Here is a 53,660-nt window from a genome sequence, read left to right as displayed (position 1 = left end):
GACCTTCTCCGGCGTGCCGGTGAACTTCTTGCGCAGGTCCTCGTCCTGGGTGCAGACCCCCACCGGGCAGGTGTTGGAGTGGCACTGGCGCACCATGATGCAGCCCATGGCGATCAGGCTGGCGGTGCCGATGCCGTATTCCTCGGCGCCCAGCATGGCGGCGATGACCACGTCGCGGCCGGTGCGGATGCCGCCGTCCGTGCGCAGCACCACCGACTGGCGCAGGTTGTTCAGGGTCAGCACCTGGTTGGCTTCCGACAAGCCCATTTCCCACGGACCGCCGGCGAACTTCACCGAGGTCTGCGGGCTGGCGCCCGTGCCGCCCACGTGGCCGGCCACCAGGATGACGTCGGCCTTGGCCTTGGCGACGCCGGCGGCGATGGCGCCGATGCCGGTGGCCGAGACGAGCTTCACCGTCACCCGGGCGATCGGGTTGATCTGCTTCAGGTCGTAGATCAGCTGAGCCAGGTCTTCGATCGAGTAGATGTCGTGGTGCGGCGGCGGGCTGATCAGGGTCACGCCGGGGGTGGCGTGGCGCAGGCGCGCGATCAGCTCCGTGACCTTGAAGCCGGGCAGCTGTCCGCCTTCGCCGGGCTTGGCGCCCTGGGCGACCTTGATCTCGATCTCGCGGCACTGGTTCAGGTATTCGGCGGTGACGCCGAACCGGCCCGAGGCCACCTGCTTGACCGCCGAGTTGGGGTTGTCTCCGTTCGGCAGCGGCTTGTAGCGGGCCTCGTCCTCGCCGCCTTCCCCCGACACCGACTTCGCGCCGATGCGGTTCATGGCGATGTTGAGGACGCCGTGCGCCTCCGGCGCCAGCGCGCCCATGGACATGCCGGGCGTCAGGAACCGCTTGCGGATCTCGTTGACGCTCTCGACCTCGTCGACGTTCACGGCCGGGCGGTCGCTGCGCCAGTCCAGCAGGTCGCGCAGCTGGATCGCCTTGGCGCCGCGCAGGCCGTCGCTCCAGCGCTTGTAGGTCTCGTAGTCGCCGGTGTCGCAGGCGGATTGCAGCGTATGGATGAGCCGGGCTTCAAATGCGTGGGCCTCGCCCGCGCGGCGCGACTTGTAGAAGCCGCCGACCGGCAGGGTGACCGCCGCCGATTCCCAGGCGCGACGGTGGATCTCCACCGCCTTGCTTTCCAGACCGGCCAGGCCGATGCCGCTGATGCGCGAAGGCATGCCGGGGAAGAACTCGGCGGCCAGGGCGCGCGACAGGCCGACGGCCTCGAAGTTGTAGCCGCCGCGATAGGACGAGATGACGCTGATGCCCATCTTGGAGATGATCTTCAGCAGGCCTGCCTCGATGGCGCCCTTGAAGTTCAGGCACACGTCGCGAAGCGTGCGCTCGCCCAGCAGGCCGCGCTCCATGCGGTCCAGGAAGCTCTCCTGGGCCAGCCAGGCGTTGACCGCCGTGGCGCCGACGCCGACCAGCACCGCGAAGTAGTGGGTGTCGAGGCATTCGGCCGAGCGGACGATGATCGAAACGTAGGAGCGCAGGCCCTTGGAGACGAGGTGGGCGTGCACGCCGCCGGTGGCCAGGATCATCGGCAGGGCGACGCGGTCCGGACCCGACTCGGTGTCGGTCAGGACGATGGCGCCGCAGCCGCGCAGCACCGCGTCCTCCGCCTCGGCGCGGATGCGGTCGAGGTTGGCGCGCAGGGCGTCACCCTGCCGCGCTTCGTCGGCCGGCAGGGGCATGGTGCAGTCGATGATCGCGACGCTCTTCTCGCCCAGATGGCCGATGATGCGGTCGTACATGCCGGTGGTCATCACCGGGCTGTTGAGCACATAGACGTCGGCCTGGGCCGCGTCCTGCGCCAGGATGTTGCCGAGGTTCTTGAACCGCGTCTTCAGGCTCATCACCCCCGTCTCGCGCAGGGGGTCGATCGGCGGGTTGGTCACCTGGCTGAAGTTCTGACGGAAGAAGTGGCTGAGCGGACGGTACTTGTCCGACAGCACGGCCAGGGGCGCGTCGTCGCCCATCGAGCCGACGGCTTCCTTGCCGTCCTCGACCATGGGGGCGAGGACCATCTCCATGTCTTCCAGCGTCAGGCCGGCGGCGAACTGGCGGCGAACCAGCTCCTCGCCGAAGGCGCGGCGCGGCTCGGGACCCGGCAGGATCTCCTTCTCGAGATCGACCATGTTGCCCAGCCACTCCGTATAGGGGTGGGACGAGGCCAGGCGGTCGATGATGTGGTCTTCCGAGTAGAGCTTGGCCTCCATCAGGTCGACGGCGATCATGCGCCCGGGGGCGATGGCCGACTTCTTGACGATGCGGCTGTCGGCGACGCCGCACATGCCCGCTTCCGAGCCGACGATCAGGATGCCGTCGTCGGTCTGCGCGACCCGCAGGGGACGAAGCCCGTTGCGGTCCTTGCCGGCCACGACCCAGCGGCCATCGGTGGCGCAGACGGCGGCCGGGCCGTCCCACGGCTCCATCACGGCGTTGCAGTAGGAATAGAGCGCCTTGTGCGACGGCGGCATCTGCTCGTCGGTCTTGCCGTTCCAGGCTTCCGGCATCAGCAGGGCCTTGGCCATCGGAGCGTCGCGGCCGGCGCGGACCAGCACCTCGAAGGTGTTGTCGAGCGCCGCCGAGTCCGAGCCGCCCGGCAGGATGACCGGCTTCACGTCGTCCCCGAAATCGCCGAAGGCCTGGGCGGCCATCTTGATCTCGTGGCTCTTCATCCAGTTGATGTTGCCCTTGACGGTGTTGATCTCACCGTTGTGGGCCAGCATGCGGAACGGCTGGGCCAGGCGCCATTCCGGGAAGGTGTTGGTCGAATAGCGCTGGTGGAAGATCACCACCGCGGCGTGGAAACGCTCGTCGCGCAGGTCGGGGTAGAACTCGTCGATGTGCTCGGCGAGGAACATGCCCTTGTAGATCAGGCTCTTGGCCGAGAACGAGCACAGGTAGAAGCCCACGTGGTTGGCTTGGTGGGCGCGCTTCTCGATCCGCTTGCGGCACAGATAGAGCGCGCGCTCCAGCGCTTCGCCTTCCAGGCCGGCGGGCGGCGCCAGCATGATCTGCTCGATTTCCGGACGCGTGGCGTTGGCCTTCTCGCCGATGACGGCGATGTTCACCGGCACCTGGCGCCAGCCGTAGATGTAGAAGCCGAAGCGCAGGGCTTCCGCCTCGACGATCGTGCGGCAGGCTTCCTGAGCGCCGAGGTCGTTGCGCGGCAGGAACACCTGGCCCACGGCGATGGGGCCGGGACGCAGGGCGTGGCCCGTGCGCTTCACCTGGTCGGCGAAAAAGTCCTGCGGCACGGACAGCAGGATGCCGGCGCCGTCGCCGGTCTTGCCGTCGGCGTCGACCGCGCCGCGGTGCCAGATGGCCTTCAGGGCCTTGATGCCGAGCTCGACCACTTCACGGCGCGGCTTGCCGTCGATGGAGCAGACGAGGCCCACGCCACAGGCGTCGTGCTGGGCGGTGATGTCGTAGCCGTTGGCCTCGAACAGGCGCTCGCGCACCGCCTCGTAGGCGGTGGTGTATTCGGCGGCGCTCATGCCTTCAGGCAGGGAGGTGTGATCGGTCATGTCGATTACTCCGCGGCCGCCAGCGCGGGGCCTTCGACCTTGGCGCGCAGGTAGCGATGCATGGCTTCGGCGGCGTCGCGGCCGTCGCGAATGGCCCAGACGACCAGCGAGGCGCCGCGAACGATGTCGCCGGCGGCGAACACGCCGTCCAGGTTGGTTTGCAGGGTGCGCAGGTCGGCTTTCACCGTGCCCCAGCGCGTGGTCTTGAGGTCCGGCGCGGACCATTGGGTCGGCAGGTCCTCCGGTTCGAAGCCGAGGGCCTTGATGACCAGCTGGGCCGGCTTTTCGAAGTCGGCGCCCTCGATTTCCTCGGGCGACTGACGGCCGGAGGCGTCGGGCGGGCCAAGGCGCATGCGGGCCGAGCGGACGCCGGCGACGTGGTCGGCCTCGCCCAGCACGGCGCGCGGGGCGGCCAGCCATTCGAAGGTCACGCCCTCCTCCTCGGCGTTGGCCACCTCGCGCATCGAGCCCGGCATATTGGCCTTGTCACGGCGATAGAGGCAGGTGACCGACTTGGCGCCCTGGCGGACGGCGGTGCGCACGCAGTCCATGGCGGTGTCGCCGCCGCCCACCACGACCACGTCCTTGCCGGCCGCTTCGAGGTGCGGCGCGTCGACCGCGTCGCCAAGGCTGCGGCGGTTGGAGGCGATCAGATAGTCGAGGGCCGCGGCCACGCCGGTGGAGCCGGCGCCGGGGGTGGTCAGTTCGCGCGCGGCGTAGACGCCGACGGCGATCAGCACGGCGTCGTGCTCGGCCCGCAGGTCGGCGAGGCTGGCGTCACGGCCGACCTCGAAGCCCAGCTTGAAGACGACGCCGCCGTCCGCGAGCCTCTTGGTGCGGCGTTCGACGACGTCCTTCTCCAGCTTGAAGCCGGGGATGCCGTAGATCAGCAGGCCGCCGGCGCGGTCGTGGCGATCGTAGACGGTGACCTTGTAGCCTTCCTCGCGCAGGCGCTCGGCGGCGGCCAGACCGGCGGGGCCGGCGCCGACGATGCCGACGGACTGGCCGCGCTCGGCGCGGGCCTGCAGCGGCTTCACCCAGCCGTTCTCCCAGGCCTTGTCGGTCAGGTAGCGCTCGACCGAGCCGATGGTCACGGTGCCGTGGCCCGATTGCTCGATCACGCAATTGCCTTCGCACAGGCGATCCTGCGGGCAGATGCGGCCACAGACTTCCGGCATGGAGTTGGTGGCCTGCGACAGGGCGTAGGCTTCCTCCAGGCGGCCTTCGGCGGTCATCCGCAGCCAGTCGGGGATGTTGTTGTGCAGCGGGCAGTGCGATTGGCAGAACGGTACGCCGCACTGCGAGCAGCGCGACGCCTGCTCCTTCGCCTTGGCGTCAATGAAATCGGCGTAGATTTCGTGGAAATCGCCAGACCGGGTCTCGGCGGCGCGCTTATCGGGCGTTTGCCGCTGGACGACGGTGAATTTCAACATGCGCTCGGCCATGCCGCTTCCCCTCGAGGCGCTTTCCAGGGAAAACGCGATTGTCGGCGGCATAAAGCGGCAAAGTCTCAGCTCGAAAACGCGATAGTAAAATCATTCGACCATTTTTGCACGGCGTTTGGCGAAACAGCCGTGTTTTTGGCAGGGTGATAACGGTTATCAGTCAACCATTTTGACCAACGGTAGTTTGCCCATGCCCGACTGGCTCAGCGCCATCGTCCTCGGACTCATCGAGGGCCTCACCGAATTCATCCCGGTGTCCTCCACGGGCCACCTTCTTCTCGCCAAGACCGCCATGGGCCTGCAGGGGCCGACCTGGGACACCTTCGTGGTGCTGATCCAGCTGGGCGCGATCCTCGCGGTGGTGGCGCTCTACTTCCAGCGACTGTGGTCGGTGCTGGTCGGCCTGCCGACCTCGGCCGAGGCGCGGCGCTTCGCCCTGTCGATCCTGATCGCCTTCCTGCCGGCCGTGGTGCTGGGCCTTGCCCTGCACGACTTCATCAAGGCGGTGCTGTTCGAAAGCCCGGCGGTGATCTGCTGGTCGCTGTTGATCGGCGGGGTGGTGCTGCTGGTCATCGACCGCTTCGCCCCAGAGCCGCGCTTCAAGGACTCGATGAAGTATCCCTGGCTGACCTCGCTGGGCATCGGGCTGTTCCAGTGCCTGTCGATGATCCCGGGGGTGTCGCGCTCGGGCTCGACCATCGTCGGCGCCCTGCTGCTCGGCGGCGACAAGCGCTCGGCGGCCGAGTTCAGCTTCTTCCTGGCCATCCCGACCATGGTCGCGGCCTTCGCCTACGATCTCTACAAGAGCCGCGAACTGATCAACATGGACAGCGCCGGCCTGATCGCCGTCGGCTTCGTGGTGTCGTTCATCTCCGGCCTGGTGGTCATCAAGACCATGCTCGGCTTCGTGGCCAAGCGCGGCTACGGCCTGTTCGGCTGGTGGCGCATCATCGTCGGCGCCGGCGGCCTGCTGCTGCTGACCTTCGCGCACTGAGGGCGGCGTCGCCCTCGCATCGCGGCTAAGCCGCCGACGTCGCTTCCATGTCGGCGTACTGGCCGCCGTGGCGGTAGCGGTAGAGGTAGCTGTCGACGATGGCTTCCACCGGGGTGGCGGCGATGCCGAGGGCTTCGAGGCCCGGGGCCTGGCCGGAGGCGATGTTGTCGACCGCCAGCAGGCGCAGTTGGTCGCTCGTCAGCGGCGGCTTGACGCCGACGAAGGCGAGGATGTCGCCCAGCAGGGCGACCGGGCCGCTGAGCGGGCCGGGCAGGGGCAGGAGGGCGCGGCGACGGCCGGTTTCGCGCAGCACCAGTTCGGCGACCTCACGGAAGGTGAAGGTGGCCGGGCCGGCCAGCTCGTAGGTCCCGCCAGCATCATTCCCGGCCAGCTGGGCGAGCGCGGCGGCGACGTCGTTGACGAACACCGGCTGGAATCTGGTCTCGCCGCCGGCGGGCAGAGGAACCACCGGCAGGATGGCGGCCATCTCGCCGAGCTTGTTGAAGAAGTCGTCTTCCGGGCCGAACACCACCGAGGGGCGCACGATCGCGGCCTTGGGGTAGACCGCCTTCACCGCCGCCTCGCCGGCCGCCTTGCTACGGGCGTAGGCCGAGGGGCTGTCCGCGTCGGCGCCCAGGGCCGACATCTGCACGAAGCGCTTCACGCCCTTGCTCTTGGCCAGCTGGGCCAAGTGGCCGGCGGCCTCGCCGTGCAGGGCGAATTTCTGCGGGCCGGACTCGTAGAGCACGCCGACGAGGTTGATCACCACCTCGGCGCCTTCGAGGGCGCGCAGGATGGAGGCGTCGTCGCGCAGGTTGGCCTGCACCACCTCGATCTGGCCGACGTCGCCCAGCATGCGCAGGCGGTAGCCGCGACCCGGATTGCGTTGCGCCGCGCGCACCCGCCATCCGGCCTTGGCCAGAGCCCGCACCGTGGCCCGGCCGATGAAGCCCGAACCGCCGAACACCGTCACCAGGCCTTGCATCGCCTAAGTCCTCGTCAATCTTCGAGCGGGGTTAGACCAAACCGACCCCGCCGCGCAATGCGCCTTGCGGCCCGCGGCGCTGCCTATAGCGTCGGAACTACCGATTTGGAGCCGTCATGTCCCGCCGTCTCGCTCTTCTGGTCGCCTGCGCGGCGCTGGCCGTTCCCGTCGTCGCGGCGGCGCAGGCGACGCCTGACGCCCAGCTGTGGGCCGCCGCCCAGGCCGCAGAGGCGCCGGCGCTCGATCTTCTGGCTCAACTCGTCGCCATCGACAGCCAGACCGGCGACAAGGAGGGCGCGGCCAAGGTCCAGGCCCTGCTCACGCCGCGCCTGCGGGCGCTCGGCGCCGCTTCGGTCGAGGTGGTCGCCAGCGAAAACCCCGCGGTGGCCGACAATCTGGTGGCGAGATTCAAGGGCAAGGGCAAGGCGAAGATTCTGCTGATCGCCCACCTCGACACGGTGTTCCCGCGCGGCGCAGCGGCGGCTCGGCCGTTCCGGCGCGAAGGCGGCCGGGCGTTCGGACCGGGCGTGGGCGACGAGAAGGGCGGTCTGGTCGCCGGCATGACCGCGATTTCGATGCTGAAGGGTCTTGACCGCGCGGACTACGGAACCCTGACGCTGCTGGTCGACGGTTCGGAGGAGACCGGATCGCCCGGCTCCACCCAGCTGATCCGGCGGCTGGCGCGGGAGCACGACGTCGAGTTGAACCTCGAGCCCGGCGATCCGCCGGACGCCATCACCGTCTGGCGCAAAGGCTCGACCAAGTTCGCCATCGAGGTGAAGGGCCGCGCCGCCCACTCGGGCGTCGCCCCGCAGGACGGCCGCAACGCCGCGGCCGAACTGGTCAACCAACTGTCGCAGCTCGGCGGGTTTCCGAAGTCGGGCGAGCAGGAGACGGTGAACCTGACCGTGATGCGGGCCGGCGAGCGCAACAACATCATCCCCGACGCCGCCCAGGCCACGCTCGATGTACGGGTGCGTCGCCAGGAGCAGGTCGACGCCATCGAGGCCGAGTTGAAGCGTTACGCCGCAGCGCCGTCCATCGAAGGCGTGACGGTGAGCGTCAGCCACAGCACCTCCTTCCCGCCTCTGGCGGGGGACGCCGCGACGATGGCCCTGGCCGAGCGGGCGGCGCGCCTCTACGGCGAGCTTGGGCGCAAGATCGTGTTCGGCGGCAACGGCGGCGCCTCGCAGTCGGCCTTGGCGGCGGCCGAGGGCGCGCCGGCCCTCGACGGCCTCGGCTTCGTCGGCGGCGACTTTCACACCGACAAGGAGTGGATCGACCTGTCGACGGTGGCCCCACGGCTCTATCTGCTGGCGCGTTTGATTGAGGATCTGTCGAAGGCGCCGCCGAAGAAGAATTAAGCGCATTTTGCGCCGTTGACCGCTTGGGGCCGGCGCCCTATAGCGCTCGCCTTCGCGTCGACGCCCGGCCTGCCGGACGATCGGGTTGCGAGCCCAGGTGGCGGAATTGGTAGACGCGCTGGCTTCAGGTGCCAGTGGCCGAAAGGTCGTGGAGGTTCGAGTCCTCTCCTGGGCACCACCCCTCATTCGTTTCAGAGCGTGACAGCCCCTCGCGGGCTCCTCTAAACGGGGAGGCTCACCGGAGCGCTCTGACCTTGGCCAATTTCCTGCATCAAGGCGACCTGCCCGCCGGCCTGTTCGCCGACGCCACGGCGGTGGCCATCGATTCCGAGACCATGGGCCTGCGGTTGGGCCGCGACCCGCTCTGCGTGGTGCAGATTTCGGCCGGCGACGGCGCCGCCCATCTCGTGCGCCTCGACCGGTCGACCTATGACGCGCCGAACCTGAAGGCCTTGCTGACCGATCCGAAGGTGCTGAAGCTGTTCCACTTCGGCCGTTTCGACATCGCCATGTTCCTGCTGCATCTCGGCGTGCTGACGGCGCCGGTCTACTGCACCAAGATCGCCTCCAAGCTGGCCCGCACCTACACCGACCGTCATGGCCTGAAGGACGTGACCCGCGAACTGCTGGGCGTCGAGCTCTCGAAGGTGCAGCAGAGTTCGGACTGGGGCGCGCCCGCCCTCAGCGACGAACAACAGGCCTACGCGGCCTCCGACGTGCTCCATCTGCACAAGCTGCGCGATCGCCTGGACGCCATGCTGGTCCGCGAGGGGCGGATGGGCCTCGCCCAGGCGGCGTTCGACTATCTTCCGCACCGCGCGGCGCTCGATCTGGCCGGTTGGGAAGATGTCGACATCTTCGCGCACAGCTAGCGAGCCCTCCTGGTGAGCGCCGCCACCCTCGACCGGCCGATGCGGCCCGACCTGCGACGCTGGAAACGGCGCTCGCGGATGATCGCCATGTTCCGCCGGCTGCTGCCCACGGCGATCGGTCTGGTGATCGTGGCGCTCGCCGGTCAGGTGGTGTGGAACAGCGTCATCGCGGCCGAGGGCAAGCTGAAGGACCAGTCGGCGCCGATCCGCATGATCAACCCGCGTTTCCAGGGTCGAGAAGGCAACGGCCGAGCCTTCATCATCTCGGCCGACACCGCCACGCGCGACGACAACGACCTGCGCCGCGTCATGCTCGACAAGGCGGTGGTGACCCTCGGCGTCGATACGCCGAAGCCGACGCGGGTGACGGCCAACACCGGCGTCTATATCGAAGGCGATCCCATCGTGCGCCTGAAGGGCGACGTGCAGATCGACGACGGCACGGGCTACCATTTCAGCACCGAGATCGCGAACCTCGACACCCGGATGAACACGGTGCAGGCGGACGCGCCGATCACCGGCACCGGTCCGATCGGCGAGGTGCAGTCGGACGCATATCAGGTGTATGATCAGGGCGACCGGATCATTTTCCGCGGCAGGGTTCGCGCGAAGATCAATCGGGACTAGATGAAGACGTGTCGCGCCCCGCAGCAGGATTCGAGAGCATGAAGCGCCAAGTCAGCACCGGGCAGAGCCCCAGAGTCCTTGGGACTCCGCTGCGCGCCGTCCTGGGCCTGGCCTTCGCCGGCCTGCTGGCGACGGGCGCCGACGCTCAGCTCGCCTCCAACTCGAGCGCCCCGATCGACATCACCTCCGATGAGAGCGAGGTGATTTCCAGCCGCTGCCTGTCGATCTGGCGCGGCAACGTCGAGGCGCTGCAGGACACCTCGCGCCTGCGCGCCCGGGTGATCAACGTCTATTCCAAGCCGAGGCCCGGGGGCGGCGAGGGCCTGGGCCGCTGCGGCGTGACCGACCGGCTCGAGGCCGAGGGCGACGTCTATTACGTGACCCCGCAGCAGACCGTGAAGGGCGACCGCGCCGTCTATACCGCCGACAACGACACCATCGTCATGACCGGCAACGTCATCGCCGTGCAGGGCAAGAGCGTGGCCCGCGGGGATCGCATGACCGTGCAGGTGAAGAACGGCCAGATGCAGATGGAAACCAACGTCAAGGGCCGCGGCCGTCCGGGCCGGGTGCGGGGCGTGTTCTATTCGGAAGAGAAGCCGGCGGCTTCGCCGGCCGCCCCGGCTCCGCCGGTCAGGCGTTGAGGCTGCATGGCGTCCCCACAGATGGCCGTCGACGCGACGGCGGCTGACGACGGTCTGTTCGTCGATCAGGTCGGCAAATCCTTCAACGACCGCCCCGTGGTCAACAATGTCTCGCTGCGCCTGCGTCGCGGCGAGGTGGCGGGCCTGCTCGGCCCGAACGGCGCCGGCAAGACCACCACCTTCTATATGATCACCGGCCTGATCCAGCCGGACTACGGCGCGATCCTCCTCGACGGCGAGGACATCACCGGCCAGCCGATGTACCAGCGCGCCCGCATGGGCGTGGGCTACCTGCCGCAGGAAGCCTCGATCTTCCGCGGCATGACGGTGGAGGAGAACGTCCTCGCCGTGGTCGAGATGCGCCAGAAGAACGGCGCCCAGGCGCGCGAGACGACCACGCGCCTGCTTGAGGAATTGCGTATCGAACACCTGCGCAGGAGCCCGGCGGTGTCGCTTTCGGGCGGCGAGCGCCGCCGCGTCGAGATCGCCCGGGCCCTGGCGTCCGAGCCGTCGTTCATGCTGCTCGACGAGCCGTTCGCCGGCATCGACCCCCTCGCCATCGCCGACATTCGCGAGGTGATCGGCTATCTGAAAGGCCGGGGCATCGGCATTCTGATTACCGACCACAACGTCCGCGAGACGCTCGACATCATCGATCGCGCCTCGATCATCCATGCCGGCGAGGTGTTGTTCGAGGGCTCGCCGCAGGACGTCATCGACGACCCGGAAGTGCGCCGTGTCTATCTGGGCGACCGCTACAGCGGCTGAGGAAACGACGACCATGCAGACCCCCGCCCTGATCCACCATGTCTTCTTCTGGCTGAAGAACCCCGGGTCGGCGGAGGACCGGGCCGCGATCGTCGCCGGCCTGGAGACGCTGCGGGCCATTCCGGAGATCCGGCAACTGCACATCGGCGTTCCCGCCGCGAGCGAGAAGCGCGCGGTGGTGGACGACAGCTACGCCGTCTCCGAGCTGATGTTCTTCGACAGCGAGGCCGACCAGGCCGTCTATCAGCACCACCCGATCCACCAGGCCTTCATCGAAACGTGTGGCCACCTGTGGGAGCGGGTGCAGGTCTACGACGCGGCGCCGGTCTAAAAGGCCTCCGAGACGATGCGGCCGTTGGCGTAGGCGGCCGCGCGCTTCATGCCCTGCGAGCGGAACGGCAGGGCGATGTTTCCATCGACGTCCACCGCGATCAGCCCGCCTTCCCCGCCAAGCGCGGCCACGGCGTCGAGCGCCGCGTCGGCGGCCGTCGGCAGGTCCTGGCCGGCGAGGGCCATGCGGTGGGCGACCTCGGCGGCGGTGACGAGACGCTGAAAATATTCGCCCTGGCCGGTGCAGGAGACGGCGACGCGGCCGTCGGCCCAGCAGCCGGCCCCCACGATGGGGCTGTCGCCCACGCGTCCGAACAGCTTGCCGAACACGCCCGCCGTGGAGGTCGCGGCGGCCAGGCGGCCTTCCGCGTCGCGGGCGACGCAGCCGACCGTCCCATGCGCCAGGGCGCCGGGCGGATAGTTGGAATCCCGAGCCCCCGCATGGGTGAACCAGGCGTCGGGGTTGGCGATCCTCGGAAGGCCCTGGGCCTCCGCGAAGGCGGCCGCGCCGCTTCCCGCCAGCAGCACGTGCGGCGTTCTCTCCAACACGGCGCGGGCGGCGACGATAGGGCTCTCGAAGCCTTCCAGGGCCGCCACCGCCCCGGCCCGACCGGTGGTTCCGTCCATCAGGCAAGCGTCCAGCTCATAGCCGCCGGCGGCGTTGGGCGAAGCGCCGCGTCCGGCGACGTAGAGGCCCGACGCCTCCAGTTCGCCGACCACGAACTGCGCGGTCTCCAGCGCCGGCTCTCCGGCCAAAAGCCGTTGGCGGCCCGTCTGGACGAGCAGGCGCATGTGTTCGATTTCGCGGCCGTAATCGACGCCGCGCCTGGCGCCGGCCCCGCCATGCAGGGCGAGGGCGACGCGATCTGGGGAGGAGGCGGTCATGGCGCCAGGTTAGGCCGCGGGCCCGGAGCCCGCCACCTTTCCGATCCTTAACCATTGCTTGCGTGCGCCCGTCCTTTCTATGGGCTATGCACGGCGCAAGGGGCGCCCGCGACGGAGACGGAATAAGGCATGGCCAAGGGAGCACCGCGCACGCGCGCCCAGACCATCCTCTATTGGGGCGCCGTTCTCGGCGTCTGGGGCCTGATCTTCCTGGCGGCGTTATTCGCCGTGTTCGCCACCGACCTGCCGGACACCTCGAAGATCTTCGACGCCAAACGCGCGCCTTCGGTGTCCTACCTCGACCGCTCCGGGGCGGTGATCGCCGTGCGCGGTAGCCAATTCGCGCCTCCGGTCGATCTCGACAGCTTGCCGAAGTATGTGCCGGCCGCTTTCATCGCCATTGAGGACCAGCGCTTCTGGTACCATCCAGGGTTCGATCCGATCGGGATCGCCCGCGCGTTCGTGGGCCTCGTCCGCGAGCGAGAAATCGTCGGCGGCGGCTCGACGATCACCCAGCAGCTGGCCCGAAACCTGTTCCTGACCCTCGACCAGACCTGGAGGCGGAAGGGCCAGGAGTTGATCCTCGCCATCTGGCTCGAGCTGAAGTTTTCCAAGAAGGAAATCCTCTCACTCTACCTCAACCGGATGAACTTCGGCGGCGGCGCTTACGGCATTGAGGCCGCGTCGCAGCGCTACTTCAACCACCCTGCCAAGGACCTGACCGTCGGCGAGGCCGCCCTGCTGGCCGGGGTGATGAAAGGGCCGTCGCGTTACAGCCCGGTCTACAACGTCGAGCGCTCGCAACGCCGCGCCACCATCGTGCTCGACCAGATGGTCAAGACCAAGGCCATCACGCCCGAGCAACGGGACGAAGCCTTCCGCACTCCGGTGCGGGTGTCGGCCGTGCTGGCCAACCAGCGGGCGCAGTATTTCACCGATTGGATCGACGGCCAGGTGCGCGCCATGGTCGGCGAACCGACCGAGGATCTCGTCGTCGAGACCACGCTCGACCTGCCGATTCAGGCCGCCGCCGAGCAGGCGGTGCGCGCCACGGTTCGCGCCCGCGCCAGCCAGGGCGTGCAGCAGGCCGCCCTGGTCGCCCTCGACGGCGAAGGCCGGATCCGAGGCTATGTCGGCGGCGTCTCCTATGCCGACAGCGAATTCGACCGCGCCACCGCCGCGCGGCGGCAGGCGGGGTCGGCGTTCAAGCCGTTCGTCTATCTGACCGCCATGGAGCAGGGGCGTACGCCCAATGTGCCGGTGGTCGACGAGCCGATCACCATCGGCAATTGGTCGCCGCGCAACTACGATGGCGACTTCAAGGGGCCGATGACGCTGCAGGAAGCCCTGGCGCGATCGATCAACACCGTCGCGGCGCGCCTGGCCAACGAGGTCGGCACCGGCAATGTCGCCCAGACCGCCCGCCGCCTCGGCATCACCTCGCCGATCCAGCAGGCGCCCTCGATGGCGCTCGGCGCGGTGGAGGTCAGCCCCCTGGAGATGGCCCAGGCCTACGCGCCGTTCTCCAACGGCGGCTTCACCGCCAAGGGTTACGGCATCGAACGCATCCGCACCGCCTCGGGCAAGGTGCTCTACGATCACAACCTCGAAAAGCCGACCCGCCAGCAGGTGATCGGCACGCCGGCCCTGCAGTACATGAACCAGATGCTGCGCGAAGTGGTGCACGCGCCCTACGGCACCGGCGGCCGGGCCAACGTCGCGGGCTACGACATCGCTGGCAAGACGGGCACCACCAGCGATTACAAGGACGCCTGGTTCGTCGGCTACACCGGCGGCTTCGTGGCCGCCGTGTGGACCGGCAAGGATGACAACACCCCGATGCGGCGGGTCACCGGCGGCGGCGCCCCGGCCGAGATCTGGAAGGCGTTCATGGGCCAGGCCCTTCCGCGGCTTAAGGCCCAGGCGATTCCGGGCGGCACGATCGAAGCCCCGCCGTCCGAGCCCGATCCGATCGGCGACCTGCTGGGCTCCGTCGGCATAGGCGGAGGCGCCGAGCCTCCGGCGCCACAGCCGACCGGGCCGGCTCCGGCGCCCGCGCCCCGGCCGCAGGACCTGCCTTACTGACCGGCCGGCGGGCCGGACGAAAAAGCGCTAAATTCAGGCTTCCGTTTTGCGAAAGCTCGAACTAGGTTCCGCCCCTCGCTCAGCGGGCCCTTCGGACCTCGGTCCTCAAGGCCCGTTTTCGCTTCGACGGAGAGGTGGCTGAGTGGTCGAAAGTACCGCACTCGAAATGCGGCGTAGGTGGAAGCCTACCGTGGGTTCGAATCCCACCCTCTCCGCCAGAAGCCGAGGCTGACGAACGCCTCACCGCGGGTCAGCTTCCGGTGATCTCGGCGACCTTGTCGAAGAAGCCGCGCTTGCGGGCCGAGGAGATGCCCCAGTCGGCGGGCATGCTCTGGTAGCCGTCGCCGAACGCGGTCTCTCCCTTCAGTCGATAGTCGAAGAAGCCCCAGCCGGCGTAGGCGCTGACGGCGGCCGTGAAGTTGTTCACCGGCTTGTCGAAGTCGAAGTGATCGTCCTCGTTGAACACGATCGGCTGGTTTCGATAGTTGGCCAGGGCGCGGGTCTTGGTCACCATGTCGGTGATGCCGGCGGGTTCGGCCACGCCGTTGCCGTGCAGCAGCAGGTAGTCGGCCACCTTGGCGACGTTCTCGCCGGGGATCGTGCGGCCGCCGTAGCTGGTGCTGACCAGAAGGCGTCCGGCCGGCGTGTCCACCTTGCCCTGGCTGCGCTGCTGCACCCGGGCGATCAGTTCGTGGGCCCGGTCGGGTTTGATGATCGGCGGGTGCTGGCCGATGTTACATTCGTTGGCGATTTCGACGAGGACGTTGGCGTAGCGCTTGGCGAGCAGCCAGTCGGTCGCGGCGTCGGTCGCGGCGATCACCGCCTGTTCGCTCGCGAAACGCGGCGATTGGCCGAAGTAGAAAAGCCCCACCATCGGGACCATGCCGAGCGCGTCGGCGGCGTCGAGGATGCGCTCGAGCCTCGACATATAGGCCGGCTTCAGCGCCCCGGTCTGAAAGTCGAAGGCCGAGTTGGTCCAGGCCTGGGCGTTGGAATATCCGTAAGGGCTGCCGCCCTGCAGGTTGATGTCGAAGCTGATCAGCCCCTTCCGCCGCCATTCCGGCATGGCGGCGATGAACTCGCGGGTGTTGCGGTCGGCGTCGTAGGGGCCGTCGGGATAGGCCCAATTGCTTCGCGTCTCGGGGTTTTCGTCGTCGAAGACCCCTTGAACCATCCGACTGTTGATCAGAAGGCCCTCGATCTTCTTTCCCTGCCAGACCCGGCCCCGATAGGTCGGCTGTCCGTTGATGTGGAAGGCCTGGCCGGAGATCGTGACCTTGGTCTTGCGCGCCGGGGCCTGGGCGGCCGCGCCTGCACCAAGGCCAATGGCGACGGTAGCGTATACGCTTTTCGAGATGAAGCTGCGTCGATCCATAGTTTCACTCCGTCTAGGCGTTGGGGGATGGGGCGGCTTCTAAGCCGGATCGAAGCTTTTCATAGGCGCGGGCCGGAGTCCAGGCGGCGACATCAAGCGTGTCAGCGGATGCATAACTGGGCCTTGCGGGGGCCGACCCGCGCGTAACAGACTGCGCTGGCTGAAGGCCCGTCTTCAGGAGGAAGCATCATGATTGTCACCACGACACCCACGGTCGAAGGGCGTCCGGTCCAGGAATATCTGGGCGTGGTCGCTGGCGAGGCCATTCTCGGCGCCAACGTCTTTCGCGACCTGTTCGCTGGTATTCGCGACATCGTCGGCGGGCGTTCGGGATCCTACGAGGAGGTTCTGCGGCGGGGGCGGGAAACGGCGCTGGCGGAACTGGCTGAGGAAGCGCGGCGGCGCGGCGCCAACGCGGTGGTCGGGGTGGACATCGACTACGAGACCGTCGGCAGCGCCGGTTCGATGCTGATGGTCACGGCCTCGGGCACCGCCGTTCGCCTCTAGGGCCGGTCGGCGTCTTCGGCTTGCCGACGGCCTCGGCGGGGGCTTAGGTCTGCGGCATGGACCTGCTCAACGAACTTGCGCCCCAGCACGCCGTGCTGCCCGCCGACCTCGCCGACGGTCTCCGCGCCATCCTCGGCGACCGCCTGCAGACCGGCGAGGCGATCCGTCTGCAGCACGGTTCGCCCGAGACGCACCACGCGCCGCGGTTGCCGGCCGCCGTGGCCTTCGCCGAAAGCACGGCGGAGGTGGTCGAGATCGTCAAGCTCTGCGCCGCCTACGATTTCCCGATCATCCCGTTCGGCGCCGGCACCTCGCTGGAGGGCGGCTTCATCCCGGTGCGTGGAGGCCTCAGCCTCGATCTGACGCGGATGGACAAGATCCTGGCCGTCAACGCCGCCGACTTCGACTGCGTGGTGCAGCCAGGCGTGCGACGCCAGCAGCTGAACGCCTGGCTGCGCGAGACCGGCCTGTTCTTCCCCATCGACCCGGGCGCCGACGCCACCATCGGCGGCATGGCCTCGACCCGCGCCTCGGGCACCAACGCGGTGCGCTACGGCACCATGAAGGACGCGGTGCTGGCCCTGCGGGTGGTCACCGCCGACGGCCGCGAGATCGTCACCAGCCGCCGGGCCAGGAAGTCGGCCGCGGGCTATGACCTGACCCGCCTGTTCGTCGGCTCGGAAGGCACGCTCGGGATCATCACCGAGATCACCCTGCGCCTGCACCCGATCCCCGAGGTGATGGGCGCGGCGGTGTGCAGCTTCGAGACCCTGGAGGGCGCGGTCGAGACCACGGTGCAGACCATCCAGATGGGCGTGCCGGTGGCGCGGGTCGAAATCCTCGACGACGTGCAGATGCGGGCGATCAACCGCTGGGCCAAGCTCGATTACCCCGAGAGCCCGACCCTGTTCTTCGAATTCCACGGTTCCGAGCGTTATGTGCAGGAGCAGTCCGAGATCGTGGCCGAACTGGCGGCGGCCAACGGCGGCTCCAACTTCGTCTGGACCGCCAGCCCCGAGGAGCGCACGCGCCTGTGGAAGGCGCGGCACGAGGCCTACTACGCGGGCCTGGCCCTGAAGCCCGGCTCGGTCGGCTGGCCCACCGACGTCTGCGTGCCGATCAGCCGGCTGGCCGACTGCGTGCGCGAGACCAAGGCCGACGTCGACGCCTCTGGCATCCTCGCCCCCATCGTCGGCCATGTGGGCGACGGCAATTTCCACGTCTGCTTCCTGATCGATCCGAACAAGCCGGAGGAGGAAGAGGCGGTGAAGGCGATGAACGCCCGCCTGATCGCCCGGGCGCAGGATATGGACGGCACCTGCACCGGCGAGCACGGCGTCGGCCTCGGCAAGATGGAGTGGCTGGAGCGCGAGCTCGGCGAGGCCGTCGACCTGATGCGCGACATCAAGCGCGCCCTCGATCCGCAAAACATCATGAACCCAGGCAAGGTGTTCACCCTCGACGCCTGAGTCGCCTCGCGCGTTGTCCGGTCCGAAGCGGTTGGGAGAAGCCATTGCGCGGCATCGATTTCACGTCCTGGCAGAGCGTGGTCTTCAGCCTGCTCGGCCTGGCGCTGGTGGCCTTGGTCGGGGTGGGCATCCGTCTGTTGGCGATGATGACCATCCAGCAGCGCCGCGAGCGGATGAACCGCCAGATCAACGAGCGGCTGCGCACCCTGATCGCCGCCTACAAGACGCTGGGCGGCTCGTTCACCGGCGACCTGGCGACCGATCCGCGGCACCTGCGCGACCTGCGCAAGCCAGAGGCCGACAGCGAGGCCCCGCTCGATCTCGCGGGAGGGTCCGACCGGGCCCGACGCATTCGCGACGCGGTGGAGGCGGCGCTCTCCGATATCATCCTGCTCGGCACGGAGGCGCATGTACGGCTCGCGACGGCGGCGGCGCGGGAGCTGGTCGCCGGGCGGCCCGTGCACACGCATGAACTGGTGGCCGCCCTGCGGGCTTTCATCCGCGAAGCGCTCGATCTCGATCCCATCCCCGACGATCTGGAAATTCCGCGTCAGGGGCCGACCCGTCCGTCCGGCGGGGGCGGAAAAGGGGAGCGCGGCGGCAAGGAGGGTGGCGGTGGCGGCGGAGGCCTCGGCGGCATGGGCGGCGGGTTCGGCGGTGGCCTAGGGGGCGGCCTCGGCGACGCCGACGACCCGCACCATCCCAAGGCCTAGCGGAAGATCAGCAGCGCGGCGTAGCCGATGGCGAAGCCGGCGATGCCGAGCAGCGTCAGGCAGGTGATGTCGTCGTTCAGGCGACGCAGGTGATGGTGCAGATCGGGCGGGTCGAAGGCGCCGTCCCGGGATGGTCGGGAGATCGCCCGCCCGTCTTTCGTCCACGAATGGAGGACGAATCTCTCACGATCGATATGCGCCATAATGAACGGACTCGCGTTGCTTGCCCGCTCCAACTGCAGAACAGGCGCCGCTCCGAGCGAATACCGGGTGTCGTCAAACCAACGCGGAACCGCATCCGCCGCGTCATCGATCCGCCACGGAACGGCGACCATTCCGTGAAATGAGGGTCAAGAACGCCCCCTAACAGCCGCTCGTTTCGCGCTGCACAACAGGGGCTGCAGATGACCGACCGCCAAGCCATCCGCCACGTTTTGACCGGCCTGTTGGCCACCAGCGCGCTCTGCTCGCCCGCCGTGGTCTTCGCGCAGGAGGCCGCGGTCGAGGAGATCGTCGTGACCGGTCAGCGCGAGGCCCAGCGCGCCGCCATCGAGGTTAAACGCGAGGAGTTCGTCGTCGCCGACGTGGTTTCCGCCGACGACATCGGCAAGCTGCCCGACCACAACACGGCCGCCGCCCTGCGCCGCATCCCCGGCGTCTCGGTGATGGAAGACCAGGGTGAGCCGCGCTTCCCCGTGGTCCGCGGCCTGCGCTCGACCTACAACCGCACCACCGTTGACGGCGCCGTGGTCGCCTCGGTCGACGAAAGCGGCCGCACCGTGCCGCTGGACATCGTGCCCTCGGTGATGGCCGGCCGCCTGGAAGTCATCAAGACGGTGACGCCGGAGAACGACGGCAACGCCATCGGCGGCGTGATCGCCGTCAGCACCCGCAGCGCCTTCGACCACAATGGGCCGTTCTTCAACGGCATCGCCTCCTACGGCGACTACGAGCGCAGCGGGGGCGTGCGCAACGACAAGCCGTCTTACCGCCTGGCCTTCGCCACCGGCACGACCTTCGGCCCCGACGAAGCGTGGGGCGTGGTCGTCGGCGCCTCGTTCGAACAACTCGATTACGACATCCCGCAGGTGGAAGCGCAGGACCCGTCAGTGCGTGAGTACGACGCCGTCGGCGCGCCGGTACTGTCCGGCTCGCCGACCGGCAACGGCTGGCAGGTGCCGACCTACCAGCGGCTGTTCTGGTACAACAACACCAAGCAGCGCAAAGGCGTGAACGGCAAGATCGAGTTCCGCCCCACCGATAACTTCCGCTGGGACGCCTCGGGCCTCATCGCCAAGATGGAGGACGACGAGGAGCGTATCGAGAACCGCATTGAGCCGCTGAACAATGTCACCAACCAGACAGCCACCAGCGGGACGTTCGCCCGCGGGCGCGGCGTGATTCAGCTGAACCAGCCGATCACCAACCGTGAAATCATCCTGGCCCGCACCGGCTTCGAATGGAGCTTCGCCCCGGCCTGGACGCTGGACGGCGGCCTCGTGCGCTCCACCGCCGCGCTCGACGTGCCGAACCACTCGGTGGAGTTTCGCACCGTCGACGGGACCAACCCGGCGCCGAACGCCTACGGCTTCAACTACGACACCACCAACCCGCTGTTTCCGATCTTCAAGCCGATCGACGAGGCGGCTTTCCGCAATCCCCTCAACTACCGACTGCAGCAGCACCGCGACGCCCTGACGGCGACGGACGAGTCGACCACCGAGGCCAAGCTGAACCTCGCCTTCGACAACGAGGAGGGCCTCAAGGCCAAGGTCGGCGGCCTGTGGCGCAAGAGCGAGCGCGACTTCCACTCGACGCAGGTGACCTACACCGCCCCGGCCGGCTTCATCTACACCCTGGACGAGGTGGACGTCCCCGGCCCGAGCGAGTTGATCGCCGGCCGCTACCTGCTGAGCCCGCGTATCGGCGCCAGCCAGGCCATGGCCTTCTTCAACGCCAACAAGGCGCGCTTCAATGTCGCCACCGCCGCCCCGACCGGCGACTATCAGGTCGAGGAGAAGGTCTCGGCCGCCTACGGTCAGCTGAGCTACGAGATCGGCGACCTGACCATCCTCGGCGGCGTGCGCTATGAAAAGACCGAGGTGAACTCCGACGCCACGCGGGTCACCGCCGGCGTGCTGACGCCGGTCTCCAACTCGGGCTCCTACGACAACTGGCTGCCGAGCCTGCACATGCAGTGGAAGCCGCTGGAGAACTTCATCGTCCGCGCCGCCTGGACCAACACTATCGGCCGCCCCGACTACGGCTCCCTGGCCGCCAACGAGAACCTGAGCTTCGACGGCAGCGTGCCCACCCTGTCGCGCGGCAACCCGAACCTCAAGGCCCGCGAGAGCCAGGGTTTCGACCTGTCGTTCGAATACTATCCGCAGGACGGCCTGATCTCGATCGGCCTGTTCAACAAGTCGATCAAGAACGAGATCTTCACCCTGCAGTCGACCGAGCAGCTGGACGTCGGCCGCGGCGTCGAGCCGGTGCTGATCTCCACGCCGCGCAACGCCGAGGACGCCAAGATCAAGGGCATCGAGATCGCCGTGCAGCAGGCCTTCACCTTCCTGCCCGCGCCGTTCGACGGCTTCGGCGTCAACGCCAACGCCACCGTTCTGGACACCGCCTTCACCTTCCTGACGGCGACCGGTCCGCGCACCCGCGGCCTCTTCCAACAGCCCGAGCTGACGACCAACGAGTCGATCTATTACCAGCGGGGCCGGTTCGAGGCGCGAGTGTCGCACAACTACATCGGCGGCTTCCTGGAAACGATCGTCGACGCCAACACCAACTCCGACCAGTACTGGAAGGGCCGTCACGTGTTCGACGCCAACATCTCCTACCGCCCGAACGACTGGCTGACCGTCTTCGTCGAGGGGCAGAACCTGTCGAACACCGGCCGTCAGGAAGTGTCAGGTCCCGCGCGCCAGAATCTGCAGGAATGGGCGAACTACGGCCGCACCTACTGGGTCGGCATGGCGCTGAGCTTCTGACGGTCGACGAGCGGGAAACGGAGGGCGGACGATGTTGCTTGAGCTGATCACCGCGATGGCGCTGCAGGCGTCGGCCGCCCAGGCTCCGGCGCGTGAGCCGGACCTGAAGATTCCGCCGGTGGCGACCGGCAGGAAGGCCGAGACGATCCGGCGGTACCCGTCGACCGCCACTCAGGGCGCGACGGTGGGACCGAACGAGGTCTACGCCATCCGCAACTTCGAGATCATCCGCTTCGACAAGAACACGGGCGAGGAGAAGGCGCGCTGGCTGGGCGACAAGGCGCGCTTCCCGCACATCAACTCCTGCGCCCTGATCGGGAAGGAACTGGTCTGCGGCAGCTCGAACTTTCCGGGTTCGCCGCACGTCAGCTCGGTCGAGTTCTTCGATCCGATGACGCTGGCCCACAAGCGCAGCGTTTCGCTGGGTCTCGGCACGGGCTCGCTCACCTGGGTGGACCGCAAGGACGGCGCCTGGTGGGCCCTGTTCGCCAACTACAATGAGAGCGGCAAGGAAGCGCCCCGCGACCAGACCTGGACGACCCTGGTGAAGTTCGACGACCAGTGGCGCCGTCTCGAGGCCTGGGGCCTGCCAAAGTCGGTGCTGGAGCGACTGTCGCCGATGAGTTCGTCCGGCGGCGGCTGGGGGCCGGACGGCCGGCTCTATATGTCGGGCCACGACCGGCCGGAGCTCTACGCCCTGATCATCCCGCCCGGCGGCGGCGTGCTCGATCACGTCGAGACCATCGAGATGGAAGCCGAGGGCCAGGCCATCGACTGGGACGAGAGCCAGCCGGGCATGCTCTACGGCATCACCCGTCGCACGCGAGAGATCCTGGCGATGAAGGTCCCGGTCCCTACGAAATAGGAAGCGGGGCGCCTCGCCTCACCGAGGCGCGCGCTTGGCCAGGATGCGCTGCAGGGTGCGGCGGTGCATGTTGAGCCGCCGGGCCGTCTCCGAGACGTTGTGGCCGCAGAGCTCGTAGACGCGTTGGATGTGTTCCCAGCGCACGCGGTCGGCGCTCATCGGGTTTTCCGGCGGGGCGGCCGTCTCGTCCTTGCGGGCCAGCAGCGCCTTGACTACGTCGTCGGCGTCGGCGGGCTTTGAAAGGTAATCGAGGGCGCCGGCCTTCACCGCCGCGACGGCGGTGGCGATGTTGCCGTAGCCGGTCAGCATGACGATCTTGGCTTCCGGACGCTGGTTGCGCAGCTCCTCCACCACCTTCAGGCCGCTGCCATCCTCCAGGCGCATGTCGAGCACCGCGTAGGCGGGCGGCTTGGCCCGCACGGCGCTCATCGCCTCGGCGACGCTGGAGGCCAGTTCGGTTTCGAAGCCGCGCTGCTCCAGGGCGCGGCCGAGGCGCGTTCGCAGGGCGGAGTCGTCGTCGAGCAGCAGCAGGGTCTTATCCTGCAGGGCGGCGATTTCGCTGGCGAGATCGGTCATCGGATGCTCCGAGCGCTGAGGTCCCAGCCTCAACGCGTGACGCCGGGCAGGGATGCGGCAGTCTGTCGCAGGCCATCGGGAAGTGGCAAGCCTGTTCAGAGACTTCAGGCCGACTTTGGAAGCGGTTGGGTTAAAGAATTCCACGCACCAAGGGCCGCTGTTCAACTCCCCTGGACGGCGTCCTCGAAGGCGGGCGCTTCAATGGCGGCGCGCGGCCAGCGGGCCGAAACGATGGCTCCCAGCCGGCCGGCCGGGCCCTTGCCGTTGCGGAACTCCACTCGCGCGCCCGTGCGCTCGAGCAGGGTCTTGGCGATGAAGAAGCCCAGGCCCATGCCGACGTGGCCCGTGCGGCCGCCTTCTTCGCCGCGCCGCGAGGTGACATAGGGCTCGCCCAGCTTGGCCAGCACCTCCGGCGCGAAGCCGGGGCCGTCGTCGCGCACCTCGACGCTGACCGAGCGGGCGTCGAAGCGGGCGGTGACCAGCACTTCGGACTTGGCGAAATCGACGGCGTTCTCGACCATGGAGGTGATGGCGTGCAGCACCTCCTGCATGCGCCAGAGGTCCGGCGGATGACCGTCCTCGGCGCCGGCGCCGCCGGTGACCACGGCCTCGATGCGGACGCCGGCGATGTGGGTGTGGGGTTCGATGGCCTCCTGTACGAACTGCAGCAGGCTCATCCGCTCGTGGACCACGTCGGTGGCCTGGTCGGGCGTTTCGCCGAGGCGTTTGAGAATCTCCCGGCATCGGGCGGCCTGGGAGATCATCAGCTCCGCGTCCTCGCGCACCTCGTCGTTGGGGGCGTTGCGGGCCATTTCGCGAGCGACGACGGTGATGGTGGCCAGGGGGGTGCCGAGCTCGTGCGCCGCCGCCGCCGCCAGGGCGCCGAGGGCCGACAGGCGCTGTTCGCGCGCCAGCACCGTCTGGGTGACGTTGAGCGCCAGTTCCATGCGGGCCGCCTCATTGGCCGCCTGCCAGGCGTAGGCGCCGACGACCACGATGCCGGCGATGCGGGCGGCCAGGGCGCCGAGCCGCACCGTCAGCGGCGGATCGAACGGCGCGCCGATCGGGGCCGGCAGCGGCATGGCCACGATCGACAGAATGACGGAACCGATCACCGCCAGGGCTCCGACCGCCACCGTATGGCGCAAGGGCAGGGTGGCCGCGGCCAGGGCCACCGGCGCGATCAGCAGGATCGAGAAGGGATTCAGCGTGCCGCCGGTGAGGAACAGCATGCCCGTCAGTTGCAGGATGTCGAAGGCCAGCTGGATCGCCGCCTCCCAGTCGCGCGCCAGGCGCTGGCCCGGGGAGGCGAGCGACAGCAGAACGTTCAGCCAGGCTGACAGCGCGATCAGCGAGAAGCAGAGGGCGAAGGGCATGTCGTAGCCCAGGCCGAAGCCGACGATCAGCACCGCCATCGTCTGACCGGCGATGGCCAGCCAACGCTGGAACACCAGGGTGCGCAGGCGCAGCCGGCCGCGCCGTGGTCCGCCGAGCCAGGCGGCCCAAGCGTCTTGCGGTCCGCCCCGGCCGGCCTTAAGCGAACCGTCGGACTCCACGCCCGCCGGCGCGTCGGTTGGGCTCGAGGACATTTCGGAAGTCGAAGCCATGCCCCCGCAGCATCCTCCAGTTCCGCCATCGAAGCGAGAGGGCGCAACGCTCGCAACCACGCTTCGGCGCCAATGGCCGGTGTTGCTGGTCGCCTTCGTCGCCCTGCTGGTGGGCGCGGCCCTGGTCTCGCGCAGCGGCCTGTTCAGCCCCGCCCCGCCGCCCGCGGCCGTGGGCGGCCCCTTCACCCTTGTCGATCAGGACGGCAAGCCGGTCGATGAAAAGGTGTTGAACGGCAAGTGGAGCGCCGTCTTCTTCGGTTTCACCTACTGCCCCGATGTATGCCCCACGACCCTGCAGACCCTGGCCGCCGCCGCCGACCGCCTGGGGCCGCGCGCCAAGGACCTGCGTGTGGTGTTCATCTCGGTCGATCCGGAGCGCGACACCCCGGAGAAGATGAAGGCCTATGTCGAGGCGGCGCACCTGCCCGAGGGCAGCATGGGCCTGACCGGCACGGTCGCCCAGACCGACGCGGCGGCCAAGGTCTATCGCGTCTTCCACGAGAAGGCGGGCGAAGGGCCGAACTACCTAATCAACCACTCGACCGCGGTCTATCTGATGGATCCCAAGGGCCGCTTCGTGCGGCCGCTGGCCTACGGCCTGACCCCTGACCAGACGGCCGATCAGATCAAGGCGGCGATGCGGGGCGACTGAGCCTTGCGCGATGCAAGCGCCATTTGGTCGCGGAAGCGTGACCGATGGAACCTAGGCTATGCTGGACTCCGTTAAAGCGTCCTATGTTATGCTGCGTCGCAGCAACGGGATGGGATGAACCATGCTCTACGCCATGCACGAGGCCGCCTACTACGGCGCGACACCGATGAGGTTCGCGGCCCGAGCCGCGCGCGACTTCTGGGGCTCGTCGCTGAACCCAGCCCAGAACACTCGTTTCGGCCGCACGATGTATGCCGGCGCCGAACTGTTCGCCGACGTCACCCGCCGCTACGGCAAGCCCGAGTGGAACATCGACAAGGTGATGATCAACCAGACCGAGGTGCGGGTGCGCCCGACGCCGGTGTGGGAATCGCCCTGGTGCACCCTGACCCAGTTCGATCGCGACACCAGCGACATGCGCCGGGCCGGCAAGTTCGCTCTCGATCCGGCCGTGCTGATCGTCGCGCCGCTCTCAGGCCACTACGCCACGCTGCTGCGCGGCACGGTGGAAGGCTTCCTGCCGGATCACTCGGTATTCGTCACGGAATGGAAGAACGCCCGCGACGTGCCGATGACCGAGGGGCGGTTCGACTTCCACGACTTCATCGACCACATCCGCTCGATGTTGCAGGTGCTCGGCCCCCGCCCGAGCGTGGTGGCCGTCTGCCAGCCTGGACCGCCGGTGCTGGCCGCCGCCGCCCTGATGGCCGAGGACGGCGATCCCTCGCGCCCCTCGAGCATGACCTTCATGGGCTCGCCGATCGACGCGCGCCTGTCGCCGACGGTGACCAACAAGCTGGCCGAGACCAAGCCGTTCACCTGGTTCGGCGACAACATGATCCACACCGTGCCGCCGCCGTATCCCGGCGCCCTGCGGCGGGTCTATCCGGGCTTCGTGCAGCTGGCGTCGTTCATGTCGATGAACGCCCAGAAGCACCAGGAGGCGCACGAGCGCTATTTCCAGCAGCTGGTCGACGGCGACGGCGACAGCGCCGAAAAGCACCGCGAATTCTACGACGAGTATCTGTCGGTGCTCGACCTGACCGAAGAGTTCTACCTGCAGACCATCGACAAGGTGTTCCAGCGCTATCTGCTGCCGCTCGGCGAGCTTGAGCACCACGGCCGCCTCGTCGATCCGGGCAAGATCACCGACATCGGCGTGATGACCGTCGAGGGCGAGAACGACGACATCTCGGGCGTCGGACAGACCCAAGCCGCCCACGGGCTTACGCCGAACGTGCCTTCGTCCCTGAAGGAGCTCTATGTGGCTCCGAAGGTCGGTCACTACGGGGTGTTCAACGGTCGCCGGTTCCGCGAGGACATCTATCCGCGGGTGCGTGACTTCATCTTCAGGTGCGACCCCAACGTGGTGAAGGCCAAGGCCTGACCTCTGCTACACTGGCGGGGTGAGTCTCTTCCGCCCCGCCAAGCCGACGCTGACCGCCGGTGATCGCCTCGAGATCGCCGGCCATCCGGTGGTCCTGAAGGTCAATGCCCGCGCCCGCCGCGTGTCGCTGCGGGTCGACCGGGTCGGCGGCCATGTGGTCGCCACCGCGCCGCGCCTTTCCCGCCTGCCCGAGGCCGCCGCCTTCGCCCGTGAGCGCGCCGACTGGATCGCGGCCCAGATGGGCGCGCTGCCCGCCGTCCGGCCGCTGGCGCCGGGCGACGCGCTCTGCCTGTTCGGCCGGCCCATCGTCCTGGCCCAGGCCCCTGGACGGGCGCGGCTCGATCCGCTCGGCCGGCTGATCGCTCCAGGGGAGGGCGAGGCCTGGCGCGCCGCCGTGGTCCGCACGCTCAAGCGCGCCGCCCTGGCCGGCTTCACCGAGCGCACCGACGCGGTTCGCCTGCGCCTCGGCCAGCCGCCGTTGAAGATCGCGGTCGCCGATCCGCGCGCCCGCTGGGGCTCCTGCCGCCAGGCTCGGCCGGGGGCGCCGGCGCAGATCCGCTACAACTGGCGCGTGGCGCTCGCGCCGCCGGACGTGGTCGACTACCTGGTGGCCCATGAATGCGCCCACCTGATCGAGGCCAATCACGGGCCGCGCTTCTGGGCTATCGTCGACGAGCTGGTCGGCGATCACCGCCGGCAGCGCGCCTGGCTCAAGCGCGAGGGCGCCGGACTGCACGCGATCGGCTGAACGACCCTTAGGTCTTGGCTCGCAGGATCATCTGAGTGCAGCGGAAGAGGGCGATGGGCCGGTTGGTGGTCTCGTCGGTGATGGTCGCGTCCCACACCTGGGTCGATTTCCCGCCGTGGATCAGCTTGGCCTCGGCGACGATGGCGCCCTCGCGGGCGGTGCCGAGGAAGTTCGACTTCAGCTCGATGGTGGTGAAGTTCACTCCGCCCTCCGGCATCGCCAGGAAGCAACCGTAGCCGCAGGCGGTGTCGGCGAGGGCGATCACGGTCGCGGCGTGCAGGAAGCCGTTGGGGGCCATGTGATGCGGCTTCAAGGCGATGCGGCCCCGCATCAGACCCTTCTCGGCGTGCAGCCATTCGATGCCCATGTGACCGGGCAGCGTGTCTTCGTTGCGGGCGGTCAGGGCGGCAAGCACGCCGGGATCGGTGGGTTTGTCGGTCGGGGCCTGGCTCATCGGAATCTCCTAGAGCTCTGAAAGCGCCGCCTCCAGGGCGGCCATATCTTCGGGCAGGGGGCTTTCGAAACGCAAGGATTCGCCGGTGATCGGGTGCACGAAGCCGAGCACGGCGGCGTGCAGGGCCTGACGCTCCAGGCCCGACGTCTCGATGGCGGCGCGCACCGCCAGGGCCGGCGCGCCCGAGCCGTAGACCGGATCGCCCAGGCAGGGATGGCCGAGATGGCTCATATGCACACGGATCTGATGGGTGCGGCCGGTCTCGAGGCGGCAGATCACGCGGGCGGCCAGCGGCTTGTCCTGCGGGCCGAAAGTCGCCTGGGTCGTATAGTGGGTGATCGCCTCGCGGCCTCCGGTCTTGAGCACCGCCATCTTCTTGCGGTCGTGGGTCGAGCGGCCGATGCGGGTCTCCACCGTGCCCTTCGCCGGGCGCGGGGCGCCGCGCACCAGGGCGACGTAGGCGCGTTCGATATCGTGGGCGGCGAACAGGGCCGAGAGCCCCTGATGGGCGGCGTCGGTCTTGGCGGCGACCATCACCCCCGAGGTGTCCTTGTCCAGGCGGTGGACGATGCCCGGCCGGGCGACGCCGCCGATGCCGGAGAGGCTGTCGCCGCAGTGATGCAGCAGGGCGTTGACCAGGGTGCCGCTTTCCGTGCCCGGTCCTGGATGCGCGGCCATGCCGGCCGGCTTGTCGACGACGATCAGGTGGGCGTCCTCGAACAGGACGGCGAGCGGGATCGCCTCGGCGGCCGGCTCAGCCGGGGCGGCCGGCGGGATGTCGACGCGCCAGTCGCCGACGGCGATCTTGGCCGAGGGATCGCGCACCGGCCTTTCGTCGAAGCTTATGCAGTCGAGCGCCATCAGGGCCTGGACGCGCGCGCGCGACAGCTCGGGCAGCAGGCTCGCCAGGGCCTTGTCGGCGCGCTGGCCGGCCAGCTCCGGCGTCACGGTTACGATCCGCAGGCCGTGCGGCGCCGCCTCCTCGTCGAAATCGCCCTCGATATCCTCCGGCCGCATCGGCGGTCAGCCTCCTGAATGGCCTTGAGTATGAAATCAGACCGACGTCAGCCGAGACGTTCGAGGTCCATGGTCCGCAGGATGGTTTCGTCCAGCAGACAGGACGGGCCGTTGAGGCGGTCGATGCTGCCGCCGCTGCTGGCCGCCGCCCGGCACTTGGCGTCGCGGTCCTTGATCCACTGGCGCTGAACGTCGCGCAGCTTCAGCTCCTCTTCCGCCGGCAGCCTGTGCATGGCGGCGGCGTACTGAAAATTCAGCTTGTCGTCCTGAACCTTCAGCTCGGCGGCGATGCATTCGACCATGGCGGTGGTGACGCCGGCGGCCGCCTCGCCACTGTTGAGGCAGCTATTGTACGCCGGCGTGTAGCGGGCCTCGAAGGCCGCCGCCGCGGGATCGACGGGTGGGGCGGCAGGCGGCGCCTGAGCCGATTCCTGAGCGGGCGCCGCGGCCTCCGGGGCCTTGGCGGGTTCGGACCGCCCGCAGGCGGCGAGGGCGAGCAGGGCGACGATGGGCAGGGCTCTGGGGATCATCGGCGGGTCACTCCGGACGTTCGATCAGCTTTCCGTCTTCGGCGACGCGATAGAAGCAGCTGCGGAAGCCCACGTGGCAGGCGCCGCCGTCGCCTTGCGGCCGCACCTTGATCCAAACGGCGTCCTGGTCGCAGTCGATCCGTAATTCGACCAGCGTCTGCACCTGGCCGCTGGTCTCGCCTTTTTTCCACAAGGCATTGCGCGAGCGGCTGAAGTAATGCGCCTCGCCGGTCGCCAGGGTCTTCTCCAGGGCCTCGGCGTTCATCCAGGCCAGCATCAGCACCTCGCCGCTGTCGGCGTCGGTGGCCACCGCGGCGATCAGGCCATTGGCGTCGAACCGTGGGGCGAGCGTCGTTCCCCGCTCCAGTTCGTGTTTGTCGTGAGCGTGAGGAAAGGTCATGCGTTGCTGTATGGCCCCTGGCGCGGCCCTTCGCTAGCCTCGCGCCGCATGTCGCGGGTCGCCAACCTCAACGCCTGGGCCCAGGGGCGGGTCGTCGCCCTCGACGCCTGGGCGCGGCCGTGGGCGCGTGGGAGCCGCTGGCGGTCCTGGGCCTACGAGTTCCTGCTGTTCGGTCTGAAGCAGGCCTTCGCCTGCATCTTCGGCGGGCTGATGCTGGTCCTGATCGTTTCCACCCACCTGTGGTGGCCGGACGATGCGCCGGTCGCGCGCTACGACTTCCTGGTCGTCGCCTCGCTGGCCATTCAGGCGGGGCTGCTGCTGTTTCGGCTGGAGCGATGGGACGAAGCGCTGGTGATCCTGCTCTTCCATGTCGTCGGCACGATCATGGAGGTGTTCAAGACCGCCCACGGCTCGTGGATCTATCCCGAGCCCAGCCTCCTGCGGATCGGCGGCGTGCCGCTGTTCAGCGGCTTCATGTACGCCTGCATCGGCAGCTACATCGCCCGTATCACCCGCCTGTTCGACATCCGCTTCATCCGTTACCCGCCGGAGTGGACGACCTGGGTGCTGGCCGTCGGCGCCTACGTCAACTTCTTCACCCATCACTACCTGCCGGACATCCGCCTCGGCCTCTACGCCTTCTCCGCGCTGATCTTCTGGCGCTCGTGGTTCCAGTTCACGCCGGACGACAGGCCGCGCCGCATGCCGGTGATCCTCGGCCTGGTGCTGGTCAGCCTGTTCATCTGGTTCGCCGAGAACCTCGGAACCCTGACCTCGGCCTGGGTCTATCCCGATCAGCGCGAGGGCTGGCGGCTGGTCTCGATCCAGAAGCTAGGCGCCTGGTACCTGCTGATGCTGCTCAGCTGGGTGCTGGTCACCCTGGTGCACCGCCCGACCGGTCCGGAAGCGCCGCCGAAGAACAAGCCGATCGCCGAGGGCGGCGGGGTGACGGAAGGCTAAGGGCCGCCCCTACTTCCGGTTCGTCAGGTCGAGGAACCGCTGCTGCAGTTGCCTGTCGGTCTTGAAGACGCCGGTGAACTGGGTGGTGATGGTGCTGACGTCCCGGTGTTTCACACCGCGCGTCGACATGCACTGGTGCACGGCCTCGATCATCACCGCCGAGCCGGCCGGGCGCAGCACGTCGTCCATCGCGTCGATCACCTGCTGGGTCAGGGTCTCCTGCGTCTGCAGGCGCTTGGAGAAGATTTCGACCAGGCGGGCCAGCTTGGAGAGGCCGACCACGCGGCCCGTCGGCATGTAGGCCACGTGCGCCTTGCCGATGAACGGCGCCATATGGTGCTCGCAGAAGCTTTCCACCTCGATGCCGCGCAGCATCACCATGTCGTCGTAGCCCTGCACGTCCTCGAAGGTGCGCGACAGTTCGACGGCCGGATCGCCGGTGTAGCCCTTGAACCACTCCTCGTAGGCCTCGACCACGCGACCGGGGGTGTCGAGCAGGCCTTCGCGGCGGGGGTCGTCCCCGGCCCAGGCGATCAGGGTGCGGACGGCCTCCTCGGCCTGTTCGCGGCTCGGGCGGGCGATGGGATTGAGGTCGGCGCCGATCTGGTCGCGGTCGCGGGCGTAGGCATCCATGTCTGAGAGGTCCAAGGGCTGAGTTGCGCCGGGACGATGGCCCCGGGATGACGCGTGCCACCCTTCACATCCGAGAACGGTCAGGGCGGGGGATTCGCTCCACCCAAGGAGCTTCTCCCCAGGACGTGGCCAGTCGAGGGACGTCCCGCTATATGGGACCCAAGCCGCACCCGGCAAGTTCCCAGCGATCTGATGCTCAAGCTTTACGACACCATGACGCGCGAAAAGCGCGCTTTCCAACCGGCCGATCCTTCGCGGGTGACGATGTATGTCTGCGGGCCGACGGTTTACGGCTACGCCCACATCGGCAATGCCCGCCCCGTCGTGGTGTTCGACGTTCTCTTCCGCCTGCTGCGCCAGACCTATGGCGACAAGGCGGTGGTCTACGCCCGCAACGTCACGGACGTGGACGACAAGATCAACAAGAAGGCCGCCGAGGAAGGCGTCGGCATCAAGGTGATCACCGATCGCTATCTCGAGGCCTATCACGCCGACATGGATGCGCTGGGCGCCCTGCGCCCGACGCTGGAGCCGCACGCCACCGACCACATCGCCGCCATGCAGGCCCAGATCGGCCAGTTGGTGGAGCGCGGCTGCGCCTATGCCGCCGAAGGCCATGTGCTGTTCGACACCCAGGCGTTCCCGGAATACGGCCAGCTTTCGGGCCGTAACCTCGACGAGATGATCGCCGGCGCCCGCGTCGAGGTCGCCCCCTATAAGCGTCACGCCGCCGACTTCGTGCTGTGGAAGCCGTCCAAGCCCGGCGAGCCGGTGTGGGAGAGCCCCTGGGGCGCTGGTCGCCCCGGCTGGCACATCGAGTGCTCGGCGATGATCGAGGCGCAACTTGGCCTGCCCATCGACATCCACGGCGGCGGCATCGACCTCGTCTTCCCGCACCATGAGAACGAGTTGGCCCAGGGCCGCTGCGCCCACGGGACCGACAGCTACGCCCGCTACTGGATGCACAACGGCTTCCTCGACATGTCGGGGGAGAAGATGAGCAAGAGCCTCGGCAACGTCGTGATCCCCCACGACCTGCTGAAGACCGTCCCCGGCGAGGTGCTGCGCTGGGCCCTGCTCAGCGGTCACTACCGTGCGCCCCTCGACTGGACGCCGGAGCTGATCGAGCAGAGCCGCCGCAATCTCGACCGGCTCTACGGCGCCCTGCAGCGCGTGCAGGACGTCGAGGTCGGAGAGGGCGAGCCGCCGGCCGCCGTGGTCGAAGCCCTGAGCGACGATCTCAATACGCCGAAGGCCTATGCCGAACTCTTCGCCCTGGCCAAGACGCTGGAGCTGTCGAAGGGCGCCGAACGGGCCGCCGCCAAGGCCGACCTGCTGGCCGCCGGCAAGCTGATGGGTTTCCTGTCGGCCGCGCCCGACGCCTGGTTCGCCGGGGCGGCGGACGACGATCTGCGGGCCAAGGTCGAGGTGTTGCTGGAACAGCGCGTGGCCGCCCGCGCCGCCAAGGATTGGCCGAAAGCCGACGCCATCCGGGGCGAACTCGATGCGCTCGGCGTTGTGGTGATGGACGGCCCGGCCGGGGCCACCTGGCGTCTGAAGGAGCCCGCGTGATGGCGACGAAGGTCGAAGAACGGGTCGGCATCCCCCTCTCGCAGGAGCAGGTGTGGGACGTGCTGGCCGACCTCGAGGGCTGGAAGGACTGGAACCCCCTGCACCCGCGCGTCGAGGGCAAGCTCGGCATCAATGCGCCGATCCGGCTGGAGCAGCGCCTGGAAGGCCGCCCGGTGGAGACCATCGAGGGCGTCGTCGCCGACTGGGTGCCCTATGAGCAAATCCATATCGCTCGCACCCACGCCCGAGGCTGGGCCCGCAGCGTGCGCTACATGGAGATCGAGCCGCTGACGGCGACCAGCTGCATCTTCTCGGTGGGCGAGTTGTTCGGCGGCTTCCTGGGCGACCGCATCGCCAAGAAGGAGCGCCGGGCCCTGCGCGCCGGCTTCCTGGCCATGGGCGAGGCCCTGCGCGAGGCGGCGGTGCAGCGTGCGGTCGCGGCGCCGGCCGCGCCGGAAACGGCCGCTCCGGTCGAGACCGCCGAGCCCGCGCCTTCGGCGGCGGCCAAGAAGAAGACGGTCTTGAAGCCGATGCCCTTGAACCAATATGCGCCTAAGCCCCTCGGCATGAAGCCGCTCGGGGGCGTCAAGGCTCCGGGCTCGAAGTGATCGACGACCTCTATTCCGGCCGGGTTCTGACCCTGGCGGCCAATATCCCCCACCTGGGATCGCTACCCGCGCCCCAGGCCAGCGTCGAGAAGACCTCGCGGCTGTGCGGCAGCCGGGTGAAGGTAGACCTCGTGCTCGACGGCGACCGCGTCGCCGACTTCGCCCAGGAGGTGAAGGCCTGCGCCCTTGGCCAGGCGGCCGCCGGCGTGCTCGGCGAGGGCGTTCTGGGCGCCTCGGTGGCTGAGCTCGAAGCCGGCCGCGATACCCTGCGCACCCTGCTGGCCGGCGGTGAAGCGACCCCGCCGCAGCGGTTCGCCGCCCTCTCGGACCTCGCGGCGATCCGCGAATATCCGGCGCGCCACGCCTCGACCCTGCTGGCGTTCGAGGCCGTGGTCGAGGCGGCGCATCTGATCCAGGCCGCGCCTCAGCCCAGGGCGGCGCGAGGCTGACGCCGGCCTCGCGACCCGCGTTCCGCCGATCCTCATCCGCCGGGTTGGCGTCGGCGCCACGGTCGGAAACCGTTTCCATCGCGCCCTCATGCGTTCAACCCAGGCGGGTTGGCGTCGCGCGGATGACCGTGCTAGGGCAGGCGGCTCGCCTGATTGGGGAGCCCGTCCCATGGCGGTCCGCATCTACGAGCGCCTCATCCGCGGGGCGCTCTGGGCCTACAAGTCGACGTTGTCGCCGCTGATCGGCCGACAGTGCCGCTTTTTGCCCACATGCTCGCAGTATGCCGCCCAGGCGATGATCGATCATGGGCCGCTGCGCGGGTCCTGGCTGGCTGCTCGGCGGCTCTGCCGGTGCGGTCCATGGGGTGGTTGGGGATACGATCCCGTGCCGGCGCCCGCGCCGAGACGGGCCAAGCTGAAGTGTGACGGATGATCGAACTCGAGTTTCCGGATGGATCGCGGCGCAGCTTCGCCGAAGGAACCACCGGCGCCGAGATTGCGGCCGGCATCTCGCCCTCGCTGGCCAAGAAGGCCGTGCTGGTGCGCGTGGACGGCAAGCTGCTGGACCTGAAGCGCCCGCTGGAGGCCGGCGGCAGGTTCGAGATCCTGACCCGCGACGCGCCCGACGTGCTGGACACCATCCGTCACGACGCCAGCCACGTGCTGGCCGAGGCCGTGCAGGAGCTATTTCCCGGCACCCAGGTGACGATCGGCCCGGCCATCGAGGACGGCTTCTATTACGACTTCGCCCGCGACGAGCCGTTCTCGCTCGACGACCTGGCGACCATCGAAAAGCGCATGCGCGAGATCGTCGACCGTGACGAGCCGATCCGTCGCGAAGTGTGGGACCGTAACGAGGCCATCGCCCATTTCGAGAGCATCGGCGAGGTCTACAAGGCCGAGATCATTCGCGACCTGCCGGAGAGCGAGCCGATCAGCCTCTACTTCCAGGGCGCCTGGAAGGACTTGTGCCTCGGGCCGCACCTGCCCTCGACCAAGTTCGTCGGCAAGGCGTTCAAGCTGACCAAGCTGGCGGGCGCCTACTGGCGCGGCGACAGCAACAACGCCCAGCTGCAGCGCATCTACGGCACGGCCTGGGCCAGCGAAGCCGACCTCGAAGCCTATCTGCACCGCATCGAAGAGGCCGAGAAGCGCGATCACCGCAAGCTCGGTCGCGCCATGGACCTCTTCCACATGCAGGAAGAAGGCCGGGGCATGGTGTTCTGGCACGCCAAGGGCTGGCAGCTGTGGCGCACCCTGGAAGCCTACATGCGCCGCCGGCTCGACGCCGCCGGCTATGACGAGGTCAAGACGCCCCAGGTGCTCGACCGCTCGTTCTGGGAGGCCTCGGGCCACTGGGACAAGTACCGCGAGAACATGTTCGTTTGCGAAACGGTGGAGGGCGAGACCCTCTCCCTGAAGCCGATGAACTGCCCGGGCCACGTGCAGGTGTTCAAGTTCGGCCAGAAGTCCTACCGCGACCTGCCGTTGCGCATGGCCGAGTTCGGCGCCTGCCACCGCTACGAGCCTTCGGGATCGCTGCTCGGCCTGATGCGCGTGCGCGGCTTCACCCAGGACGACGCCCACATCTTCTGCCGCGAAGACCAGATCGTCGACGAGACGGCGAAGTTCGTGCGCCTGACGCGCCTGGTGCACGGCGATCTCGGCCTGACGACCCATCGCATCAACCTGGCGACCCGGCCGGAGCTGCGCGCCGGCTCCGACGCGTTCTGGGACAAGGCCGAGGCCATGCTGGCCGAAGCCGCCCAACAGGCGGGCGTCGAAGCGGTGATCGCCGAGGGCGACGGCGCCTTCTACGCGCCCAAGCTCGACTTCATCGTCAAGGACGCCATCGGCCGCGAATGGACCTGCGGCACCCTGCAACTCGACTACGTGCTGCCCGAGCGCCTGGATGCGACCTACATCGCCGAGGACGGCTCCAAGCAGCGCCCCGTCATGCTGCACCGGGCGATCCTCGGCTCCTTCGAGCGCTTCATCGGCATCCTGATCGAAAATTACGGCGGGGCCTTCCCGCTGTGGTTGTCGCCGGTGCAGGTGGTGGTGGCCACGATCACGTCAGACGCCGACGATTATGCGCGAGAGGTCGTCCAACGCTTGACGGCCGCGGGCCTGCGGGCCGAACTCGACCTGCGTAATGAGAAGATCAACTACAAGATTCGCGAGCACAGCCTCGCCAAGGTCCCGGTGATCGCGGTGGTCGGCCGCAAGGAAGCCGAGACCCGGCAGGTGGCGCTGCGCCGTCTCGGCGGCGAGGGTCAGCAGATTCTCGGTCTCGACGAGGCCGCCGCGCGCTTGGTCGATGAAGCTCTGCCGCCGGATCTGCGCGACGCCTCCATGGAGGCGGCATGAACCGCCACGTCGCCCACGCCGAACTGAGCTACGCCCCGGCGTTGGACCACCCGCGGCCGCGGGTGAGCGTGGTGATGGTCGTGTATTGGACGGGCGAGGCCCTGGCCGAGAGCATCCGCCACGTGCTGGCCGATCCGTTGGTCGATGAGTTCGTCGTGGTCGACAACGGCTCGCCGCCCGAGCAGGAGGAGATGCTGCGCGAGCTTGGTCGCCGCGAGCCGCGGGTGCTGCTGATCCAGGGCCATGGCAATGTCGGCTTCGCCAAGGGCGCTAATCGTGGCGCGCGCGCCGCGCGAGGCGAGACCCTGGTGTTCGTCAACCCCGACGCCTTCCTGCAGCATAACTGCGTGAAGATGCTGACCAATGCCCTGAAGGGCCGCGCGGCGCCGACCATCGTCGGGGCCTGCGTGCTCAACGCCGACGGCGCCGAGCAACGCGGCGGCCGTCGCGGCGAGGTGACCGCGATCACCACCCTGCTCAGCTTCGCCCAACTGACCGCGGCTTTCCGCAAGCTGAAGGGCTTCGAAATTCACCGCGAGCACGAGACGCTGCCGCGCGGCGTGGCGCCGATGCCGACGATTTCCGGCGCGTGCTTCGCCAGCCGCCGCGCCGACTTCATGAGGATGGGCGGCTTCGACGAGGGTTACTTCCTGCACGTGGAAGACATCGATCTCTGCTGGCGGGCGCGGAAGATGGGCGGCGAGGTGTTGTTCCAGCCGCGGGCCAAGGTCGTGCACCTGGGCCACACCAGCCTCGAGCATCCGGTGCGGGTCGAGTTCCACAAGGGCGTGGGCCTGGCGCGCTATTTCATGAAGCGGGCCGACAAGCCGCACCGCTTCCTGCTGGCGACGATCCTGGCGCCGCTGATCATAGCCACGGCGGTGATCCGCCCGGCGCTCTGGAAGATCACCGGCCGCCCGATCTGAGGCCCCAGTTCAACCCTCAAGTCCGGCGCCAAAGCGTCGCAGGGGGTGCGACGCGACGTCGTCTACAGCGTTTGGCATGCGCGATGCACCTTGGCTTTAGAAGCCGAAGGATCGCCCCATGCCGGGACCGCATCTGAACCAGGACCTGATCTCGAAAGATAACGCCCGCCTGCCGCGTCAGCCGTTTCCCTTGGCCCGCGCCCTCGCCGGCATGCTGCTGCTGGCCATGACCGGCGTCGCCGCCGGCCTCATCGCCTTCGCGCCGTTCTAGATCAGCCCTCGCGGGGCCAGGCCCCCGCCCGCCCGAGCGCCGAGCCGCCCCCGCGCCCCAGCCGCTCGCGCATCCGCCGCCCCTCGTCGATGAGGGCGGCCAGGTCATAACCGGTCTCGAACCCGGCGCGCCGCAGCATGTAGACCAGATCCTCGGTGGCCAGATTGCCACTGGCCCCGGGCGCGAACGGGCAGCCGCCGAGGCCGCCGACGCTGGCGTCCAGCACCTCCACCCCGGCCTCGACGGCCGCGAAGGCGTTGGCCAGGGCGGTGTTGCGCGTGTCGTGGAAGTGCATGCGCAGGCGGACGCCGGGCGCGGCGGCGCGCACCGCTTCGATGCGGCGGCGGACAGTCCAGGGATCGGCGACCCCGATGGTGTCGCCCAGCGCGATCTCCGGCACGCCCAGGCGCGCGCCCTCGCGAGCGATGTCGACGACCTGAGCCTCGCTCACTTCGCCGTCGAAGGGGTCGCCGAAGGCGACCGAAATCGTCAGGCTGATCGGCGGTCCGCCGTCGGCGGCGCGGCGGCCGACAACGACGCCCAGCATGGCGACCTGCTCGGCGACGGTGGAGCCTTGGTTCTTCACGGCGAAGCCGTCCGACGCGCAGACCACGACATTGGCCTCGTCGCAGCCGGCGGCGAGGCAGCGATCCCAACCGCGTTCGTTCAGGACCAGGCCGATGCGCGTGCGCCCCGGCGTCGGCGGCAGGGCGGCCATGATGTCCTCGGCGCCGGCCATCTGCGGCACGCGTCTGGGGTTGACGAAGGACACCGCCTCGATGCGCCGCGCGCCCGCCGCCTCGAGGCGCTGGATGAAGGCGACCCGCTCCTCGGGCGTCAGGGTCAGGGCCTCGTTCTGCAGCCCGTCGCGCGGGCCGACTTCGACGATCTCGATGAAGCGGGTCATGGAGCCACCTCGTTGGCGTTGCCGGCGGACGGCGGCGCCTGGGCCTGGGGTTCGCCGCGGTAGAGGCGGAGCGTCACCGCCTTGCCCTCGGAATAGTTGACGCCGCTCACCGCTCCCGCCTCGCGCGGCCTGAGGCCGTCCTCGGCCAGGGCGGCGCGGAAGGCCGCGTCCTCCCGCTGCTCGACGATGGCCGGCCGACCTTGGGCGACGGCGGCGGCGGCGGCCTCGGGGCCGACCAGGGCGGTTCCGGTGCCCAGGGAGAAGACCAGGCTCGGCTCGGCATAGCCGGTGACGGCGACCGGTCCCGGGGCGCCGTTGAGCGGGGCCAGTCCCGCCGCCGCCAGGGCGCGGGCGGCGCGGACGCCGGGCCACAGGGGCGCGAGGTGCGGAATCAGTCCGCCCATCAGGGCGGCATGCGCGAGGACGCCGAGTAGGCCGCCGGCCACCAGGCCGCTGGCCGCCGCGCGCCGCAGCACCAGATAGCCGCCGACCAGGGCGGCGATGACGTAGAGGCCGGCGGTCACCGCCGTCCAGGTGATGTCGCCGGTGTCGCCGTAACGCGAGAGGCCGACGACGGCGATCACGGCGAACACCAGCCCCGCCGCCAGGCCGAGACCGGCGCCGATCCAGCGAACCCGAGGGCCGAGCGGCGCGCGCAGGGCGGCCGCGATCAGCCAGGCGAGGGCGCCGTAGGCGGGCAGCGGATAGTGCACGAGCTTGGTCGGCAGGATCTCGAACATCAGCCAGATCGGGACCAGCCAGCAGATGGCGAAGCGCACGCCAGGGTCGCGCCGGCCCCTCCAGGCGGCCACGGCGGCGGCGGGCAGCAGCAGAGTGGCCGGGAAGGCGAGCATCGCGCTGGCCAGCAGGTGATAGCCGGGCGGGGCGCCGTGGGTCTCCTGGCCGCCGGCCAGCTTGGGCGCCATGTCGCCGGCGACGGCGGTGGTCCAGAAGGCGCCGTCGGTGGTCACGGTGATCGCCGCCGACCAGGGGAGGACGGCGACCGCCAGAATGATCAGCCCCCAGCCCCAGCCGAGGCTCTTCAGCCATTTGACGTCGCGCTCCCAGGCGCAGAGGGCGACGACGCAACCGCCGAGGGTGAAAGGTGCGACGGGCCCCTTGGTCAGGGTCGCCATGGCGAGGGCGACCCACAGCAACAGACGTTCCCGCCGACCGGCGTCGGGGCCGCCGCGCTGAGCGAGATAGAGGCGGGCCAGGGCGGCCATGGCCAGGGTGACGAAGCCGCAGAGCACGGCGTCGGTCTTGGCGATGAAGGCCTCGGTCGAGAGCAGGGCGGTGGCGCCGAGCACGGCGCCGGCGATCAGACCGGTGCGCGGGCCGAAGGCGGCGGCCGCGCCCCAGGCGCAGGCGGCGGCGGCCAGCATGGCGCCGAGAAGGCTCGGGATGCGGAAGGCCCAGATTTGCCGATCCTCGGCGGCCGAGACTAGGCTGACGCTGGCGGCCTGCAGCCAGTGTATTCCCACCGGCTTCTTGGCCCGCATCGAGTCCTGGAAGTTGATGCTGGTCAGGTCGCCCGTCTCCAGCATCTGAGCCGTGGCCTGGGCGAAGCGGCTTTCGTCGCGATCCAGCGGCGGCACGGTGAAGAGCCCGGGCAGGCCGGCGAAAAGAGCGATCAGCGCGGCTGCCAGCGGGCCCCGCCACCCCCGGGCCCAGCGATCGATTCGGGCGGAGATCGCGTCGTCGAACTTGTCCTGCAACGGGTGGGCGTGGCTCATCGCCGTCGTGATACCACGATCCTCATCCTGCAAAGTCACGATGCCGCGCGAGCCCGGTCTCGCCCGGGGCGACTTTTCGGGTATTGAGAGGCCATGGCCGCTGCAGACGCCCCCGCTCCCGACTTTTCCGTCGTCGTCCCCGTGTTCGACGAGAGCGGCGCCGCCCCGGCCCTGGCGCGCGAGATCGCGGCCGCTTTCCAGGGCTTGAGCCACGAGATCATCTTCGTCGACGACGCCAGCCGCGACGACACCAAGGCCCGGCTGGTCGCGCTCAAGGCCGAGCTGCCGCAGCTGCGCGTGCTCGGCCACCGCAAGAACGCCGGCCAGAGCCGCGCGGTGCGCACCGGCGTCCTGGCGGCCCGGTCCCCCATCGTCATCACCCTGGACGGCGACGGCCAGAACGACCCCGCCGACGCGCCGCGTTTGGCTCTCGCGCTGAAGGCCGCCGGGCCGGAGGTCGGGCTGATCGGCGGCGAGCGCGCCAAGCGGCAGGACGATTGGTCGAAGAAATACGCCTCCCGCATCGCCAACGCCGCGCGTCGCGCCATGCTGCATGACGAGACCGACGACGCCGGCTGCGGCCTGAAGGCGTTTCGCCGCGACGCCTTCCTGCTGCTGCCGTTCTTCGACCACCTGCACCGTTACCTGCCGGCGATGATGCTGCGCGAGGGCTACAGGGTGGAGTTCCAGAAGGTGAACCACCGGCCGCGGCAGACCGGGGTCTCGAAATACAACAACCTCGGCCGCCTCTGGGCTTCGTTCGGCGACATGACCGGGGTGATGTGGCTGCAGCGACGCGGCCGCAGTCCGGGCGGCTGGGATGAGGCTTAAGGGCCGCTTCCCGAAATTGCGAAAACAGGTCTAGGTTCGCGCGGGTTTCCTAGGGGGTCGACCATGCTTGCCGCCGCGCCGCTGCTGGTCCTGCCGGTTCTGATCTACAACCTGATCGCCCTGACGACGGGCGGCGGCTTCGCGGCCGAGGCGGCTCAGGTCCGCATGACCGCGGAGATGTTCACGGTTCACATGCCGAACGGCGCGAACTGGCCGGTCAGCCTGGGCGACCTGCTGCTCGCCGCCTCGCTGATCGTGCTGTTCGTCGAGCTTTTGAAATCGACCACCAGCCGGCGCAGCGCCATTATCAACCATTCGCTGTCGATGGTGCTGTTCATCGTCTGCCTGGTGGAGTTCCTGCTTTCGCCGGTCTTCGCCACCTCGGTGTTCTTCCTGATCACCCTGATGGTGCTGCTCGACGTGCTGGCCGGCTTCATCGTCACCATCGTCGCCTCCCGGCGGGACCTCGACTTCGGCTCGGGCGACTGACCTAGGTCAGCACCGTGAAGATCACGGCGACGACGGCGATGTCGAAGATCTTGGTGGCGAGCGCGAGCATGGGGCGGTCCGAAAGCGACAGGGTTGCTTTCGGTTAAGCAAGACCGGCGCCAGAGCGGCGGTCCCCCGGCCCGGATGTTTTAGATCTCGGTCTTGGTGATGCGGCCGGCGCGCGGGCGGCGGTCCGCCTGGCCGGAATACTCCGTGCCGAGATAGCGGATACGGGCCTCGTCCAGCACCGGCTGGCCGCCGCGAAGGCCACGACGGCGGTGTTCCTGGCCGATCAGATGGGCCGCGAGGGCCGAAGCATTGGCCTCGACGGCCGGCTGGCGGGGCGCGCGGCGCTCCTCGCGCGTCGGCTCGCCCTTGGCCATCGGCAGGTTCGGGGTGTCGGTGGTCTCTCCCGGCGCCAGGTCGTGCGGCGCGGGATCGTCCGCGCGCCGACGGTAGCGGCGCGTGTTCTGGATACGGCGAGGCGGATCGACAGGGGCGGTCATGCCGGGTCGATCCTGCCGGGCAGGCGTTAAGAACCCCTTCCGACCGGCGGGATCAGCTCTTGGAGGCCAGCTTGTCGAGCTGGGCGCGCATGGCTTCCATCTGACGCTTCAGCTCGGCGAGATCCTCGTCGGAGGCCTCCGCCTTGGGCGTGTCCTCGGCCTTGGCCGGAGCCGCCGGGGCAGCCGCCGCGGCGCCGGTGTAGGCGAAGGGGGAGAACATTTTCATCGCCCGGTCGAACATCTGCATGTTCTGGCGGATCTGCTCGTCGTAGGCGCCGCCGAGGCTCGGCGTGGCCAGGGCGCCGAACTGCTTGCGCATCTGCTCCTGCTGCTGGGTGAAGCTGTTCAGCGACAGCTCCAGGTAGCTCGGCAGGAAGGCCTGCATGCTGTCGCCGTAGAAGCGGATCAACTGGCGCAGGAACTGGATCGGCAACAGGTTCTGACCGCGGCTTTCTTCTTCGAAGATGATCTGGGCCAGCACCGGGCGAGTGATGTCCTCGTTGGTCTTTGCGTCGTAGACCACGAAGTCGACGCCTTCCTTCACCATGTCCGACAGGTGTTCGAGGGTGACGTAAGATGACGACGCCGTGTTGTAGAGCCGTCGGTTCGCGTACTTCTTGATGACGACCCGCGCGGTGTTTTTATCCCCGGTGTCAGACGCTTCAGTCATGCTCGTTCCCGACGCTCTCCTGTCGCGCGGTCACCCCGCCGCGCGATCTGTGCAACGCACTATCGCGGATGCGAGCAGAAGACGCCAGTGGCGAGGCAAATAGGCCGTTGCGGTGTCTCATGAATTCAGCACAAAAAAGGTAGAGGGCCCTTCGCCTTTCTTTCCATGCTCGCAAAATCGAGCAAATGTTCAGGGATTAGCCATGACCGACATCGTGATCGTCTCCGCCGCCCGCACCCCGGTCGGGTCCTTCAACGGCGCCCTGGCCAGCGTTCCGGCGCACCAGCTCGGCGCGGTGGCGATCAAGGCGGCTCTCGAGCGTGCGGGCGTGGCGGCCGAAGAGGTCGACGAGGTGGTGCTCGGCCACGTGCTGCAGGCGGCCGCCGGCCAGGGGCCGGCCCGCCAGGCCTCGATCGCCGCGGGCATCCCCAAGGAAACCCCGGCCTGGAGCCTGAACCAGATCTGCGGCTCGGGCCTGCGCGCGGTCGCGCTGGGCGCCCAGCAGATCGCCGACGGCTCGGCCAGGATCGTTGTCGCCGGCGGCCAGGAAAGCATGAGCCAGGCGCCGCACGCCGCCCACCTGCGCAACGGAACCAAGATGGGCGACCTGTCGATGGTCGACACCATGATCAAGGATGGGCTGTGGGACGCCTTCAACGGCTACCACATGGGTCAGACGGCCGAGAACATCGCCGAGAAGTTCCAGATCACCCGCGAAGATCAGGACAAGTTCGCCGTCACCTCGCAGAACCGCGCCGAGGCCGCTCAGGCCGCCGGCAAGTTCGTCGAGGAGATCGCGCCGGTGACCATCAAGGGCCGCAAGGGCGACACTGTGGTCGACCAGGACGAGTACATCCGCAAGGGCGCGACCGTGGAGGCCATGGCCGGCCTGCGCCCGGCCTTCGCCAAGGAAGGCTCGGTCACCGCCGGCAACGCTTCGGGCCTGAACGACGGCGCCGCCGCCGTGGTGCTGATGAGCGCCGAGGAAGCCGAGAAGCGGGGCCTCAAGCCGCTGGCCCGCATCGTTTCGGCCGCCACCGCCGGCGTCGACGCCGCGATCATGGGCACCGGCCCGATCCCGGCCAGCCGCAAGGCGTTGGAGAAGGCCGGCTGGACCGTGGCCGACCTCGACCTCGTCGAGTCCAACGAGGCCTTCGCCGCCCAATCGCTGTGCGTGACCCGTGAGCTCGGCCTCGATCCGGCCAAGACCAACGTCAACGGCGGCGCCATCGCCATCGGCCACCCCATCGGCGCCTCGGGCGCGCGCGTGCTCACCACCCTGCTGCACGAGATGAAGCGTTCGGGCGCCAAGAAGGGCCTGGCCACCCTCTGCATCGGCGGCGGCATGGGCGTGGCCATGTGCGTCGAGGCGGTCTGAGGTCGGGCGAACAAGAAACCTAGAAACGGGAAGGATACTGACATGGCGCGAACAGCGTTCGTCACAGGGGGCACGCGGGGCATCGGCCGCGCGATCGTGGAGCGGCTGAAGGCCGATGGGCTGCAGGTGGCCGCCGGCTATTCCGGCAATGACGAGGCCGCCAAGGCCGCCGCCGACGAACTCGGCATCATGGTGGTGAAGGGCAATGTCGGGGTGTTCGAGGACTGCCAGCGCGCGGTCGAGGCGGTGAGCGCCGAACTCGGCCCCATCGACGTGCTGGTCAACAACGCCGGCATCACCCGCGACGGCTTCTTCCACAAGATGACGCCGGCGCAGTGGAGCGACGTCATCCGCGTGAACATGGACAGCGTCTTCAACATGTCGCGCCAGGTGATCGAAGGCATGCGCGAGCGCAACTGGGGTCGGATCATCAACATCTCCTCGATCAACGGCCAGAAGGGCCAGGTCGGCCAGACCAACTATTCGGCCGCCAAGGCCGGCATGATCGGCTTCACCAAGGCCCTGGCGCTCGAGAACGCCAAGAAGGGCATCACGGTGAACTGCATCGCGCCCGGCTACATCGACACCGAGATGGTGATGGCCGTGCCGCAAAACGTGCTCGACGCCATCGTCGGCCAGATTCCGGTGGGCCGCCTGGGCAAGGGCGAGGAGATCGCGGACATGGTCGCGTTCCTGGCCGGAGAGCGCGCCGGCTATGTCACCGGCGCCACACTCTCCCTGAATGGCGGGCAATACATGGTCGGCTGAGCCTGAAGGCTTTGCAACGCCTCTCCGGCGCCCGAAAACGGCCGCAGTGCAAGGCCATGCGGGTGGGGATGGTCGATCGATCTATCGGTATGGGTTTTGTCGCGGGCGCAGCGTCGCTGCTCGCCAGCGCCGCCCTGGCTCAAGCTCCGGCCACCATGCGCGCGCCCGGCGGGCCGCAGCCGGGGCGCCCGATGATGCCGCCGGGCATTCCCGGCGGCGCCTTCGGGCCGCCGTCGATCGCCCTGCGCGACGCCCTGTTCGGCCAGCAGCTGAATGAAAGCCGGCGGCGCACCGCGCCGCCGGTGGCCCGTTTCGTTTCCGAAAACGGCGAGAGTTTCACTCTCGACCGCTCGTCCAGCCGGCCGCTGCTGCGTTTCGACGGTAGCGGCGAGGTATGGGCGCTGGAGGCCTCCGCCGCGCCGCGCGGCGACACGATCTACAAGAACGATCTCGGCGAGCCGGTGCTGCGCGCCACCCGCCTCGGCGGCCTGACGGTATTCACCAACAGCCAACCCTCGGGTATGGCCGCCGCCCTGCTGGGCAATGGGCAGCCCCTTCGCCTGCCGGCCATCAGCCCGCAGGAGCTGATCGTCACCACCGCCCGGGCCATGGAGCGGATCGCCCGCGCCGCCCGCCACGCGATTACGATCACCATCGACGCCGACGACGAGAGCGCCCCTCTGGTCGCCGACGCCGCCAACCGAGCCGCCGACGCCATCGTCAAGATGGCGAGCAAGCGAGCCTCCAAGCCATTCGTCGACAAGATCGCCAAGATCGACATTCGCGAGGGCCGCAAACCGGGCGCCACCATGGGCAGCGATGGGGTGGTGCGCATCCTGGTCACGCCGGAGATGGGCGTCGCCGGCCGCCCCTCCTCCGAACGCATCATGCTGGCCAGCAGCGGGAAGTAGGCTGGGCGAGGGGCGGGGTCAAAAGGGCTAGCCGCATTTATTCCGCCAGAAGGTTCTCAGTCTGTTCTTGCTTTGGCTTGAGCTGAGCGCGAAGATCAAGCGATCGTTGTCGTCAGCGACGATGGGCGATCTGGGGAAGGCGCGAAAGCCGCCGAAGAACAGGTGGGGGGGCATGGAAGAGCGCATGATGGCCCAAGCTTCATTCTCGGATCACGAGAAGAAGCTTTTCCGTCGTCGATTGATCTTGGGTCCTGTGACCGGCGTCAGCGGCCTGGCGGCGGTGGTTCCCATCGCCCTGAGGGCCAATGGCTGGTGGATTGCGCTGAGTTTCGCAGCTTTGGCCATAGCCTTCATCGCGGGAGCGGGGTTGGTCGTCACCGAGCGGGCGGCCGATCTCAGTCGCTTCGACACTGAGTTGGCGGCGGGACAGCGAGACGTCGTCGTCAAGGCGCGCCGCTTGCGTGGGTGGGCGAGCAACGCCTTTTTCCTGGTCCTCGTCGTTCTGGGAGCGTTTGATCGGCTCACCCTGGATTCATCGATGGTGGCGGTGGTGGCGCTTGTCGGTGCGGGCTGCGGCCTTTGCGCAGCATGGCTTCTGCGACGCGAGGCGGCGGCTGTCCGGGCGGTCGGCGGCCTGTAGAGTCAAGGCCTTAGGGCTCCCAACCCTCCGGCGCTATCTCGAACCCTGAAAACTCGAAACCCGGCGCCACGGTGCAGCCGACCAGGGTCCAGTCGCCGAGGCTCTCGGCGCTCTGCCACCAGTGGCGGTCGATGACGATCTGCGGCTTCTGGCGGGCCAGGATGTCCGGCCCGAGGGTCAGGGTTTCATGCACGCCCTTCGGCTCGGGCCGCGCCAGCCGCAAGCTTAGCGGAGCGCCAGCGTACCAGTGCCAGGTCTCCACCGCGTCGACCCGATGCCAGGCGGAAACCTGACCTGCCGCGAGCAGATAATAGATGACCGTCGAAGCGCTGCGGCCCGCCGCGTCGGTCTTGGCGTCGCGGAAGGTCTCGCGGAACCAGCCGCCCTCGGGGTGCGGCTTCAGGCCCAGTTCGTAGATCAGCGCCTCCACCGCCGTACGCGTCATCCCTGAAAGCCGTCTTTGGCGGCGCGGACGGCGGCGAAGGCCTCGGCGTCGCTGGCCCCGACCACGCCCATGCGATGGGCCAGTCGCGGCGCGCGCAGGAAGGGGTTGGTCGCCTTCTCCGCTTCGATGGTGGTGGGCACGGTGGGCTCGCCGCGCTCGCGGGCGGCGAAGATCGCCTCGGCGCGGGCGGCGACGGCCGGATCGTCGTCGAGGCTGAGCGCGAAGCGGGCGTTGGCGGCCGTGTATTCGTGGGCGCAGTAGACCACCGTCTCGTCGGGCAGGGCGGCCAGACGCTGAAGGCTGCTCCAGAACTGCGCCGGATCGCCTTCGAACATCCGGCCGCAGCCGAGGGCGAACAGGCTGTCGCCGACGAAGGCGATGCGGTCTGCGGCGTCGAAATAGGCGATATGGCCCAGGGTGTGGCCGCCGACGTCGATCACCTGGAATGTCGTCTCGCCGAGCACCACGCGGTCGCCCGCCCCAACGGTGCGGTCCAGCGGCGCGATGCGGGCGACCTCGGCCGGCCCGACGATCTCGGCGCCGGTCACCGCCTTGAGGGCGGCGTTGCCCCCCGCGTGGTCGGGGTGCCAGTGGGTGTTGAGGATCAGATCCAGGGTCCAGCCGGCGGCGGCTAGCTCGCGCTGGATCGCCGCGGCGTCCGGGGTGTCGATCGTCGCGACCTTGCCGCTCGTCGTGTCGCGCACAAGGAAACCGTAGTTGTCGGAGAGGCAGGGAAACTGTCGGACGGTGAGCGCCATGCCGCGAGTGTGGCGCGCGGAGTGTGGCGACGGCAAGTCGTGCTAGTCTTCGTCCATGCGCCGCGACGTGCTCGAACTCCGCGCCTTCTACGGCACGCCTCTCGGCCGGGCCGCCCAGACCATGGTCGGGCGCAAGATCGACGAGGCCTGGGGTGAGGTGCGCGATCTCGATGTCCTCGGCCTCGGCTACGCCACGCCCTTCATCGAGGCCATGCGGCCGCGCGCCCGCCGGGTGATCGCGGCCATGCCGGCGGCGCAGGGCGTCGAGGTCTGGCCCGCCTCGGGGCGCAACCTCGGCTGCCTGGTCGACGAGGAAGCCCTGCCGTTTCCCAACGCCCTGTTCGACCGCATCCTCGCGGTGCACGCCCTTGAGGAGAGCGACGCTCCGGGTCGCCTGCTCGCTGAAGCCTGCCGCGTGCTGGCCCCTGCCGGCAGGCTGATCGTGGCGGTGGCCGCCCGCAGCGGCTCCTGGTGCCACGCCGAGGGCACGCCCTTTGGGCACGGCCGGCCCTACACCCGCCGCCAGCTCGAATCCTTGCTGCGTGAGGCGGGCCTGGAACCCGCCGGCTGGACCCGCGCCCTCTACGCGCCGCCGCTCGGCATGTTCGCCGGCATGGCCGAGGGTTTCGAGCAACTGGGCGCCCGGCTGTGGCCGCCGCTCGCCGGAGTGATCCTCATGGAAGCGGTGAAGCAGACCTTCGCCGTGAAGCCGAAGGGCGCCCGCGCCCGCGTCCGTGTCTTCGCACCCGTGCTGCAACCGGCGCCGGCCGTCGGCCTGTCTTCGCCGGGCCTTGTGGCGGAACGGGTTTCCGCTCTTGGTGATTTGGACGTAAGCTGAGCCGAGCCTTCTCCCCAGGCTCGCACGAACCGACGGATTTCCCCATGAAGATGATCATCGCCGTCATCAAGCCGAGCCGACTGGATGCGGTGCTGGAAGCCGTCACCGAGGCGGGGGCCTCCGGTCTCACGGTCACCGAGGTGCGCGGCTACGGCCGCCAGAAGGGCAAGACCGAGGTCTATCGCGGCGCCGAATACGAGGTGAAGCTGCTGCCGAAGGTGAAGCTGGAGATCGCCGTGCCGGCCGATATCGTCGACCGCGTCTGCGAGGCCCTGGCCCGTACCGCCAACACCGGCAAAATCGGCGACGGCAAGATTTTCGTGCTCGATCTCGAACAGGCCTTGCGCATCCGCACGGGCGAGACCGACGCGGCCGCCATCGCCTCCTGATGCGCGGCGGAGCCCGCCGTCATCTCGTGCGTTAGCCCGTCGAGGCGACGGGGATGCGCATGGCGCGGGACATGAGCGACGATTTCGGCTTCGGGGACGGCCCGCCGGATCTCGATCCGCGCATCCTCAATCCCGGCGTCAACTGCTGGCGGATCGAGCCGACCGCCCGGCTTAATTTCCTGATCGACAGCGCCGACTATTTCGCGGCCCTCAAGGGGGCGCTGCTGCGCGCCCGCCACTCGATCTGGATTCTGGCGTGGGTGTTCGATCCGCTGACCCGCCTGACGCCCGACACCTCGGTGAAGAGCGGCGACCCGGCCCACGCGGACCGGCTCGGGCTTTTGCTGCGGCGGATGGCGGCGCTCAATCCGGCTCTCGATGTGCGCATCCTCGCCTGGGACATGGCCCCGCCGATCGCCGCCTCCCAGCTGTTCGCGCCGCAGCGGGCGGCGGCCTATTTCCACGGCTCGCGGGTGAAGTTCCGGTTGGACAGCTCGGTGCCGATGTCGGCCTGCCATCACCAGAAGGTGGTGGTGATCGACGGCCGCGTCGCCTTCGTCAGCGGCGGCGACATGGGGCCGGATCGCTGGGACACCTGCCACCACGCCGATCACGACCCACGCCGTCGCCTGCCGAACGGAAAACGCTATCCGGCCCGCCACGAAGTCTCGATGGTAGTCGAGGGGGCGGCGGCCGGCGCGCTCGGCGACCTTTTCGCCCTGCGTTGGAAAAGGGCCGGCGGCGGGACGGTCTCACCGCCGCCCGAGCCGATCCCCGGCGAGGACTCGCCCTGGCCGCCGGGGCTGAACGCGCATCTGAAGCACCAGCCGCTGGCGATCAGTCGCACCCTCGCGCAATGGCGCCGGCACGGCGGGGCCTATGAGAGCCTGCGGCTGCATCTCGACGCCATCGCCCAGGCGCGGGACCTGATCTTTCTTGAAAACCAGTACCTGACCTCGCCCCTGATCGTCGAAGCCCTGGCCGAGCGCCTCATCGAGCAGGACGGGCCGGAAATCGTCACCATCGGGCCGATGGAGAGCCCGAGTTACTTCGATCAGATGACCATGGACTCGGCCCGCTCGGCGGCGATCGCCAGGTTGCAGGCGACGGATCTGCAAGGCCGTTTCCGGGCCTTCACCCCGCGCACGCCGGGGGATAATCCGGTGATCGTCCATTCCAAGGTGGCGATCATCGATGATCGCCTGCTGCGTATCGGCTCGGCCAATCTCAACAACCGCTCCACCGGCCTCGATTCCGAATGCGACGTCGCCCTGGAGGCGGCGGACGGCCCGGACGGCGACGCGGCTCGCGAGGCCATCCGTGAGTTCCGCGCCCGGTTGGTGGGTCACTACATGGAGCGCGGCGGCGATGAGGTGCGCGCGGCCATGGCGCGGCACGGCGGCCTGGCGGTGGCCATCGATGCGCTGGATACGCGCGACCACCGTCGCCTGAGGCCCTTCGAGTGCGGCCCTCAGGGCTGGTTCGCCCGCTTCGTCGCCGCCTGGAGCCTGGGCGATCCCACCACGCCGCAGGACGCCTGGAACCCGTGGAATCGCCGCAAGCGGCTGCGCAAGGATCTGCAGCAACTGCTGCCGTGCGTGATGGACCAGACGGAAGACCGCGACGCGCCGGCCGCAACGCCCGGCACGGCGATAGCCACCCAGTCGAAGGCCTAGGCTGGTCTCACCAGCTCCAGCTCAACCACCAGCGGCAGGTGGTCCGACGCTACTTTTGATTTCGTATCGAAGGGAACCTCGACCCCGATCACCCGGATGCCGCCGGTCATGAACACGTGGTCGATGCGCATGAAGGGGAAACGCGAAGGGAAGGTGGGGATCGGCACGCGGTGGTCCTGAGCGTCGCGCAGGGCGGCGTTGAACATGCGGTAGGTGGTGGAGCGTGGCGTGGCGTTCATGTCGCCCACCAGGATCGCGGGCGCCTTCCAGGCGTCTTCGGCCATCCAGTCGCCCAGCAGGGCCGCGGCCTGGCGATGCTGCTCGCGAGGGATCAGGCCGAGGTGGGTGTTGATGACCTGCAGCTCCACCCCGCCCACGTCGACGGCGATCCACACCGCGCCACGCGGCTCCAGCCCCGGCACGCGCTTGTATTCCGGCAGGCCGCCTACCCGCACCCGGCGCTCGGGCAGGCGGGTGAGGATGGCGTCGCCGTATTCCTCCTCCTCGATGCGCATGGCTGGGTGGAAGTGGGAGCGCATCTCGAGGATTTCGCCCAGCCGGTGGGCCTGGTCGACGTTGCGGGTGCGCAGGCGGCCGACGTCGAGTTCCTGCAGGCAGACGACATCGGGGTTCATCGCATCGATGACCTCGGCCACGCGCTCGACGTTCAGCCGCTTGTCCACGCCCACGCAGCGATGGACGTTGTAGGTCATCACCCGCAGTCTCATGGCTTTGCCTTAACCGCCGAACAGGTCTCCCGTTCCGGCCTTCAGCGTCGGCGGCGCCCGCCGGCTGAGCAGGAACAGCACGGCCTCGGACCGCCAATTCTCCAGGAACCCGCTAGGATTGATCTGGCGCGCGGGCCGGTGGCGACTCACGGCCGCGCAGGCGTCGATCCGCAGATTGAGGTCCTCGGTCAGGTCGAGGAAGTCTGCCAGGGTGCAGAGGTGGATATTGGGCGTCGACCACCAGGGGTCGGGCAGGGCCCTGGTGTGGGGCATCCGCCCACGGGTCATCAGTGAGGCGCGCACCCGCCAATGCCCGAAGTTCGGGAAGGAAACGATGGCGCGCTCGGCGATGCGCAGCAACTCGTGCAGCACATGGCGCGGATCGCGCGTCGCCTGCAGCGTCTGCGATAGCACCGCATAGTCGAAGGCGCGCTCGGGAAAGTAGTCGAGATCGCGGTCGGCGTCGCCCTGAACGACCGAGAGGCCCCGCGCCAGGCACTTGGCCACGCCCTCGGCGCTGATCTCCAGCCCGCGGCCGTCGATGTTCTTTTCGCGCGACAGCAGCTCCAGGAGGGCGCCCTCGCCGCAGCCGACATCGAGCACGCGCGAGCCCGGGCGAACCAGGCGGACGATCTCCCTGAAGTCCTCGCGCACGAATTCCGTCTGATCCGCCATCAGCCGATGCCCCGCGCGGTGGCCGCGGCCGCCAGGAACCCGGCGACGGCCGCGCTCATCACCGGCTCATCGAGGAGGAAGGCGTCGTGGCCCTTGTCGCTCTTGATCTCCACGAACCCGGCGCGGCAGCCGGCGGCGTTCAGCGCCTGCACGACATGACGGCTTTCCGGAGTGGGATAGAGCCAGTCGGAGGTGAAGCTGAGCACGCAGAACCGCACGTTGCGCGCCCGCCGGAACGCCTCGGCCAGCACGCCGCCGTGCGTCTGGGCGAGATCGAAATAATCCATCGCCCGGGTGATGTAGAGGTAGGAGTTGGCGTCGAAGCGATCGACGAAGGTCGCCCCCTGGTGACGCAGGTAGCTCTCCACCTGGAAGTCGGCGTCGAAACCCCAGGACAGGCCGTCGCGCTGCAGTTCGCGGCCGAACTTCCGCTGCAGGGCCGGCTCCGAGAGGTAGGTGATGTGCGCCGCCATGCGCGCGACCGCGAGGCCCTTCTCAGGGCGCACGCCGGCCTCGGCGTAGGCGCCGCCGCGCCACTCCGGATCGGCCATCACGGCCTGGCGTCCCACCTCGTGGAAGGCGATGTTCTGGGCCGAGTGGCGCGCCGCCGAGGCGATGCAGACCGCGGCGAACACGCGCTCGGGATAGTCGGCCGCCCACTGCAGCACCTGCATGCCGCCCATGGAGCCGCCGACCACGGCGAACAGGGTGTCGATGCCGAGCGCCTTCACCAGCATGGCCTGGGCGCGCACCATGTCGGCGATGGTGATCACCGGGAAGGTCAACCCATAGGGCTTGCCGGTGGCGGGGTCGGTGGAGGCCGGGCCGGTCGAGCCCATGCAACCGCCGACCACATTGGCGCAGACGATGAAATACTTGGCCGGATCGAGCGGCAGGCCCGCGCCGATCATCTTCGACCACCAGCCGGGCTTGCCGCTGACCGGGTGCACGCCCGCCGCGTGCTGATCGCCCGTCAGGGCGTGGCAGACCAGGACGGCGTTGGAGCGATCGGCGTTCAGGCGACCATAGGTGCTGTAGGCGACCTCCAGCCCGAGCAGCGTCGCGCCGCTGTCCAGCGGCAGCCCCTGGCCAGCGGGCGGGCGCCACACCCCGCCGCCGGCCTCCGCCGGTTCATAGTCCACCGCGTCGATCGCGCTCATGCCTCCGCTTGGACCCCGCCGCCTTCGCCTGTCAACCACGCCTGTGACGCGCGTGGCGCCGCTTTCGATCTTCGGCGGCTCCCGCTAATGAGGAGTCGATGCGCCGACTGATCCTCCTGCGCCACGGCGAAGCCGAACGCCGCGCCCTCGGCGGCGGCGACCTCGACCGCAAGCTGACCGCCCAGGGAACCGCCGACGCGGCCGCGGCCGGCCGCGCCATCGCGGCCCTCCGTCTGCAGCCGACCGTGGCCCTCGTATCCATCGCCACCCGCACGGTGGAGACCTGGGAGGCCGCCGCGCCGGCCTTTCCCAATTGCCAACCGCGGTTCCTGCGCGCCCTCTATGACGCCGAGGAGCAGGGCCTGTGGGAGCAGTTCGGCGAATGCGGCGCCGAGACGGTGATCCTGGTCGGCCACAATCCCGGCATTCACAATCTGGCCGCCAGCCTCGCCCAGCGCGCGGGCGGCGCCTTGGCCCAGAAGCTGGCGCGCGATTTTCCGCCGGCGGCGGTCGCGGTGTTCAACATCG

The 53,660-nt window shown here is 68.9% G+C and carries 55 protein-coding genes, 2 tRNA genes and 1 pseudogene (2 of these 58 running past the window's edge); 36 read left to right on the top strand and 22 right to left on the bottom strand.

What is annotated here, in order from left to right:
* On the bottom strand, positions 1–3,540 hold the 5' portion of the coding sequence (gene gltB / locus ACFLIT_RS07015) for a glutamate synthase large subunit (RefSeq protein ID WP_479910492.1). The gene continues 1,035 nt to the left of window position 1, outside the view; 3,540 of the gene's 4,575 nt are visible here — the first part of the coding sequence; the start codon lies at positions 3,538–3,540; its stop codon lies off the left edge, out of view.
* 5 nt (positions 3,541–3,545) lie between these two features.
* Positions 3,546–4,985, bottom strand: a complete 1,440-nt coding sequence (locus tag ACFLIT_RS07010) for an NAD(P)-dependent oxidoreductase (protein ID WP_479910491.1) — start codon at positions 4,983–4,985, stop codon at positions 3,546–3,548.
* A 190-nt stretch (positions 4,986–5,175) separates the two neighbouring features.
* On the opposite strand from ACFLIT_RS07010, the gene ACFLIT_RS07005 reads away from it, so the two are divergent.
* Positions 5,176–5,979, top strand: coding sequence for an undecaprenyl-diphosphate phosphatase (locus ACFLIT_RS07005; protein ID WP_479910490.1), 804 nt, complete (start codon positions 5,176–5,178; stop codon positions 5,977–5,979).
* A 25-nt stretch (positions 5,980–6,004) separates the two neighbouring features.
* Here ACFLIT_RS07005 and ACFLIT_RS07000 read toward each other — a convergent pair whose 3' ends face one another.
* Positions 6,005–6,964: a complex I NDUFA9 subunit family protein gene (locus ACFLIT_RS07000; protein WP_479910489.1), complete on the bottom strand. Its 960-nt coding sequence runs from the start codon at positions 6,962–6,964 to the stop codon at positions 6,005–6,007.
* Between the two features lie 116 nt (positions 6,965–7,080).
* On the opposite strand from ACFLIT_RS07000, the gene ACFLIT_RS06995 reads away from it, so the two are divergent.
* The 7 genes from ACFLIT_RS06995 to ACFLIT_RS06965 all read left to right on the top strand — a co-directional run bounded on the left by ACFLIT_RS06995 (position 7,081) and on the right by ACFLIT_RS06965 (position 11,570).
* Positions 7,081–8,328 carry a glutamate carboxypeptidase gene (locus ACFLIT_RS06995; RefSeq protein ID WP_479910488.1) on the top strand — a complete coding sequence of 416 codons (1,248 nt, stop codon included), beginning with the start codon at positions 7,081–7,083 and terminating at the stop codon, positions 8,326–8,328.
* A gap of 91 nt (positions 8,329–8,419) precedes the next feature.
* A tRNA-Leu gene (locus ACFLIT_RS06990) sits at positions 8,420–8,506 on the top strand.
* A 76-nt stretch (positions 8,507–8,582) separates the two neighbouring features.
* The gene (locus ACFLIT_RS06985; protein ID WP_479910487.1) at positions 8,583–9,200 is read left to right on the top strand and encodes a ribonuclease D; all 618 of its coding nucleotides are present in this window, start codon (positions 8,583–8,585) and stop codon (positions 9,198–9,200) included.
* Positions 9,201–9,212: 12 nt separating this feature from the next.
* Positions 9,213–9,827 carry an LPS export ABC transporter periplasmic protein LptC gene (gene lptC, locus ACFLIT_RS06980; RefSeq protein WP_479910486.1) on the top strand — a complete coding sequence of 205 codons (615 nt, stop codon included), beginning with the start codon at positions 9,213–9,215 and terminating at the stop codon, positions 9,825–9,827.
* A 38-nt stretch (positions 9,828–9,865) separates the two neighbouring features.
* Positions 9,866–10,471 carry an LptA/OstA family protein gene (locus ACFLIT_RS06975; protein ID WP_479910485.1) on the top strand — a complete coding sequence of 202 codons (606 nt, stop codon included), beginning with the start codon at positions 9,866–9,868 and terminating at the stop codon, positions 10,469–10,471.
* 21 nt (positions 10,472–10,492) lie between these two features.
* Positions 10,493–11,239 carry an LPS export ABC transporter ATP-binding protein gene (lptB, locus tag ACFLIT_RS06970; RefSeq protein ID WP_479910755.1) on the top strand — a complete coding sequence of 249 codons (747 nt, stop codon included), beginning with the start codon at positions 10,493–10,495 and terminating at the stop codon, positions 11,237–11,239.
* 13 nt (positions 11,240–11,252) lie between these two features.
* Complete coding sequence (locus ACFLIT_RS06965) at positions 11,253–11,570, top strand: Dabb family protein (RefSeq protein ID WP_479910484.1); 318 nt, start codon at positions 11,253–11,255, stop codon at positions 11,568–11,570.
* Here ACFLIT_RS06965 and ACFLIT_RS06960 read toward each other — a convergent pair.
* On the bottom strand, positions 11,567–12,454 hold the full coding sequence (locus ACFLIT_RS06960; RefSeq protein ID WP_479910483.1) for an isoaspartyl peptidase/L-asparaginase family protein: 888 nt from the start codon (positions 12,452–12,454) through the stop codon (positions 11,567–11,569). The genes ACFLIT_RS06965 and ACFLIT_RS06960 overlap by 4 nt on opposite strands.
* A gap of 129 nt (positions 12,455–12,583) precedes the next feature.
* Here ACFLIT_RS06960 and ACFLIT_RS06955 point away from each other — a divergent pair, with 129 nt between their 5' ends.
* Both ACFLIT_RS06955 and ACFLIT_RS06950 read left to right on the top strand, forming a co-directional pair.
* The gene (locus tag ACFLIT_RS06955) at positions 12,584–14,539 is read left to right on the top strand and encodes a transglycosylase domain-containing protein (RefSeq protein WP_479910482.1); all 1,956 of its coding nucleotides are present in this window, start codon (positions 12,584–12,586) and stop codon (positions 14,537–14,539) included.
* A 128-nt stretch (positions 14,540–14,667) separates the two neighbouring features.
* Positions 14,668–14,757: transfer RNA gene (locus ACFLIT_RS06950), tRNA-Ser, on the top strand.
* Between the two features lie 32 nt (positions 14,758–14,789).
* Here the strand turns inward: ACFLIT_RS06950 and ACFLIT_RS06945 are convergent.
* Positions 14,790–15,914, bottom strand: coding sequence for a hypothetical protein (locus tag ACFLIT_RS06945; RefSeq protein WP_479910481.1), 1,125 nt, complete (start codon positions 15,912–15,914; stop codon positions 14,790–14,792).
* A gap of 189 nt (positions 15,915–16,103) precedes the next feature.
* On the opposite strand from ACFLIT_RS06945, the gene ACFLIT_RS06940 reads away from it, so the two are divergent.
* The 3 genes from ACFLIT_RS06940 to ACFLIT_RS06930 are packed head-to-tail and all read left to right on the top strand — an operon-like array spanning position 16,104 to position 18,603.
* Positions 16,104–16,421 (top strand): heavy metal-binding domain-containing protein, encoded by a 318-nt coding sequence (locus ACFLIT_RS06940; protein ID WP_479910480.1) that lies wholly within the window; start codon positions 16,104–16,106, stop codon positions 16,419–16,421.
* 56 nt (positions 16,422–16,477) lie between these two features.
* Positions 16,478–17,890 (top strand): FAD-binding oxidoreductase, encoded by a 1,413-nt coding sequence (locus tag ACFLIT_RS06935; protein ID WP_479910479.1) that lies wholly within the window; start codon positions 16,478–16,480, stop codon positions 17,888–17,890.
* Positions 17,891–17,934: 44 nt separating this feature from the next.
* Complete coding sequence (locus ACFLIT_RS06930) at positions 17,935–18,603, top strand: hypothetical protein (protein WP_479910478.1); 669 nt, start codon at positions 17,935–17,937, stop codon at positions 18,601–18,603.
* On the opposite strand, the gene ACFLIT_RS06925 is transcribed toward ACFLIT_RS06930, so the two are convergent.
* On the bottom strand, positions 18,600–18,938 hold the full coding sequence (locus ACFLIT_RS06925; RefSeq protein ID WP_479910477.1) for a hypothetical protein: 339 nt from the start codon (positions 18,936–18,938) through the stop codon (positions 18,600–18,602). The two genes, ACFLIT_RS06930 and ACFLIT_RS06925, sit on opposite strands and share 4 nt — an antisense overlap.
* Before the next feature lie 90 nt (positions 18,939–19,028).
* On the opposite strand from ACFLIT_RS06925, the pseudogene ACFLIT_RS06920 reads away from it, so the two are divergent.
* Positions 19,029–21,602 (top strand): annotated as a pseudogene (locus tag ACFLIT_RS06920) (TonB-dependent receptor); the annotation flags it as partial.
* Between the two features lie 31 nt (positions 21,603–21,633).
* On the top strand, positions 21,634–22,467 hold the full coding sequence (locus tag ACFLIT_RS06915) for a hypothetical protein (protein ID WP_479910476.1): 834 nt from the start codon (positions 21,634–21,636) through the stop codon (positions 22,465–22,467).
* A gap of 18 nt (positions 22,468–22,485) precedes the next feature.
* On the opposite strand, the gene ACFLIT_RS06910 is transcribed toward ACFLIT_RS06915, so the two are convergent.
* Positions 22,486–23,043 (bottom strand): ActR/PrrA/RegA family redox response regulator transcription factor, encoded by a 558-nt coding sequence (locus ACFLIT_RS06910; RefSeq protein WP_479910475.1) that lies wholly within the window; start codon positions 23,041–23,043, stop codon positions 22,486–22,488.
* Between the two features lie 161 nt (positions 23,044–23,204).
* Positions 23,205–24,650, bottom strand: coding sequence for an ActS/PrrB/RegB family redox-sensitive histidine kinase (locus tag ACFLIT_RS06905; RefSeq protein WP_479910474.1), 1,446 nt, complete (start codon positions 24,648–24,650; stop codon positions 23,205–23,207).
* 79 nt (positions 24,651–24,729) lie between these two features.
* On the opposite strand from ACFLIT_RS06905, the gene ACFLIT_RS06900 reads away from it, so the two are divergent.
* The 3 genes from ACFLIT_RS06900 to ACFLIT_RS06890 all read left to right on the top strand — a co-directional run bounded on the left by ACFLIT_RS06900 (position 24,730) and on the right by ACFLIT_RS06890 (position 27,437).
* On the top strand, positions 24,730–25,302 hold the full coding sequence (locus ACFLIT_RS06900; RefSeq protein ID WP_479910473.1) for an SCO family protein: 573 nt from the start codon (positions 24,730–24,732) through the stop codon (positions 25,300–25,302).
* A 121-nt stretch (positions 25,303–25,423) separates the two neighbouring features.
* On the top strand, positions 25,424–26,689 hold the full coding sequence (locus ACFLIT_RS06895) for a polyhydroxyalkanoate depolymerase (protein WP_479910472.1): 1,266 nt from the start codon (positions 25,424–25,426) through the stop codon (positions 26,687–26,689).
* 19 nt (positions 26,690–26,708) lie between these two features.
* Entirely contained in the window at positions 26,709–27,437 is a 729-nt protein-coding gene (locus ACFLIT_RS06890; RefSeq protein WP_479910471.1) for a M48 family metallopeptidase, read from the top strand.
* A gap of 7 nt (positions 27,438–27,444) precedes the next feature.
* Here ACFLIT_RS06890 and ACFLIT_RS06885 read toward each other — a convergent pair whose 3' ends face one another.
* Genes ACFLIT_RS06885 through hisI form a run of 4 tightly spaced genes read right to left on the bottom strand, consistent with a single transcriptional unit; the run spans position 27,445 to position 29,838 of the window.
* On the bottom strand, positions 27,445–27,891 hold the full coding sequence (locus ACFLIT_RS06885) for a PaaI family thioesterase (protein ID WP_479910470.1): 447 nt from the start codon (positions 27,889–27,891) through the stop codon (positions 27,445–27,447).
* Between the two features lie 9 nt (positions 27,892–27,900).
* Positions 27,901–28,908, bottom strand: coding sequence for an RluA family pseudouridine synthase (locus ACFLIT_RS06880; RefSeq protein WP_479910469.1), 1,008 nt, complete (start codon positions 28,906–28,908; stop codon positions 27,901–27,903).
* Between the two features lie 47 nt (positions 28,909–28,955).
* Positions 28,956–29,438: a lysozyme inhibitor LprI family protein gene (locus ACFLIT_RS06875; protein ID WP_479910468.1), complete on the bottom strand. Its 483-nt coding sequence runs from the start codon at positions 29,436–29,438 to the stop codon at positions 28,956–28,958.
* A gap of 7 nt (positions 29,439–29,445) precedes the next feature.
* A complete protein-coding gene (gene hisI / locus ACFLIT_RS06870) occupies positions 29,446–29,838 on the bottom strand; it encodes a phosphoribosyl-AMP cyclohydrolase (RefSeq protein ID WP_479910467.1) in 393 nt (130 codons plus the stop codon).
* Between the two features lie 48 nt (positions 29,839–29,886).
* Between hisI and ACFLIT_RS06865 the strand changes: the two genes are divergently transcribed.
* Positions 29,887–30,798 carry a DUF817 domain-containing protein gene (locus tag ACFLIT_RS06865; protein WP_479910466.1) on the top strand — a complete coding sequence of 304 codons (912 nt, stop codon included), beginning with the start codon at positions 29,887–29,889 and terminating at the stop codon, positions 30,796–30,798.
* Between the two features lie 9 nt (positions 30,799–30,807).
* Here ACFLIT_RS06865 and folE read toward each other — a convergent pair whose 3' ends face one another.
* Positions 30,808–31,431: a GTP cyclohydrolase I FolE gene (gene folE / locus ACFLIT_RS06860; RefSeq protein WP_479910465.1), complete on the bottom strand. Its 624-nt coding sequence runs from the start codon at positions 31,429–31,431 to the stop codon at positions 30,808–30,810.
* A gap of 189 nt (positions 31,432–31,620) precedes the next feature.
* On the opposite strand from folE, the gene cysS reads away from it, so the two are divergent.
* From cysS to ACFLIT_RS06825, 7 genes are all read left to right on the top strand, one after another.
* The gene (gene cysS / locus ACFLIT_RS06855; RefSeq protein ID WP_479910754.1) at positions 31,621–33,003 is read left to right on the top strand and encodes a cysteine--tRNA ligase; all 1,383 of its coding nucleotides are present in this window, start codon (positions 31,621–31,623) and stop codon (positions 33,001–33,003) included.
* Positions 33,003–33,611 carry an SRPBCC family protein gene (locus ACFLIT_RS06850; RefSeq protein WP_479910464.1) on the top strand — a complete coding sequence of 203 codons (609 nt, stop codon included), beginning with the start codon at positions 33,003–33,005 and terminating at the stop codon, positions 33,609–33,611. The genes cysS and ACFLIT_RS06850 overlap by 1 nt, the downstream gene beginning before the upstream one ends.
* A complete protein-coding gene (locus ACFLIT_RS06845) occupies positions 33,608–34,060 on the top strand; it encodes an iron-sulfur cluster assembly scaffold protein (protein ID WP_479910463.1) in 453 nt (150 codons plus the stop codon). The genes ACFLIT_RS06850 and ACFLIT_RS06845 overlap by 4 nt, the downstream gene beginning before the upstream one ends.
* A 169-nt stretch (positions 34,061–34,229) precedes the next feature.
* Positions 34,230–34,493, top strand: a complete 264-nt coding sequence (gene yidD, locus ACFLIT_RS06840) for a membrane protein insertion efficiency factor YidD (protein ID WP_479910462.1) — start codon at positions 34,230–34,232, stop codon at positions 34,491–34,493.
* Positions 34,490–36,430 (top strand): threonine--tRNA ligase, encoded by a 1,941-nt coding sequence (thrS, locus tag ACFLIT_RS06835; protein WP_479910461.1) that lies wholly within the window; start codon positions 34,490–34,492, stop codon positions 36,428–36,430. Before yidD ends, thrS begins: the two co-directional genes overlap by 4 nt.
* Positions 36,427–37,356: a glycosyltransferase family 2 protein gene (locus tag ACFLIT_RS06830; RefSeq protein ID WP_479910460.1), complete on the top strand. Its 930-nt coding sequence runs from the start codon at positions 36,427–36,429 to the stop codon at positions 37,354–37,356. The genes thrS and ACFLIT_RS06830 overlap by 4 nt, the downstream gene beginning before the upstream one ends.
* Positions 37,357–37,474: 118 nt before the next feature.
* Entirely contained in the window at positions 37,475–37,627 is a 153-nt protein-coding gene (locus ACFLIT_RS06825) for a hypothetical protein (RefSeq protein ID WP_479910459.1), read from the top strand.
* 1 nt (position 37,628) lies between these two features.
* Here the strand turns inward: ACFLIT_RS06825 and ACFLIT_RS06820 are convergent, their stop codons facing one another.
* Positions 37,629–38,534 carry a hydroxymethylglutaryl-CoA lyase gene (locus ACFLIT_RS06820; RefSeq protein WP_479910458.1) on the bottom strand — a complete coding sequence of 302 codons (906 nt, stop codon included), beginning with the start codon at positions 38,532–38,534 and terminating at the stop codon, positions 37,629–37,631.
* Positions 38,531–40,270, bottom strand: a complete 1,740-nt coding sequence (locus ACFLIT_RS06815; RefSeq protein ID WP_479910457.1) for an ArnT family glycosyltransferase — start codon at positions 40,268–40,270, stop codon at positions 38,531–38,533. The genes ACFLIT_RS06820 and ACFLIT_RS06815 overlap by 4 nt, the downstream gene beginning before the upstream one ends.
* Before the next feature lie 93 nt (positions 40,271–40,363).
* Between ACFLIT_RS06815 and ACFLIT_RS06810 the strand changes: the two genes are divergently transcribed.
* Together ACFLIT_RS06810 and ACFLIT_RS06805 are read left to right on the top strand one after the other, a co-directional pair.
* Positions 40,364–41,101: a glycosyltransferase family 2 protein gene (locus ACFLIT_RS06810; RefSeq protein WP_479910456.1), complete on the top strand. Its 738-nt coding sequence runs from the start codon at positions 40,364–40,366 to the stop codon at positions 41,099–41,101.
* Between the two features lie 63 nt (positions 41,102–41,164).
* The gene (locus ACFLIT_RS06805; protein WP_479910455.1) at positions 41,165–41,590 is read left to right on the top strand and encodes a hypothetical protein; all 426 of its coding nucleotides are present in this window, start codon (positions 41,165–41,167) and stop codon (positions 41,588–41,590) included.
* Positions 41,591–41,739: 149 nt separating this feature from the next.
* On the opposite strand, the gene ACFLIT_RS06800 is transcribed toward ACFLIT_RS06805, so the two are convergent.
* Entirely contained in the window at positions 41,740–42,096 is a 357-nt protein-coding gene (locus ACFLIT_RS06800) for a hypothetical protein (protein ID WP_479910454.1), read from the bottom strand.
* 52 nt (positions 42,097–42,148) lie between these two features.
* Positions 42,149–42,766 carry a polyhydroxyalkanoate synthesis repressor PhaR gene (phaR, locus tag ACFLIT_RS06795; protein WP_479910453.1) on the bottom strand — a complete coding sequence of 206 codons (618 nt, stop codon included), beginning with the start codon at positions 42,764–42,766 and terminating at the stop codon, positions 42,149–42,151.
* A gap of 202 nt (positions 42,767–42,968) precedes the next feature.
* Here phaR and ACFLIT_RS06790 point away from each other — a divergent pair, with 202 nt between their 5' ends.
* The 4 genes from ACFLIT_RS06790 (at position 42,969) to ACFLIT_RS06775 (ending at position 46,463) form a co-directional block, all read left to right on the top strand.
* On the top strand, positions 42,969–44,144 hold the full coding sequence (locus tag ACFLIT_RS06790; protein ID WP_479910452.1) for an acetyl-CoA C-acetyltransferase: 1,176 nt from the start codon (positions 42,969–42,971) through the stop codon (positions 44,142–44,144).
* A gap of 42 nt (positions 44,145–44,186) precedes the next feature.
* Positions 44,187–44,912 (top strand): acetoacetyl-CoA reductase, encoded by a 726-nt coding sequence (gene phbB / locus ACFLIT_RS06785; RefSeq protein WP_479910451.1) that lies wholly within the window; start codon positions 44,187–44,189, stop codon positions 44,910–44,912.
* An 89-nt stretch (positions 44,913–45,001) separates the two neighbouring features.
* Complete coding sequence (locus tag ACFLIT_RS06780; protein ID WP_479910450.1) at positions 45,002–45,823, top strand: DUF4908 domain-containing protein; 822 nt, start codon at positions 45,002–45,004, stop codon at positions 45,821–45,823.
* A 172-nt stretch (positions 45,824–45,995) separates the two neighbouring features.
* On the top strand, positions 45,996–46,463 hold the full coding sequence (locus ACFLIT_RS06775) for a hypothetical protein (protein ID WP_479910449.1): 468 nt from the start codon (positions 45,996–45,998) through the stop codon (positions 46,461–46,463).
* Between the two features lie 10 nt (positions 46,464–46,473).
* Here the strand turns inward: ACFLIT_RS06775 and ACFLIT_RS06770 are convergent, their stop codons facing one another.
* Positions 46,474–46,908 (bottom strand): cupin domain-containing protein, encoded by a 435-nt coding sequence (locus ACFLIT_RS06770; protein WP_479910448.1) that lies wholly within the window; start codon positions 46,906–46,908, stop codon positions 46,474–46,476.
* Positions 46,905–47,666 carry a hydroxyacylglutathione hydrolase gene (gloB, locus tag ACFLIT_RS06765; protein ID WP_479910447.1) on the bottom strand — a complete coding sequence of 254 codons (762 nt, stop codon included), beginning with the start codon at positions 47,664–47,666 and terminating at the stop codon, positions 46,905–46,907. Before gloB ends, ACFLIT_RS06770 begins: the two co-directional genes overlap by 4 nt.
* Positions 47,667–47,721: 55 nt before the next feature.
* Here gloB and ACFLIT_RS06760 point away from each other — a divergent pair, with 55 nt between their 5' ends.
* The 3 genes from ACFLIT_RS06760 to ACFLIT_RS06750 all read left to right on the top strand — a co-directional run bounded on the left by ACFLIT_RS06760 (position 47,722) and on the right by ACFLIT_RS06750 (position 50,569).
* Positions 47,722–48,504, top strand: coding sequence for a class I SAM-dependent methyltransferase (locus tag ACFLIT_RS06760; protein ID WP_479910446.1), 783 nt, complete (start codon positions 47,722–47,724; stop codon positions 48,502–48,504).
* 44 nt (positions 48,505–48,548) lie between these two features.
* On the top strand, positions 48,549–48,893 hold the full coding sequence (locus ACFLIT_RS06755) for a P-II family nitrogen regulator (RefSeq protein ID WP_479910445.1): 345 nt from the start codon (positions 48,549–48,551) through the stop codon (positions 48,891–48,893).
* A gap of 71 nt (positions 48,894–48,964) precedes the next feature.
* Complete coding sequence (locus ACFLIT_RS06750) at positions 48,965–50,569, top strand: phospholipase D-like domain-containing protein (RefSeq protein WP_479910444.1); 1,605 nt, start codon at positions 48,965–48,967, stop codon at positions 50,567–50,569.
* Here the strand turns inward: ACFLIT_RS06750 and ACFLIT_RS06745 are convergent.
* The 3 genes from ACFLIT_RS06745 to metX are packed head-to-tail and all read right to left on the bottom strand — an operon-like array spanning position 50,566 to position 53,132.
* Positions 50,566–51,297: an endonuclease/exonuclease/phosphatase family protein gene (locus ACFLIT_RS06745; protein WP_479910443.1), complete on the bottom strand. Its 732-nt coding sequence runs from the start codon at positions 51,295–51,297 to the stop codon at positions 50,566–50,568. The two genes, ACFLIT_RS06750 and ACFLIT_RS06745, sit on opposite strands and share 4 nt — an antisense overlap.
* Before the next feature lie 9 nt (positions 51,298–51,306).
* Entirely contained in the window at positions 51,307–51,972 is a 666-nt protein-coding gene (metW, locus tag ACFLIT_RS06740; RefSeq protein ID WP_479910442.1) for a methionine biosynthesis protein MetW, read from the bottom strand.
* Complete coding sequence (metX, locus tag ACFLIT_RS06735) at positions 51,972–53,132, bottom strand: homoserine O-acetyltransferase MetX (RefSeq protein ID WP_479910441.1); 1,161 nt, start codon at positions 53,130–53,132, stop codon at positions 51,972–51,974. The genes metW and metX overlap by 1 nt, the downstream gene beginning before the upstream one ends.
* Before the next feature lie 98 nt (positions 53,133–53,230).
* Between metX and ACFLIT_RS06730 the strand changes: the two genes are divergently transcribed.
* Positions 53,231–53,660 carry the 5' portion of a SixA phosphatase family protein gene (locus tag ACFLIT_RS06730; RefSeq protein ID WP_479910440.1) on the top strand. Its footprint extends 59 nt past the window's final position, so only the first 430 of its 489 coding nucleotides appear in the window; it begins with the start codon at positions 53,231–53,233; the stop codon falls past the right edge of the window.

The sequence above is a fragment of the Caulobacter sp. HJHS_5 genome, from assembly GCF_056683955.1.
Note: the sequence above shows the minus strand (reverse complement) of the source record. Positions and strands in the feature narration are given on the sequence as shown.

What these genes read in the sequence shown, in the direction of transcription:
- ACFLIT_RS06935 (WP_479910479.1), top strand. Translation starts at nt 16,478, where the DNA reads ATGGACCTGCTCAACGAACTTGCGCCCCAGCACGCCGTGCTGCCCGCC.
- phaR (WP_479910453.1), bottom strand. Translation starts at nt 42,766, where the DNA reads ATGACTGAAGCGTCTGACACCGGGGATAAAAACACCGCGCGGGTCGTC.
- ACFLIT_RS06825 (WP_479910459.1), top strand. Translation starts at nt 37,475, where the DNA reads ATGCCGGGACCGCATCTGAACCAGGACCTGATCTCGAAAGATAACGCC.
- ACFLIT_RS06755 (WP_479910445.1), top strand. Translation starts at nt 48,549, where the DNA reads ATGAAGATGATCATCGCCGTCATCAAGCCGAGCCGACTGGATGCGGTG.
- ACFLIT_RS06745 (WP_479910443.1), bottom strand. Translation starts at nt 51,297, where the DNA reads ATGAGACTGCGGGTGATGACCTACAACGTCCATCGCTGCGTGGGCGTG.
- ACFLIT_RS06960 (WP_479910483.1), bottom strand. Translation starts at nt 12,454, where the DNA reads ATGACCGCCTCCTCCCCAGATCGCGTCGCCCTCGCCCTGCATGGCGGG.
- ACFLIT_RS06770 (WP_479910448.1), bottom strand. Translation starts at nt 46,908, where the DNA reads ATGACGCGTACGGCGGTGGAGGCGCTGATCTACGAACTGGGCCTGAAG.
- ACFLIT_RS06810 (WP_479910456.1), top strand. Translation starts at nt 40,364, where the DNA reads ATGGCCGCTGCAGACGCCCCCGCTCCCGACTTTTCCGTCGTCGTCCCC.
- ACFLIT_RS06760 (WP_479910446.1), top strand. Translation starts at nt 47,722, where the DNA reads ATGCGCCGCGACGTGCTCGAACTCCGCGCCTTCTACGGCACGCCTCTC.
- ACFLIT_RS06965 (WP_479910484.1), top strand. Translation starts at nt 11,253, where the DNA reads ATGCAGACCCCCGCCCTGATCCACCATGTCTTCTTCTGGCTGAAGAAC.
- ACFLIT_RS06775 (WP_479910449.1), top strand. Translation starts at nt 45,996, where the DNA reads ATGGAAGAGCGCATGATGGCCCAAGCTTCATTCTCGGATCACGAGAAG.
- ACFLIT_RS06975 (WP_479910485.1), top strand. Translation starts at nt 9,866, where the DNA reads ATGAAGCGCCAAGTCAGCACCGGGCAGAGCCCCAGAGTCCTTGGGACT.
- ACFLIT_RS06850 (WP_479910464.1), top strand. Translation starts at nt 33,003, where the DNA reads ATGGCGACGAAGGTCGAAGAACGGGTCGGCATCCCCCTCTCGCAGGAG.
- gloB (WP_479910447.1), bottom strand. Translation starts at nt 47,666, where the DNA reads ATGGCGCTCACCGTCCGACAGTTTCCCTGCCTCTCCGACAACTACGGT.
- ACFLIT_RS06815 (WP_479910457.1), bottom strand. Translation starts at nt 40,270, where the DNA reads ATGAGCCACGCCCACCCGTTGCAGGACAAGTTCGACGACGCGATCTCC.
- ACFLIT_RS06955 (WP_479910482.1), top strand. Translation starts at nt 12,584, where the DNA reads ATGGCCAAGGGAGCACCGCGCACGCGCGCCCAGACCATCCTCTATTGG.
- yidD (WP_479910462.1), top strand. Translation starts at nt 34,230, where the DNA reads ATGGCGGTCCGCATCTACGAGCGCCTCATCCGCGGGGCGCTCTGGGCC.
- metX (WP_479910441.1), bottom strand. Translation starts at nt 53,132, where the DNA reads ATGAGCGCGATCGACGCGGTGGACTATGAACCGGCGGAGGCCGGCGGC.
- ACFLIT_RS06885 (WP_479910470.1), bottom strand. Translation starts at nt 27,891, where the DNA reads ATGAGCCAGGCCCCGACCGACAAACCCACCGATCCCGGCGTGCTTGCC.
- ACFLIT_RS06895 (WP_479910472.1), top strand. Translation starts at nt 25,424, where the DNA reads ATGCTCTACGCCATGCACGAGGCCGCCTACTACGGCGCGACACCGATG.
- ACFLIT_RS07000 (WP_479910489.1), bottom strand. Translation starts at nt 6,964, where the DNA reads ATGCAAGGCCTGGTGACGGTGTTCGGCGGTTCGGGCTTCATCGGCCGG.
- ACFLIT_RS06805 (WP_479910455.1), top strand. Translation starts at nt 41,165, where the DNA reads ATGCTTGCCGCCGCGCCGCTGCTGGTCCTGCCGGTTCTGATCTACAAC.
- ACFLIT_RS06780 (WP_479910450.1), top strand. Translation starts at nt 45,002, where the DNA reads ATGGGTTTTGTCGCGGGCGCAGCGTCGCTGCTCGCCAGCGCCGCCCTG.
- ACFLIT_RS07005 (WP_479910490.1), top strand. Translation starts at nt 5,176, where the DNA reads ATGCCCGACTGGCTCAGCGCCATCGTCCTCGGACTCATCGAGGGCCTC.
- ACFLIT_RS06750 (WP_479910444.1), top strand. Translation starts at nt 48,965, where the DNA reads ATGAGCGACGATTTCGGCTTCGGGGACGGCCCGCCGGATCTCGATCCG.
- ACFLIT_RS06925 (WP_479910477.1), bottom strand. Translation starts at nt 18,938, where the DNA reads ATGGTCGCCGTTCCGTGGCGGATCGATGACGCGGCGGATGCGGTTCCG.
- ACFLIT_RS06915 (WP_479910476.1), top strand. Translation starts at nt 21,634, where the DNA reads ATGTTGCTTGAGCTGATCACCGCGATGGCGCTGCAGGCGTCGGCCGCC.
- ACFLIT_RS06940 (WP_479910480.1), top strand. Translation starts at nt 16,104, where the DNA reads ATGATTGTCACCACGACACCCACGGTCGAAGGGCGTCCGGTCCAGGAA.
- ACFLIT_RS06800 (WP_479910454.1), bottom strand. Translation starts at nt 42,096, where the DNA reads ATGACCGCCCCTGTCGATCCGCCTCGCCGTATCCAGAACACGCGCCGC.
- ACFLIT_RS06905 (WP_479910474.1), bottom strand. Translation starts at nt 24,650, where the DNA reads ATGGCTTCGACTTCCGAAATGTCCTCGAGCCCAACCGACGCGCCGGCG.
- ACFLIT_RS06790 (WP_479910452.1), top strand. Translation starts at nt 42,969, where the DNA reads ATGACCGACATCGTGATCGTCTCCGCCGCCCGCACCCCGGTCGGGTCC.
- ACFLIT_RS06875 (WP_479910468.1), bottom strand. Translation starts at nt 29,438, where the DNA reads ATGATCCCCAGAGCCCTGCCCATCGTCGCCCTGCTCGCCCTCGCCGCC.
- metW (WP_479910442.1), bottom strand. Translation starts at nt 51,972, where the DNA reads ATGGCGGATCAGACGGAATTCGTGCGCGAGGACTTCAGGGAGATCGTC.
- thrS (WP_479910461.1), top strand. Translation starts at nt 34,490, where the DNA reads ATGATCGAACTCGAGTTTCCGGATGGATCGCGGCGCAGCTTCGCCGAA.
- folE (WP_479910465.1), bottom strand. Translation starts at nt 31,431, where the DNA reads ATGGATGCCTACGCCCGCGACCGCGACCAGATCGGCGCCGACCTCAAT.
- ACFLIT_RS06865 (WP_479910466.1), top strand. Translation starts at nt 29,887, where the DNA reads ATGTCGCGGGTCGCCAACCTCAACGCCTGGGCCCAGGGGCGGGTCGTC.
- hisI (WP_479910467.1), bottom strand. Translation starts at nt 29,838, where the DNA reads ATGACCTTTCCTCACGCTCACGACAAACACGAACTGGAGCGGGGAACG.
- ACFLIT_RS06880 (WP_479910469.1), bottom strand. Translation starts at nt 28,908, where the DNA reads ATGCGGCCGGAGGATATCGAGGGCGATTTCGACGAGGAGGCGGCGCCG.
- ACFLIT_RS06995 (WP_479910488.1), top strand. Translation starts at nt 7,081, where the DNA reads ATGTCCCGCCGTCTCGCTCTTCTGGTCGCCTGCGCGGCGCTGGCCGTT.
- lptB (WP_479910755.1), top strand. Translation starts at nt 10,493, where the DNA reads ATGGCCGTCGACGCGACGGCGGCTGACGACGGTCTGTTCGTCGATCAG.
- ACFLIT_RS06910 (WP_479910475.1), bottom strand. Translation starts at nt 23,043, where the DNA reads ATGACCGATCTCGCCAGCGAAATCGCCGCCCTGCAGGATAAGACCCTG.
- ACFLIT_RS06945 (WP_479910481.1), bottom strand. Translation starts at nt 15,914, where the DNA reads ATGGATCGACGCAGCTTCATCTCGAAAAGCGTATACGCTACCGTCGCC.
- phbB (WP_479910451.1), top strand. Translation starts at nt 44,187, where the DNA reads ATGGCGCGAACAGCGTTCGTCACAGGGGGCACGCGGGGCATCGGCCGC.
- ACFLIT_RS06820 (WP_479910458.1), bottom strand. Translation starts at nt 38,534, where the DNA reads ATGACCCGCTTCATCGAGATCGTCGAAGTCGGCCCGCGCGACGGGCTG.
- ACFLIT_RS07010 (WP_479910491.1), bottom strand. Translation starts at nt 4,985, where the DNA reads ATGGCCGAGCGCATGTTGAAATTCACCGTCGTCCAGCGGCAAACGCCC.
- ACFLIT_RS06830 (WP_479910460.1), top strand. Translation starts at nt 36,427, where the DNA reads ATGAACCGCCACGTCGCCCACGCCGAACTGAGCTACGCCCCGGCGTTG.